Origin of the sequence: Flavobacterium gillisiae (assembly GCF_900107635.1) — a bacterium.
Taxonomy (GTDB): Bacteria; Bacteroidota; Bacteroidia; order Flavobacteriales; family Flavobacteriaceae; genus Flavobacterium; species Flavobacterium gillisiae.
This window is the reverse complement of the sequence record NZ_FNRD01000004.1, coordinates 115344-173014: the sequence shown is the minus strand read 5'-3', so window position 1 is coordinate 173014 and position 57671 is coordinate 115344. Positions and strand designations below refer to the sequence as shown.

Below are 57671 nucleotides of genomic sequence, written 5' to 3'. Positions count from 1 at the left end.
TAATTACAAGCGAGAGACTACTAAATGACGCTCAAAAGACTGCTAAAATAGGAAGTTGGGAATTCGATATAATCAATAAAAAAATGATTTGGTCGGAAGAATTATATTCTATCTACGAAATTAAAAAGAAGCCGAAGGAGGATTTGTTTCAATCCTATTTAAAGCGTTTCTCAAAAGAAGAGGTTATTCAATTTCAAAATAAAATACATCAATGCATACAGGATAAGAAGTCTTTTGAAATTGAAAAGGCGGGCCATTTTTCTGCTAATAGAATAAAATGGCTTCATGTAATTGTTATTCCTGTAACTGATGAAGATGGAAAAGTGATTGCTCTTAGAGGGAATACGCAAGATGTATCAGAAAAGAAAATACTTACCATAAAACTAAAAGAAAAGAAGCAAGCGGAGGTTAAAATCAAACTTGAGTTAATTGAAGAAGAGAGCAATGCTAAATTTAAAAATTATATTGAAAATGCTCCAGATGGAATTTTTATCGCTGATGAAACTGGTAGTTTTATTGAGGTAAATAAAGCGGTGTCTTCAATTTTTGGATATTCAGAAGAAGAGCTTTTAACATTGTCGATGATGGATATAATATTTCAGGAATCTATTGAAGATTTGGGAATGTGCTTTAATAAAGTAAAAAAAGTAGGAGAGTCAAAAGGAGAATTTAAAATAATTCATAAGTCAGGAGAAATTAGATGGTCTCGTATTGATTCAGTAAAACTTTCTGAAACTCGATTTATGGGTTTTGTTAAAGACATTACTGAGATTAAACGAGCAAATGAATTAATTACCAATACATTTGAGCGCATTACGGATGCTTTTGTGGCATTAGATAACAACTGGTGCTATACGTATATGAATAAAAAAGCGGGTGAGCTTTTGGGCTGTAACCCTGCCAAAATGATTGGGAAGAATATCTGGACAGAATTTCCAGAAGCGTTGAACTCAAGTTTAGGGGATGCATTTAATAAAGCTAAAGCGACTAATGAATATTGTTATTTTGAATATTTTTATAATAACAGCCAGTGGTTAGAAAATCATTTTTATCCATCGGCTGACGGTATCTCAAACTTTTTTAGGGATATTACCGAAAAGAAAAATTCTGATGCGATTATTGAAAAAAGCGAAAAGCGCTTCCGTTCTTTAGTTGAAAACAATGAAGGTATTATCACTGTTGTTGATGAAAACTTAGAAGTTTTATTCCGTAGTCCTTCTTCACAGCGAATAACGGGTTACAGTGATGAAGAATTTAATACCATAGCTCATGAAGAGTATTTTCATCCAGATTATTTAGAATATGTATATCAAAAAATACAAAATGCCATAGCAAGCCCAGGGGAAGTAATTTCTTTGACGTTTCAGGTAAAACATAAAAAAGGACATTATATCTGGCTTGAAGGTGTTGTGAACAATAGATTTCACGACAGCAGTGTAAAAGGGATAATTGCAAATTTCAGGGAGGTTACAACACAAAAAAACACTGAATTAAAATTAAAACAAAACGAAAAATACTTTCGTGCCTTGGTAGAAAACAACGACGGTATTATCACCGTACTTGATGAAAATTTAAAGACTATATTTCGTAGTTCTTCTTCCGCCCGGATTACAGGCTACACAGCTGATGAATTTACACGAATGGCTGATATAGAGTATTATCATCCCGATTATGTGAAATATATGCAGCAGGAAATCCAAAAAACATTAAGTAATCCAGATATTCCAAATCCAGTTTTGTTTAAAATTAAGCATAAAAATGGGAAGTATATATGGCTGGAAGGGGTGCTGACTAACTTGATTAATCACGATAGTGTGAAGGGAGTTATTGCTAACTTAAGGGATGTGACCGAAAGAAAAGAAGCAATCGAGTCATTGGAAAAAGAAAGGGATAAATTTGTTAAAATAGCTGCTACAGCGCCAGGGTTAATTTATTCGATGCGTCAAAATAAAGATGGTTCACTAACTTACCCTTATGCAAGCGATGCTATTATCGATATTTATGGGTTGAAATTTGAGGAGATCGAAAAAGATGCCAATAGCATTTTTAAACTGATCCATCCTGATGATTTAGCAGCTGTTATTGAAAAAATCACTAAAACAAAAACGGAACTAGTCCCACTAAAAGGGATCTATCGTTATCTTCATCCTACTAAAGGATTAGTTTGGCACGAAGTAAATTCGCTACCTGTTGTAGAGCCTTCTGGAACCGTAATTTGTCATGGTATCGTTACAGATATTACTGAAAGAATAGACGCAGAGCAAAAAATTATTAAGGCCAATAGACTCTACTTGTTTATTAGTGAGATTAACCAAATGATCGTTCGCACAACGGATGAAGAAACACTGTTTAAAGAGGCCTGTGCTATTGCTGTTGAAACGGGTAAGTTTAAAATGGCATGGATTGGCTTAGTTGACGAGGTTAATAATGAATTAGTAGCTGCAGCGGTTGCAGGAGAAGATATGGGGTATCTCTCCGTAATTGAAACAATTTCAACTAAAGATATACCGCAAGGAAGAGGTCCTACTGGAACAGCAATAAGAGAGGAGAAGTATATTGTTTGTAATGACATTGAAAACTGTGTTCTAATGACGCCATGGAAAGAAGAAGCGCTAAGCCGAGGATACAATTCTTCAATGTCATTACCTATTAAAAAAGGAGGTAAAGTAATAGGAGTTTTTAGTCTTTATTCTACTGAGAAGAACTTTTTTGATGCCGAAGAAATTGCATTATTAGATGAAGCGACTGATGATGTATCTTTTGCTTTGGAAGTGTTTGAAAAAGAAATTCAAAATAAAAAAGCGGAAGAAGCCGTTTTTCAAAGTGAGAAAAGATACCATACACTAACTGAAGTTTCGCCGGTTGGTATTTTTCGTACGGATGCCGCAGGGTATACTACTTATGTCAATCCGAGCTGGACTCAAATTTCGGGATTGTCCTATCAAAAGGCATTGGGTAATGGTTGGTTAGATGCCGTTCATGAAGAAGATAGAAAAGCCATTCTTTATCGTTGGGAAAATGCTACGGGAAAGAATGAAAAAACATTGTCTGAATATCGTTTTGTAAAGCCTGACGGCACTATTGCCTGGGTAATGGGTCAAGCCATCCCAGAAAAAAATAGTAATAATGAGATTATAGGCTACATTGGAACGGTTACCGATATTACAGAACGTAAGCAGGCAGAAGAAATAATTTTTAAAGAAAAACTACTTTCAGAAACGATAATAAATAATCTACCTGGAATATTTTATCTCTATGATGAATCTGGAAAATTTGTAAAATGGAATAGAAATTTCGAACTTGTTACAGGCTACAGTGGCCATGAAATTAGTCAGATGACTCCACTAGATCTTTTTGATGAAGACGAAAAGGAAAAGATCAGCACTAGAATTAGTACTGTTTTTGAAAAAAAATCTCCTGGGATTGAGGTTGAATTTTATACTAAAGCCCACAATAAAGTACACTATTATATCAATTCCTTGGCAATTGAATATGAAGGGAAAAAGTGCCTGCTAGGCATGGGATTAGACTTAACGGACCGTAAAAAGGCTGAAGAAGCAATTAGAAAAGCAAATGAACGATTCGAATTGATTTCATCGGCAACAAATGATGCTTTATTTGAATTGGATTTTATTAGCGGTGAAAACTGGCATAATAAAGTATCTTATGATAATTTAAATTCGTACGGTGATGATTTGTCAACTGAGGAAAATAAATCATTGTGGCGATCTAAGCTACATCCTGACGATAGAGATAGAGTAATTAAAAGCATTGAAGAATGTTATAATGGAACCGCAAATTCCTGGTCAGAGGAATTTCGTTTTTTAAGAGCAGATGGTACTTATGGTAGTTTTTACGAACGTGCTAAAATTATAAGAGATGATCAAGGAAAACCGACACGTTTTGTAGGGTCAATGTTAGATGTTACTGACCTTAAAAAGGCCGAAGAAGAATTCAAGAACGCCAATAAAAAGATGGAGGCGATTATTGATGCTATTCCAGATTTAATGCTTGAAGTAGGTTTAGACGGTACTATTTATAACTATCACTCGCATCGTAAAGATTCATTTATGGAATCAACAGATCGATTAGTTGGCAAGAAAATTTCAGAAGTGTTGCCTGCAGATGCTGCAAATTTAGCTTTCTCTGCAATACGTGAAGCTGCTGAAAAGGGTTTTTCAACTGGGCGTCAGTACACCTTAGAAAAGAAAGGTGAATTACGTTGGTATGAATTGTCAATAGCACCTATGAGGGAAACGGAGGAACATGATACCCATTTCATCTGTCTTTCACGTGATATTACTAAGGTCAAACTTGTGGATGCGTCACTGGCGAAAAGTGAAGAAAGATATCGAGGATTATTAGATAATCTAGATGCGGGAATTGTAGTGCATGCAGCAGATACTTCCGTAATTATGAGTAATAATAAAGCATCGGAATTATTGGGATTAAGTACCGAACAAATTTTAGGTAAGAAGGCCATAGATCCAATTTGGAAATATCTAAATGACGATAATTCGATTATTGATATTGAAAAACACCCGATAAGCCTTATTCTTAAAACAAAAGAAGCTGTTAAAAACTTTACTTTAGGAATTAATCATCCTAACAGTGATAAGATTGTTTGGGTTTTAGTAAATGGTTTTCCGGTTATAAATCAAAGTAATGAAATTACTGAAATTGTAATCAGTTTTATTGATATTACGGAGCGTAAATTGATGGAAAGAGAATTGTTGAAATCAAAAGAACAATCGGAGGCAGCGAATAAAGCCAAAACTGATTTTCTGGCTAATATGAGTCATGAAATTAGAACTCCATTGAATGGAATCATAGGATTTACCCATTTGTTGATGAAGTCAAAAATGGAAAAGAATCAGGCAGAGTATATGGCCACCATTAATGAGTCAGCAGCTTCTTTAATGCAGATTGTAAACGACGTTTTGGATTTTTCTAAAATTGAATCCGGAAAATTAGAATTGCATATGGAAGAAGTAAATCTGTATCAATTGACGCGTCAGGTTATTGATTTATTCAGCCATCAGGCAAACCAGAAAAATATTAATTTAGTATTAAATCTAAGTGCGAATGTTCCAAAATATGTACTAGGAGATTCTGTCAGATTAAAACAGGTTTTAGTAAATTTATTGAGTAATGCAATAAAATTCACCAGTTTTGGAGAAATATGTCTGGATATCGATGTGGTATCAGAATCAAAAAAGAAAGTCACAACTTTAATTTTTTCGGTAAAAGATACCGGTGTTGGAATTAAAGTAGCGAACAAGGATAAAATATTTAATTCATTTGTACAAGAGGATAATTCAACCAATAGAAAATTTGGAGGAACAGGATTAGGATTGGCTATTTCAAATCAATTGTTGGCGTTGATGGACAGTAAATTACAATTGATTAGTAAATATGGAGACGGAAGTGACTTTTTCTTTGAAATTAAGTTTCAAAAATTTAAAAGTAAGAAAGAGATAGCTGCTCAATACATTATTGAAAGTGAGCGTGTGGTAATGGAAAGTATTAGTAACAAAAAGGTTTTAATTGTAGAGGACAATAGAATCAACATGCTTTTAGTAAAAACACTTGTCAAAAAAATAATTTCTAATTGTACCATCTATGAAGCTAAGGACGGAAACGAAGCTGTAGCGCAATATGAAATAGAAAAGCCAGATATTATTCTGATGGATATTCAAATGCCTAATAAAAATGGTTACGAAGCTACGCACGAAATTAGGCAGTTGGTAGGAGGTTCAAACACTCCCATTATTGCGGTAACTGCAGGTATAATGAGTGGTGACAAAGAAAAGTGTTTGGAGGCCGGATTAGATGATTATTTATCAAAACCTATAATTGAAGTTGATTTAGAACAAATATTAATTAAATGGTTGAATAAGTAAAGAAGCTTTTTTGTAATTACTCCTTCTAAAAGTTAAAGCGTGTCATTTATCGTAGTTATTTAACAGGATTAAATCTGTTTTTATATATATAACGATAATTTTTGTTTAATTTGGTTCAAAATTACGTTTGTATTTATGGAAAACGACAAAGACAGGAGGCAGGAAGAAATAAATCTTAGTCAAAAGGTAGAGGCTAAACAAAGGAATGGAAAGTCAGCCGGTAGTTTATCTGACGACGAGGTAATTAGACTCATTCATGAATTAGAAGTGCATCAGATTGAATTAGAAATGCAGAATGAAGAACTTCTATTAGCAAAAAACCAAGCCGATATAGCCACTCAAAAATACACTGAATTATACGATTTTTTGCCTTCGGGATATTTTACCCTTAATACGGAAGGTGATATAACCCAACTAAATCTGGCAGGGGCCGAGTTGTTAGGAAAAAACCGATTTAAATTATTAAATAGTCGGTTTGGCTTTTTTGTTTCAGATGATACAAAACCAATTTTCAACTTTTTTTTAGAAAAAATATTCGAACACTCGAATAAACAATCTTGTGAAGTTGCCATTATAAATAATGAAGACAAAACTGTGTATGTTTATATGAAAGGTATCGTAGGCGATACTGGGGAGCAATGCCATGTATCAGTGATTAACATTACCGAGCGAAAGTTGATGGAGATTGAATTAATTAAAGCAAAGGAAGAGGCAGAAGCAGCTAGCATTGCTAAAACTGATTTCTTAGCTAATATGAGTCATGAAATTAGAACACCCTTAAATGGAATAATTGGTTTTACAGATTTGCTAATGAAATCAAATCTGGAAAAAAATCATCTGGAATATATGTCAACCATTAACGAATCAGCAACAATCTTAAAGCATATTGTAAATGATGTTTTAGACTTTTCTAAAATTGAAGCTGGGAAATTAGATCTAGAAATTGTAAAGACAGATATTTATGAATTGACTAATCAGGTTGTTGACTTGTTTAAATACCAAGCGACCATTAAGAAGATTGATTTAGTACTTAATATCGATGATAACGTTTGCCAATATGTTAAAGCGGATGCTCCCAGGCTAAAACAAATATTAGTAAATCTGTTAAGCAATGCTGTAAAGTTTACTGATACGGGAAAAATTAGTTTGAATATCTCTGAAACTCAATTAATGAGTAAAGATTCCTGTACGATCAATTTCTCTTTAAAAGATACTGGTATCGGTATAAAAGAGAGTAGTAATAAAAAAATATTTAAGGCTTTTATTCAAGAAGACAATTCTACAAGTCGTCTATATGGTGGTACTGGTTTAGGACTATCGATAGCAAATAAACTTTTAGCGTTAATGGATAGTAAATTGCGATTAAAGAGTAAAGTAGGCGAAGGAAGCGATTTCTTCTTTGCAATTAAATTTAAGAGGATAAATGAAAAGCAAAGCAGTGAATCTAAAGTTGATTCAACCATTATTGACCACAGTACATCCTTTGAAGTTCTTTCTAACAAGAAGGTTTTAATAGTTGAGGATAATAAAATTAATATGCTCTTAGTAAGGACATTGGTAAAAAAAATAATTACAAACGCCACTATTTTTGAAGCTAGTGATGGAAATGAAGCCGTACTGCATTTTAAAAAGGAAGAGCCAGATATTATATTAATGGATATTCAGATGCCTAATAAAAATGGGTATGAAGCAACCAAAGAGATTCGCTTATTGCCTAATGGAGAACAAATTGCAATTATTGCCATAACTGCCGGAACCATGAAAGAAGACAAAGAGAAATGTTTTGAATCGGGAATGAACGACTATCTACCAAAGCCCATTAACCTATCAGATTTGGAAATAGTATTACACAAATGGTTGACTAAATAGCCGCGGTCTTTAAACTGTTGGTTTTTAGATATTGTTGTTTCAGATCAGTTCTGGAAGGTTAATTTAAAAAAAAGTCAAGATTGTTATGTCATTTCTCCTTTGTCGAAATGACATAGTTGAAGAACATAAGTGAATTGTGATAATTATATTCCAGTGAATTCAAAAGTATTATGGTACAAAACATGCTGAAATTCTTGATTCCATACTGACTGCTATTTTTCAGTAGTATATCAGGCATGTAAACAGAGCAGAATTATTCGAGAATCATTTTAAAGCACCGTTTAGTGGTCTGGATTTTGCATTCTGTTATGAATTCATATTCATCATTGTTTTTTTTTCGAAGATAAATTAAATAATTCAACGCTACTTTGTATTTAATTTAGTTGTAAAAGCAACTGTTGTTAGAAATTAATATTCGACCTTTAAAAAATAATAAATTACATTCATGTTGACTAATCGTGAGGGTTGATGTATAATATTACAATATCATAATGAAAAAGATAGAGAATAAACAAAATGTACCGGAAGAAGATGCCGTTTCTACAACAGCCAAAGAGAATGTCGTTGCCAAAGATCCCAACAATGACTTCCCTATAGTGGGTATAGGAACTTCCGCAGGAGGACTGGAGGCGATGGAAGTTTTTTTTGAAAATATGCCCAAAAATGCTGGTATGGCATTTGTCGTTATTCAACATCTCGATCCTAATTATGTTGGAATGTTACCTGAGTTATTACAACGGGTTACTTCTATGAAAGTATTGCAGGCAACAGATCGGCTTGAGGTAAAACCCAATCATGTATATGTAATTCCTCCAAATAAAAGTTTGACAATAGTAAAAGGTTCATTACATCTATTAACCCTCACTGAAACCCAAGGGTTGCGCTTACCAATCGATATATTCTTTCGTTCCTTGGCACTTGATAAATTAAATAAAAGTGTTGCAATTATTCTTTCAGGAATGGGTTCTGATGGAAGTTTAGGAATTAAATCCATTAAAGAACAAGGTGGATTTGTTTTGGTTCAGGAACCTGCTACAGCAAAATTTGACTCGATGCCCATTCATGCTACTCAAGCAGCTGCAGTAGATGTTGTGGCACCGGTAGAAGAGCTGCCCGCTAGGCTGATTACGCTTCTCCATCACACACCGGTAATTGAAAATGATTCAGATATAGAGAGTGAGAACAGAAGTAGTCTCGAGAAAATTATCATTTTACTGCGAGAACAAACTGGTCATGATTTTTTATTGTATAAAAAAACGACTTTAATGCGCCGCATCGAAAGGCGTAGAGAAATTCATCGCATCGATAGCACGGAAGATTATGTTCATTATTTACAAGAGAACCCTAATGAAATTGAGTTGCTTTTCAAAGAGTTATTAATAGGGGTAACCAGTTTTTTTCGTGATGCCGCCGTTTGGGGCAAACTTAAAAGTACTATTCTGCCTGAACTTATTAAAGACTTACCGGATGGAACTGTACTACGGGCATGGATTACCGCCTGCTCCACAGGAGAAGAGGCTTATTCACTTGCTATAGTATTCAGGGAAGTGATAGAAAGTACTGGAAAACACAGAAATTTGAAGTTGCAAATTTTTGCCACGGATTTAGATGCGGATGCCATTGAAAAAGCACGGCGCGGTATTTTTACATCTAATATTAATGTAGATGTTTCACCAGAACGAATCAATAAGTTCTTCAATATCGAAGCAGATGGATATCGAGTGAATGCACTAATACGAGAAAAGGTTATTTTTGCACCGCATAACGTAATAAAAGATCCTCCTTTTACTAAGCTTAATATATTGATGTGTCGTAATATGTTGATATACATGGAGCCGCCTTTACAAAAGAAACTAATTGATTTATTTAACTATAGTCTTCTCCCGGGAGGCATTATGGTATTGGGCTCTGCTGAAACCATACCCCGTAATAATGAAGGGTTTGAGGTCGTCGATGCTAAATTAAAATTGTATAAACGTACAGATATCTCTACGTCATCAAAATTAACTGGTTTCCCAAGTTCTTTTTCAAAAAGTAAAACAGTAATCAAAGAAACAACTAATACTCCTAAAGTGGTCGAAAATATTCAAACCCTTGCTGATCAGATAGTACTTCAACAATTTGCGCCAGCGAGTGTACTGGTAAATGATAAAGGAGATATTTTATATATCACAGGTCGTACTGGTAAATATCTTGAACCCGTGGCTGGTAAAGCAAACTGGAACATCCATGCAATGGCACGAGAAGGTTTGAGAAATGAACTGTACAATGCGTTCCAAAAAGCACTGCAAAGCAGTGAGCCGGTTAACCTACAGAACATTAAAATTATAAATAATAATGGAGGTTTTAATTATGCCTCCATAACTATTCAGCAGATTGAAAGCCCGGATCAGTTAAAAGGAAAGGTAATGATAGTTTTTAAGGATGAGCTAGAGATAATAGAGTCACCTTTGTTGAAACAAAAAAAGGGTAAACTATCTCTACCAGGCAGACAGATAGAGCTTGAGGCTGAATTAAAACAATCAAATGAAGACTTGCGTAATTCGCGGGAACATATGCAAGCCTCTCAGGAAGAAATGAAATCAATCAATGAAGAATTGCAATCGACGAATGAAGAATTGCAATCAACAAATGAGGAATTGACGACTTCAAAAGAGGAGATGCAAAGTCTAAACGAAGAGTTACAGACAGTAAATACAGAACTTCAAAATAAATTACTTGACTTTGAACAGGCAAGTAATGACATGAAAAATTTACTTAACAGTACTGAAATCGCAACTCTATTTTTAGACAAAGGATTAAATATACGTAGGTTTACTGATGCTGTTACCAAAATATTTAAAATCAGATCTAGCGATTCCGGTAGGCCTTTTACGGATCTGGTTACTGATTTGAAATATCCTGATATAGGTAGCGATGCACGAAACGTAATTAAAAATTTGACCCCAATTCAAAATACAATTGGAACAAAGGACGGAAGATGGTATAATGTTCGAATTATGCCCTATCGAACGTTAGATGATCGCATTGACGGCATCGTAATTACATTTACTGATATCACTGTCTCAAAAATGGCAGAAGAGGCATTAATAATGGAAAATCGATACCTACACTTATTTGAATCTGCTAAAGACGGAATTCTTATCCTCAATGCAGAAACGGGTAATATTATAGATGTTAATCCATTTTTAATTGAAATGCTGGGCTACTCTTATGAGCAATTCGTTGAAAAGGCAATCTGGGAAATAGCCCCACTTCAGGATATAGTAGCTAATAAAGAAAAGTTTGCGGAGTTAAAGAAAATGGAATTTTTCCGTGATGAAAATTTATCGCTTCAATCCTCTGATGGAAAAGAGATTAAAGTGGAATTTGTCAGCACGATGAACTTGGTAAACAATAAAAAAGTAATTGAATGTATTATTCGTGATATTACGGAACGTAAACGAACCGAAGAAGCATTGACTTTTTCTGAGGCACGTTATCACCATCTTTTTGAATCAGCAAAAGAAGGAATATTTTTTATTGATGCTGTAACAGGGAAAATAACGGACGTAAATCCATTTTTAATCCAATTATTAGGGCATCCGAAAAAAGAGTTTGCTAAAAAACCAATTTGGGAAATCAATTTTTTTAAAAATATAATAGCAAGCAAAGATAAGTTTGATGAGTTAAAGCAGAAGAAGTCGGCTAATGACGAAAATGTCCAGGTTGAAACAGCCGATGGACAAAAAATCAATGTTGATTTCATAGCAAGTGTGTATATAGTTGATAATCATGTAGTAATACAATGTTTTATTCGTAACTTTACTAACTTACATTCGAAATAAACATTTTTAATGAATATTTAAATAGCATAAAAATATAAAACAAAGTTTTTTTTGGCGATAGTATTTAAAATAGTTAGTATCGATGGAAAATGGGGAAAACAAATCGAAAGTTACTGCCCTTCTTAGGCTAAAGGCCGAAGAATTGCGAAAAAACAATAGTCAATTTAAATTTGATGGGAAACTTTCTGAAGTGATGATTTTGAAACTCATTCACGAATTAGAAGTCCATCAGATTGAGCTTGAAATGCAAAATGAAGAATTGCTTATAGCAAAAGAGCAGGCAGAGCAGGCAATTGAAAAATATACTGAATTGTACGATTATGCACCTTCTGGATATTTTACGTTGTCTAGGGGTGGTAGAGTTATTGAAGCTAATCTCACTGGGGTCGATATGCTTGGCAAACTGCGTTCAAGTGTAATTAACAGTCAATTCGGTTTTTTTATTTCTGATGATTCAAAACAGATTTATAATTCTTTTTTAGATAAAATTTTTAAAAGTAAGCATAGAGAATCATGTGAAGTGAAGCTTGTAACCAAAGATGAAAAATCTTTTTTTGGTCACTTATCTGGTGTTATTACAAAAGATGAAGGGCAGTGTAATATTACATTAATTGATATTACTAAACGCAGAGAGTCAGAGTTAGCATTAGTGGAGAGTAAGAAAAGATATCAAGAAATTGTTAATAATCTGGATGAAGGTATTGTTATACATGCAGCAGACTCAAGTATAATAATGAGCAATCCTAAAGCCTCTGAATTGCTTGGTTTTAACCAAGACCAATTGAAAGGAAAAAAAGCAATGGATCTCGATTGGAAATGTTTGGATGAAAATTATTTACCTTTACCCTATGATAAATATCCAGTTAATCAAATTATAGCGAGTAGAAAACCACTTAAGAATTTTATCGTTGGATTCAGAATACCTAATTCTAAAGAGGTAGTGTTACTTTTAGTAAATGGGTTTCCCGTAATCGATACTAATGGAGAGCTAATAGAAATAGTCATTAGCTTTATCGATATCACAGAGATAAAACTCGTGCAAAAAGAATTAACAAAAGCAAAAAATCAAGCGGAAGAAGCAAACAAAGCTAAATCTAATTTTCTAACGAATATGAGTCATGAAATCCGTACTCCGCTGAACGGAATAATAGGTTTTACGGATTTGTTGACCAAAACAAATCTCGATATTGACCAAGCTGAATATATTAACATAGTAAATGAATCAGCTGTTTTATTATTAGATATTATCAATGATGTTTTGGACTTTTCTAAAATTGAATCTGGGAAATTAGAACTGAATATCGAAGAAGTCGATCTTTTTGGACTTACAAAGCAAGTGATTAATCTTTTTAAGCATCAGGCAAATTTAAAAAATATCGATTTAATATTAAATATTGATGATGCTGTACCTCAATTTATCTTTGCTGACTCAGTGAGGCTAAAACAAATTATAGTAAACTTAATAGGGAATGCTTTAAAATTCACAGAGGAAGGGTCTGTTCAGTTAAATGTTATTGAAATCGGTTCTGATGATGATGCTATTTCCACTATAAATTTTTCAGTTAAGGACACTGGCGTTGGGATAAAACAGCAAAATCAAGAAAAAATATTTCATTCTTTTGTACAAGAGGATATTTCCACAACAAGAAAATTTGGAGGAACAGGATTAGGTTTAGCGATCTCCAATCAGTTATTAGAGTTAATGAACAGTAAATTACTCCTTACTAGTAAATACAGGAAAGGAAGTGATTTTCATTTTTCAATTGATTTTAAGAAGTCAAACAAGAAAAAAAAGACCACAATTCCATTGTTAAATCAGATTGGTGATAACAAAGAGCCCATCAAAGAATATCTGGATAACACAAAAATACTCATTGTGGAGGACAACAGAATTAATATGCTTTTGGCAAAAAAACTGATAAAAAAAATAATACCAAATTCCATCATTTTTGAAGCGGTAGATGGAAAAGAAGCGATAAAACTGTATAAAAAAGAGAAGCTGGACATTATTTTTATGGATATCCAAATGCCTAAAAAAAATGGTTTTGAAACTACTATTGAACTTAGAAAATTGAGTCGTTTTCCATCTCCACCAATCATTGCTTTGACAGCTGGTATTTTTGTTGAAGAAAAAGAAAAGTGTTTAGAATGCGGTATGAATGATTATGTTTCTAAGCCGTTTAGTCTAAATGATTTAGAGACCGTGCTGTATAGATGGGTGAAGAATTGATTTTGTTTTAGGATTTTACCCATAAAACTAATTCGTTTTTTTATAACTCCAAACGGCAAACCCATTGATAACAAAAGCATATAATGCAATTATGCCAATTTTAGTTTTGATTTCATTAAAGTCTGCTCCTTTAAGCATAACCATTCTAATAACTTCAACAAAATAACGAATTGGGTTAAAGTAAGTAATGTTTTGAGCCCAAGTAGGCATACTTTCAATTGGTGTAAAAAGTCCACTCATTAAGATGAAAATAACCGTAAAAAACCAAGCAATAAACATAGCTTGTTGTTGGGTTTCGGTATGATTAGAAATGAACAATCCAATTCCTAAAATTAGTATTAAATAAATAGAAGTGAAACCATAAATCAAGAAGATATTACCTAGGATCGGCACGTTGAAAATTACTATCGCAATGACTAATCCAACCGTTAAGATCACCAGTCCTAAAACCCAAAACGGAAATAATTTACCAATGATAAATTGGTGTTTCTTAATAGGGGTTACATTAATTTGCTCTAATGTTCCCACCTCTTTTTCTCGAACAATATTCATAGAGGACAAAAACAAAGACAACATCGTTACTAATAAAACTAAAATACCTGGTACCATGAAGGTTTTGTAATTCAAAGTTTTGTTGTACCAAAAGGATGGAATGGTCATTATGTTTTCGGGTTGGGTTGCATTTCCATCATTATAAGTTTGTAGTTGTGTTTGTATGGATTGATTAAAGCTGGAAATAATTTGCGTAATATAAACATTAGAAACTCCTGCCGCAGCGCCATCTATAGCATTGATACTAACGGAAAGGTTAGTGTTTTTTTGTTTGATTAGATTGCGTTCAAAGTGAATAGGAATTTCTAGAATGACATCTGTATTTCCTTTTTGCATTTGTAAATTAGCTTCTTTTTTAGATTGAAATTCAGAACTAACATTGAAATAGCTTGACGCTTTAAATTTGCTAATCAACTCTCGTGAAGCTGCAGAACGGTCGTGATCTAAATAGGATAATCTAATATTTTTGACTTCAAAACTCGCAGCATTGGATAGAATAACCAATTGTATCAAAGGCAAAATAAAAATAATAGGCAGCATGCTTTTATTTCTAAAAATTTGCTTGAATTCCTTTTGTATGATGAATAAGATTGTTTTCATATTTTGGTTTGTTTTTGCCAGGAAGGCACAAAAGCAGCTGTTTTTTTAAATTGCGATTGCCATTGAAATTACCACTGTCATTACCATTGTCATTGCTATTGAAATTGCCATTGTCATTGAAATTACCACTGTCATTACCATTGTCATTGCTATTAAAATTACCATTGCCATTGAAATTCCTTACTCTAATCGTATTTTGTATTTTTTGATGCTTACTACAATAAAAAACAATGTCATTCCAACTAAAATTAAGGTTTCTTTCCAAATTACTGAAAAACTTGCTCCTTTTAGCATTATGGCTTTGATGATGATAATGAACCATTTAGCAGGAATAATATTGCTGATAACTTGCAAAGGCAAGGGCATGCTTGAAATAGGGAAAATAAATCCTGACAGCAATATCACAGGTAACATGAGTCCGAATAGCGAAATCATCATGGCTGTTTGCTGGGAATCTGATAGTGTGGAAATTAAAATTCCTAATGCCAAGGCACAAATAATAAATAAAACGCTTTCTATGGCTAATAAAAACAGGCTTCCTTCTATGGGCATTTCAAAAACAAAATAACCTAAAAGCAGAATAACTGCAGCGTTGATTACTGATAAAAAGATGTACGGAAAAACTTTTCCTATAATTACTTGGAACGGTTTTATGGGAGAAACTAAAAGCACTTCCATCGTGCCTAATTCTTTTTCACGAGTGATCGAAATAGAAGTCATCATCGCTGAAACCAACATTAAAATAACTGTCATTACGCCTGGGACAAAAGTAAAAACGCTTTTCATAGCTGGGTTATAAAACAGTTGCGTTTGCGTTTGAATTTGATAGGCTTGCTTGTTGTTTTTGTTTTTTTCTTGGATGAAATTTTGAAGGATTGAGGTAATGTAGTTAGAAATGGTGTTGGCCATATTAGGATCGGTTGCATCAGTGATCACTTGAACTTTTGCATTTTTTTGCGTTTGCAAATGTTTAATAAAATCTTTTTCGAAAACCAAAACAGCTTTAACTTCTCCTTTTTTGAATACGGATTCGATTTCGGATTCTGTTTTAATTTCTTGTGCTATTGTAAAATAAGAAGAATTGCTTATTTTTTGGATTATTTTTTGGGTTTCGGTATCTTTTGATTGATCTAAAACAGCAATTTTCACGTTGTTGATTTCGTTTGTAATAGCGAAGCCAAATAACATAATCTGTGCAATGGGCATCCCAAAAAGGATGAACATAGAACGTTTATCACGAAAAATGTGATAGAATTCTTTTTTTACAAAACCAATAAATCGTTTCATTATTATATTTTTTTGAACCATTAAGAGATTAAGAAAATTAAGCCATAGATACTTAATGAGTTTTAATCTTTAAATGGTTTTAATTGTTATTCAATATTAATAATGGCAAAGCCAAAAAGCATTATTTTTTAAACACAGATTTTATTCATCTGTTCTATCGCTCAAGTCAAAAATCCCCACAGATTCGTTATACTGTTTACTAAAAATGGTAATACTTTCTTCTACTCTATATTCCTCGCTAATTTTAAAAACACATCATTCATTGATTCTACATTAAATTGTTGTTTCAAATTTTTTGGAGTGTCTAATGCTTCAATAACGCCATCAACCATGATGGAAACACGGTCGCAATATTCGGCTTCGTCCATGTAATGTGTGGTTACAAATATGGTAGTGCCTTTGTGGGCTTGGGTGTAAATCATTTCCCAAAACTGTCTTCTAGTAATTGGGTCAACGCCGCCAGTGGGTTCGTCCAGAAATACTATTTTAGGTTCGTGTAACAATGCAACAGAAAAGGATAATTTTTGTTTCCATCCTAATGGCAAGGAACCAACTAGATTATCGGCTACGTTTTGCATTTCTAATTTGGTAATAAGTTGCTGTGTTTTTTCTTTGATTTGTTTGCGTGATAAACCATAAATCCCACCAAAAAAAGTAATATTTTCTTTGATCGTTAAATCATCATATAAGGAGAATTTCTGACTCATATAGCCAATGTTTTTTTTAACCAAATCCGCTTGAGTGGCTACATCTAAACCTGCTACAATGGCGCTGCCAGAAGTAGGGTTTGAAATTCCGATGAGCATTTTCATTGCGGTCGTTTTTCCTGCTCCATTGGCTCCTAAAAAACCAAAAATTTCTCCTTTAAAAACATCAAATGTGATGCCTTTAACTGCTGTGAAGTCGCCAAATGTTTTGGTTAGTTTTTCTACTTGTATGATTTTCTCTTTCTTCATTTTTTAAACACGAATTAACACGAATTTGGATTTTATTTTTTTGCTACGGATTCACAGATTATTTTTCGAAACGCTGAATTCATAATTTACAATTCATAATTGAATTAAAGGTCCATAAAAACGTCTTCGATGGTTGTTATTGCTTTTTTAATTATTATTTCAGAGTGGTTTTTATTTTCTAAATAAGCCTCTAAATCCTTTAGATTGAAATCTGCATTTTTATCGATGTAATGAATAAATTCGCCAAAAGCATACACACTATAATGACTTGGATAGTTTTTTAAATCGTGGATTAAACCGTGCGTGTTTTTAGATTGAATATCATAAATTACTTTTTCGTAATTGGCGGTAATTGCTTGTGGCGAATCAATTTTTAATACTTTTCCTTTTTGTATTAAAGCAATTCGATCACATAAGGAAGCTTCATCCATATAAGGTGTAGAGACTAAAATAGTGATTCCTTTTCGTTGCAAACGTTTTAGCATTTGCCAAAATTCCTTTCTAGAAACGGGATCAACTCCTGTTGTAGGTTCGTCTAAAAACAGGACTTTTGGTGCGTGAATTAATGCACAACACAAAGCTAACTTCTGTTTCATTCCACCTGATAATGCTCCAGCTCTACGTTTTTTGAAAGGTTCAATTTGAATGTAAATATCTTTAATTAGTTCGTAATTTTCTTCTATGGTTGTTCCGAAAATAGTAGCAAAAAACGAAAGATTTTCTTCGACAGTTAGATCTTGATACAACGAAAATTTTCCGGGCATATATCCTACGGAATTTCTTATGGCTTTATAATCTTTAACTACATCATAATCTACTACACTTGCTGTTCCTTCATCAGTGATTAAAAGTGTGGTTAGAATTCTGAATATGGTTGTTTTTCCCGCTCCATCTGGACCTATTAAACCAAATAGTTCTCCTGGATTTACTTCAAAAGAAACGGCATCAATAGCTTTGATGTTTTTGTATGATTTGGATATGTTTTGGACTGAAATACTCATATTTTAAATTAAAATGTCAATTGCATTATAAATTTCATAATTAGCGGATCACTTAATTAATAGAAAATTACTGTCTACGAAAGCATCGACCCAATGTTTGATATTTGATTCAATTTTGACATAATCCCCCGTCTTTAAGCTCATTTTTCGACCACTTTCATCGCCATAACTTCCTGTACCAGAAACACAAACTAATAATGCAGGTACTTTTGTAATATGTTCTGATAATTGTTTGCCTTTAGCGATTTGCAAAGACACTACTTTGTTATCTGAAGGCACAAATAAAAGAGCTGTTTGTACCTCTTTTTGTTCCGTGTGCAAGTCTTTTAAATTCATGGTTTTTAATGGTTCTACTGGAACCGATTTACAGCTGAATAAAGCGAAGAATACAAGTAATACGATTGATTTTTTCATGTTTTTAGTGTTAGAAGGTTTTGATTGTATATCGAAAAATTATTTAATTAATAGGAAGTTACTATCTTCAAAAGCGTCTATCCAATGCTTTACATTAGGTTCTATTTTTACAAAACCACCGGATTGTAAATTGATTTTTTGCTCGTTTTCGTCGTTAAAAGCTGCTTTACCTGAAACGCAAACTAATAAGGCTGGTATTTTTGTGAGGTGTTCTTTTAGCTGTTCGCCTTTTGCAATTTGCAAGGAAATCACTTTTTCAGTTGGTTCAAATAATATGCTTGTTTGAACGGCTTTGTTTTCGGTATGTAAGTCTTTTAAATTCATTTGAAATAAGTATTAAAGGGTGAATATTATTATTTCTATAGTTTTACTTCTGCTGGCATTCCAATTTTTAAACTACCATCGTTTTTAACGGTTACTTTTGCAGCGTAAACTAAATTGACTCTTTCTTCTTTGGTTTGGATGACTTTTGGAGTAAACTCTGCCGAAGAGGATATCCAAGAAATTGTTCCTTTATAAGGTTTTGTTCCTTCCTTGTCATCAATTGAAACCGTAACTTCTTGTCCGATTTTTATACTTGGTAATTGGGTTTCACTAAAATATACACGTAAAGTCATTTTAGATAAGTCGGCAATTTTATAAAGTGGTTTCCCGAAAGCCGTAATTTCATTTGGCTCTGCATATTTGGCCAATACTGTTCCTTTTATCGGGTTGGTGATTTTACTTTTCTCGATTTGATCGTTAATTTTTTCGATTTGAACATCAATCGATTTGGCTTCGTTTAGGATTGGCGCATCTTGTGTTCCTACGCTCTTGATTTGTTCTTTTAATACATTCACTTTGCCTTCCACTTCGTCAACTTGGCGTTTTGTGGCCGCATTTTCAGTATACATATTTTGAACTCGCTTTTGCTCTATCAACGTTGTTTTGAGTTGCTCTTGCAAAACATTAGTTTGGGACAGCACATTTTTTGATTTCGAAAATACGGTAGTTTTCGAAGCTAATAATTGTTGTTTATTCAAGTACAATTGTGTGGTGTCTATTAATCCTATTGTAGTATTAGGCTCAAGAATAGTTCCTTCTTCTAAATTTAAGAATTCAATTTTTCCATTGGCTTCCGCCGAAATAGTAACTTCAGTAGCTTCAAAGTTACCGTAACCATCTGCCTTGTCGTTATTTTTGTTGCAAGCCGCTAGACTTACTATAAGTAGAGCGATAATTATTTTTTTCATAATAGTTTATTTATTGTTCGCTTAAGAAGCTGAAATCTGTTTTTAATTTCCTTTTATAACTTGGTAATTGGCTTTCGCCAAAAGCAATTGAATTTCATGTAATTTATGATTCGTTTTGGCTTCATATAGATTGGTCAATTCAACCAAATAGTCAGAGGAAGTTATGACACCATTGCTTAGTTGTGCATCAGATGATTTCAAGACGTATTCTCTTAAGGCAATAATTTCTAAATCGGTGGTGGTGACCTCCTGTAATTTATTTACTTCATTTTCCATTTCTTGTAATTGAACATTGGTATTGAGTAAAAAAGTTTCTTTTTCGGTAGTCACGATTGCCTCAGAAATGACTAGAGCATCTTTTTCTTTTTTGGATTTATTCCAGTCAAACACATTCCAATTTGCTTTTACACCGAGCATGTAAAAAGTTTGAAACGAATTATCGAGCATATTTAGTCCTGGATTTCCGTAACCTGCCTGACCGAAAGCATTTACCTTGGGTAAATTATTTTTAGAAATCGTATTTTTAGAAATCTCGATTTGATCCTTTTGTAAATCAAACAAATGCAGTTCGGGACGGCTGTTTACAGTACTTATTTCCCAATCAATTATAGGTTTAACTAAAGTTACCTCGTCATTTATGGTCGAAGATGTCAATGACGAAAGACTTTCCAATGCTCTTTTCTTGTCAAACTTAATTTCTGTGAGTTGTTGTTTTATTTTTAGTTTTTCTGCCTCTAGCACTTTCTCTGATGCGGGAAGGATTGCGCCAAATTTTATTCCAGATTTCACTTCTTTAATCTTAGCATCTAATTGTTCTTGTTTTGATATCAAAATCGTACGACGCTCTTGTAAAAGAAAGGTGGAGAAATACAACTGATTAATTCTGGACTTCAGTTGGTACAAGTTGACTTCAGTTTGTTGCTGTAGTGTTTTGGTTTGTGCTTCTTTAATTTTAGCATTAGCATCAATCAGACCGCCGTTATAGATTAATTGGTTGACATCTAGGGTAGCACGGTATTGATCTTTGTTGGGCGGATTTACTGTGATATTTGGTAAACTGATTGGTAGCGCTGTTACATCTGACTGATAACTAGCTTGTGCATTTAAGTCAATTTTTGGTAGTTTCGCTTTATTAAGCGCTTCAATTTCCAATGTTGATTTTTGTTGCAGTAAATTAGCTTGCCTGGCAATAGGATAATTTTTATTGGATAAAGCATAGCACTCTTCCAGTGACAGTGTTTGCTGACCTATAGTTAATAGTGGCAGAAGCAGTAGAAATAGGATGTTTATTCGTCTCATTTTTTTATCGAATTTATAATTTGTGTTGCGATACTGGTTTTGCGTTCTTCCATCATTTCGTTAAATTCCGAATCAGAAATTTGTACTATTCCTTTGATCATCATGTGTGCGGCAAAAGGGAAGACGGTTAATGAAAAGATATCCATCAAAAGTTGTTTTGGATTCAATGGTTTTATTATCCCAGCTTCAATTTCCTTTTCAATTTGTGCGAGTAGTACACTTGGATTAGGCCTGTTTTCATGGTTTAGAAACTTCATGACAAATGCGGGATTGTTGTTCATTTCCTGAATCACAAAGGGCGGTAAATACGGATTGTCGATTACGAATGTGATGTAATCGTATGTGAACTTTGTTATTTTTTCAAAAACAGAGTCGTTAGAATTAAATATAAAATTGATTTGTGGAGCTAATTGGCTGAAGGCATTCATAAACACGGCCTCAAAAAGAAGTTGTTTGTTTTTAAAACAATAATGCAACATGGCTTTATTTATACCCGCTTCATCTGCAATTTCCTGCATACGTGCTCCCGCGAAGCCCTTTTTTTGGAATACCGTTCTTGCCGCATTAAATATTTTTTCTTCTGTAGTCATTTAGTGTTAACTTTATGGTTTAACCATTTGGTTAACGAAGATACAAAAAAAAGCAACCGGAGTTACTATTTTACTTTTTTTACAAACATATAAAATAGTAAACCACCCATTAGGCTTCCATATAAAGTGGAATTGAGTGGTTTAGATGTGATGGCACAGGTTCCTGAGGCACAGCCTACAAAATGGTAATATGCATATCCTGCAATGGCACCAATTAGTATACCTGTTCCGGTAAGAATTATGGCTTTTCTTGTCATTTATTACTTTTTTCCAATATGATTTTGATGATAGCATTTTTATCCAATACCCCCGATTCTCTCCACAATTGTTTCCCCTCTTGAAAAAGAATCATCGTGGGAACACCTCGCACCTGATATTGAGATGCTATTTGTTGGTTTTTATCCACATCAATTTTTATAATTGAAATTCGGTCTCCTAAATTATCTTTTACTTCTTTTAAAATGGGGCCAAGCACTTTGCAAGGTCCGCACCAAGTAGCGTGGAAATCGACTAGTACCGGTTTCTCTGATTTTATGAGATTATCAAAACTATTATTCATTTTTATTTTTCTTTAAAGGTGGTACTGAGCATCCATTAAGGCTGCATCCGGTATTAAAAACCGATTGGAATAGAAAAAATGCAGCCATGAAACCGAATAACAGCTGTTGATATTGTATCGCTTGCTGTATTAAAAACAGTCCAATTGCAAGCCGAATCCAGCGCATGCTATGCCAGTTTGTTAATAGTAATTGTTTCATTGTGTTATTTTTTTTATTTTATAATGATCATCATAAGAAACTATTTTTTGTAGTTCTTCTAATGGAATTTCTATAGTGCTAACAATTAGAACTTCCGTAAAATTGCCGTTCATGCTTACATTAAGTACGTCCTTAACTGCAGCAAATTTTTCAGTAACGGTATTCATGCAGCCACTACAAGTAATTCCTTCAAATTCATAAAGATTCACTTTAACAGCTCCGTTTTTTTTGAATTCGAAATACAATTCTGAATTACTTCTCGGCGCAATAGAATTATCACTTTTTTCTAATTTGATAAAGTCAAATGCATTTTTAAAGAGTAAGTCATATTCTTCTTGGCTTCCGCCAAAAGGAGGGCTTACCTCAAATTTTCGATTAAATAACAAACCAGCAAGTATTCCGTCTTTTGCTAAAAGCTCGTGCATTTTCCAAACATATTTTTGGCGCATAGTAGGAGGTAAAGCACAAAAAAATGTTTGTTCAATAATTAAATCATATTCACCTTTATGGTTGAAAAAATCACCCAAAAGGACTTGTATTCGGGTATTGGTGATAAATTTTTCTTCAATAATTTTTACTAATGTTGGAGCAATGTCTATTACTGTAATATTAGTAAACCCTTGTTCTAGAAGGTAGGCTGCTTCATAGGTATTCCCGCAACCTGGAATTAAAATAGCAATGTCTTTATCTTTTAAAGTATCGATATAGGCTTTAATTGGCGGAGACACCAAACCCAAATCCCAACCAGTAGTATTTGCTTTATACTGTGCATCCCAATAGTCTTGATCTAATGGTTTGTCACAGGATACGGTACAACAAGATATCTCATTCATAATAATCTAATTTATAATCTCCAATGTGTTTTCTATTTTCAGTAATCATCTTTCTGTGCTTAAAAAAATTCAGTAGGCCTAAGATTAAAATAACAAATGCAATCGCATAAAATGCAACTTCGATTATTAGACTGTTTTCAATCGCCAATAGATTTCTGGTACTTAAACCTGCAACAAAAAAATACATCGCAGTACGAATAAAGGCTAATACAGTGGTTTGATTTGCTAAAGTGGTTCGCTGTAATGCGAGACGTTCTCTTAAGATTAAGTCTTTATTGACCGTTTCCTTCATATGTTTAAATTAGGTTTTACTTTTATTGTCACGACTGCTACTATGACCAAATATAGAATACATTGGGCAAAAGCTGATGATACTTGTAAGGAATAAAATAGCGGCAATACTACCAAAAACAATGGCTACAGTACCACTTATAATATCGGCAAAATACATTACTACAATAATAGCTGCTATAGTTCCTCTAATAATTTTGTCCGTCATACCTAAATTCTTTTTCATAATATTTCTTTTAAAAAATTAAAACTCTTGAATTAAAATAGTTACTATGAATTTACGGTATAAATTACTGAAAAACAAGTACTTTAACAGGCAGTTGTGTCAAGTTTTTATTTCGATAAAATTTTACTTTGACATACAAAATCAGTTTTAGGCAATTCCGTTTTAGCAATAGCATTAAATCCGCCTTCAATTTCTTTGAAATTTCTGAAGCCACGAGCCTGCAATATCGAAGCGGCAATCATGCTACGGTATCCACCTGCACAATGCAAGAAAAACGGTTCTTTAGGATCGATATCTTTGATCCAATCGTTTATACTTGATAGTGGCTTGCTAAAAGCTTCTTCAACATGTTCTGCGCTATATTCACTGTCTTTACGAATGTCAATAACTTTGCTTTCGCCTACTTTAACTTCTTTGGCAAATTCTTCTGCGGTTATTCTGTTGACAGTATCGATTTCTTTTGCTGCTTTTTTCCAAGCTTCAAAACCACCGTTTAAATGACCTACTAAGTTGTCAAACCCCACACGACTTAAACGTGTTACCGATTCTTCTTCTTGACCTATTTCTGTAACTAGAATAATGGATTGTTTTACATCACCAATTAAAGCGCCTACCCATGGAGCAAAATCACCTTCAATTCCTATGTTTATTGATTGTGGAATAAATCCTTTGGCGAAAGCGCCATTTTTACGAGTGTCTAAGATTAGAGCTCCAGTTTCTTCGACTACAGCTTCAAAATCGTTTACGGCAATAGCTCTCATACCGTTGTTTAAAACAGACTCAAAGCTTTCGTATCCTTGCTTATTCATAGCTACATTCATTCCAAAATAAGCTGGAGGAGGCAATAAGCCATCCGTTACTTCTTTGATGAATTCGGCCTCAGTCATATCAGCTCTTAAAGCATAATTAGTTTCTTTTTGATTACCAATGGTTCCTACAGTTTCCTTGCTCATGTTTTTACCACATGCGCTACCGGCACCGTGAGCGGGATACACAATTACATCATCTGGCAAAGTCATGATTTTGTCTCTTAGCGAATGAAATAATATTCCAGCTAATTGTTCCTGTGTCATAGAAGCTGCTTTTTGTGCTAAATCAGGTCTTCCTACATCACCAATAAACAAAGTATCACCAGAGAAAATAGCATGCTCTTTACCATTTTCATCAATCAATAAATAAGTAGTACTTTCCATGGTATGTCCAGGAGTGTGCAGTGCTTTTATTTTGATGTCTCCAAGAAGAAATTCTTGACCGTCCGTGGCAATGATAGCTTCAAATGTTGGTTTAGCAGTTGTTCCATATACTATTGGTGCTGCAGTCGCTTTACTTAAATCCAGATGTCCCGAAACAAAATCAGCGTGAAAATGCGTTTCAAAAATATATTTAAGTTTTACATTATCGCGTTCTAATCTATCCAGATAAGGTTGTACTTCGCGAAGCGGATCAATAATTGCCGCTTCTCCATTTGAAGTTATATAGTAAGCACCTTGTGCTAAACATCCTGTATATATTTGTTCTATTTGCATGATAGTGTTTTTTAAGATTCTTATACAAAGGTAATTCTTGTATTTCTATTTTACAGTGACTAATGTTACATAATATACCTTTGTTACTATTAATTAGCTATATCAAAGTTATTACTTATAATTATCACAAACTATGATAAATATCAGTAGATAAAATGAGTGTTTAAATGATTCAGGTTATTTAAATAGGTTAAATTTGTGGGCATCTCTATAAAAAATACTTCAGTATGGAAGAAATGCTTTTTTACGATAGAATGCAGTTCGCATTCACGATTACTTTTCATTACCTTTTTCCGCAATTAACGATGGGCTTGTCCTTAATCATTGTTTATTTTAAGTGGAAATTTCTAAAAACAGACGATATACATTACAATAAAGCAACTCATTTTTGGATGAAAATTTTCGCTTTGAATTTTGCTATGGGTGTGGTGACGGGAATTCCGATGGAGTTTCAGTTTGGAACCAATTGGGCCAAGTTTTCGGAACTAACGGGAGGGATTATTGGACAAACTCTAGCGATGGAGGGTATGTTTTCCTTCTTTCTGGAATCTTCTTTTTTAGGAATGTTTCTCTTTGGTGAAAAAATTATTGGACATAAATGGCATTTTGTAACCGGGCTCCTCATTTTCGTAGGGTCGTGGGCGAGTGGTTTTCTGATCATAGCAACACATTCCTGGATGCAAAACCCTGTAGGTTATGAGATTCTCGCCAATGGAAAATTTGTCCTTACTAATTTTAGTGCTTTATTTACAAATCCATGGTTGTGGCCTTCTTATTTGCACAATCAAGCGGCTTCGTTAGTAACCAGTTCATTTGTAGTAGCGGGAATTGGAGCTCTGTATATTCTGAGTAAACGCAATGAGGAGTATGGTAAGTTATTTCTAAAAACGGGAGTAATTTTTGGATTATTATCCAGTCTAATAGTGGCAGTGCCTACAGGAGATTTGTTAGCGAAAAATGTGGTAAAATACCAACCCGTTACTTTTGCGGCTATGGAAGGAATTTTTCATACCGAAGAAAAAGGAGCCGAAATCGTTTTGATAGGGCAGCCTGACGTAAAAGATAAAAAATTAGATAATAAGATAGCTGTGCCCAATGTGTTGAGTTTTTTGACTTATGGGAATTGGGATACTGCCGTAAAAGGATTGGATCAATTTGATGAAAATACGCATCCTACCAATATTTCAGGACTCTATTATGCTTATCATATTATGGTAGGCTTAGGAACGGTTTTTATTGGTTTGATGTCTTTAGCAGCTTTACAATTATTTAGAAAAAAGCTATTTGGAACCAAATGGATTTTATGGGCTTTGTTCTTCATGATGCCATTTCCTTATATTGCTAATACCACAGGATGGTATACCTCAGAGCTAGGAAGACAACCTTGGTTAGTCTATAATTTATTACGAACATCAGAAGGAATATCACCCACAGTTTCTTCAGGGAATACCTTGTTTACCTTATTGGGGTTTGTAGGTTTGTATCTGCTGTTAGGTTTGTTGTTTCTACTTTTGGTTGGAAAAATAATTAAAAATGGTCCCGAAACTGTAAAAAAATAAATGATTATGGAATTCTTTTGGTATGTTGTTTTAATGGGAATTTTAGCGGTTTATGTCGTTTTGGATGGCTATGATTTTGGGGCAGGAATTATTCATTTATTTTTTGCCAAGACGGAAAAAGATAAAAAAGCGATAACTAATGCCATTGGTCCTTTTTGGGATGCTAATGAAGTTTGGTTAATAGCTGCAGGAGGAGTCTTGCTTTTTGCTTTTCCTACATTATATGCTTCGTCTTTTAGTGGTTTTTATTTGCCTTTGATGATGATTTTATGGTTGCTCATTTTCCGAGCCATTGGATTGGAATTGCGCGGACAAATACATCACCCAATGTGGGAGGTTGTTTGGGACAAAGCTTTTGGGATAGCGAGTTTATTATTGGCATTATTTTTTGGCGTTGCCTTAGGAAATGTGGTACGCGGTGTAAACCTTGGAATGGTAACCAACGGAGTTTCTACTCAGGAAGCACACTTTTTCTTTTTGCCTTTGTGGAATCCTACATTTAGTCCTAAAGCAGATCAGTTAGGGATTATCGACTGGTTTACCTTGTTTTTAGGCGTTGTAAGTGTGGTGGCTTTAATGATTCATGGAGCTAATTGGATCATCTATAAAACCAACTCAGATTTGAACCCCAAGTTAAAAGAAGTCGTTTTTAAACTCAATTTTGTCTTGCTGGCTTTAGTGATTTTTTCGTTGTTAATTTGGCATAATATTGAACCGCAGCCTTTTCATAATTATATAGATAATCCGCTACTTTGGCTTTTTCCCTTATTGTGCTTTATCGGTATTTTTGGATTGTTTAAAGTAAAATCATTTACCCACGATTGTGCAGGATTTTTATTTTCAAGTTTATTCTTAGTAGGAGGGTTTACATCAACTGCAGCTTCTATTTTTCCTAATGTTTTACCTTCTACAAATACGGTTAATCCTTCCTTGACTATTTATAATGTGGCTGCCGATGATTACGGATTATCAGTAGGCGTTTACTGGTTTGTAATCGCATTGATTTTGGTAATCACTTATTTTATTATCCAATATAAAGTCTTTAGCGGAAAAATGGATAACGTAGGTTACGGCGAACATTAATTTATTTTAAATTCTAAATAAGAAACTCCCTTGTCAATTGATTATGACAAGGGAGTTTTTATTAGATATCGATAGTATTACGCTGTTCCTTTTAATATTTTATTCCAATACAACCAAGGTAATATCTTGGTTTTTAGTATCCACATCGACCAACGCGGTTTTGCTTGGTCAAATGGAAAAGTCATTTTTGGTTTGTTATCATAATCAAACTCTGCCAGCATTAATTTTCCGTATTCGGTAGGAATAGGGCAAGCGCTATATCCATCATATTGTTCGGTAGGAGCTTTGCCTTCTAATACAGCTAGAAGATTAGCGACTACCACGGGAGCTTGTTTTCGTATTGCCGCTCCAGTTTTACTGGCAGGGGCATTAGTACAATCGCCTAAGGCAAACACATTAGGAAATCGAGAATGCTGCAAAGTAAATTTATCAACTTCTACAAATCCTAAAGGACTGTTGGGATCAGCAATTGGGCTTTTTTTAATAAAATCGGGTGCTGATTGTGGTGGAACTGTATGGCAAAGATCAAATTGCATTGAAACTTTCTTCGTTTCAACGTTATCATTAGTAGTAGCAATGGAATAACAAGCAGCGTCAATCGTAGATAAACTTTGTTTTATCGCTTCATCGGTGGCTTTAGTCTCGTATTCAACTGTTTTTGTTGGTCCATTGATTGCTGTTACGTTAGCGCCAAAATGAGTTTGTATTTTATATTTGTGTAATACTTTTTTAAGTGTTTCTGCATATTCGGGTACGCCAAAGATACCGGCTCCTCCAGATATATAGTGAACGTCACATTTGTCAAGGATGCCTTTTTTTCGCCAATAGTCGCAGGCTAAATACATTATTTTATGAGGAGCTCCACCACATTTTATGGGTGTTGAAGGATTTGTAAAGACAGCAGTTCCGCCCTTAAAGTTCTCGATAAACTCCCAAGTTTTTGGCGCAAATTCAAAGGAGTAATTACTACTCACTTTGTTTTTTCCTAAAGTTTCTTTAAGGCCTTTAATCTTGTCCCAGTCTAATTGGATACCTGGGCTTACAACTAGATATTGATAACTGATTTCTTTTCCGCTTTGGCAAATTACTTTGTTTTCAGAGGGAACAAACTCAGTAACTGCATCTATTATCCAAGTACTGTTTTTTGGGATATAATCCTTTTCTTTCCGTCTTGTTTTATTGATGTCATAGATACCGGCACCCACTAATGTCCAAGCGGGTTGGTAATAATGTTTTTCTGAGGGTTCTATGATTCCTATTTTCAGGTCGCTTTTTTTACGAAGTAGTTGGGAAGTAAAGGATAGTCCCGCATTACCGCCGCCAACAATTAGTATTTGAAAATGTTCTTGCATGGTTGATAAGTGTTAGAGTTACTACAATAGTACAATACTAGTTGCTGTAATTCAGTGACTTATGTTACATAACGTTTTATTTAAAGAAAAGCTCTTTAAAGATAATATAGATTCCCATTACCAATACAAACCATCCAAAAGCAGGTTTTAATTTTGCTCCATCTATTCTTTTCGACAATTGGGTTCCGATAAATAATCCAATGATAGCCATGGCCGAAATAATGAGCAACAACTTGTAGTTTAAATCAACGCCTCCTAGTAAGTCACCACCAAAACCAATTAAAGAGTTGATAAATATGATGAATAGTGAAGTTCCTACGGCTTGCTTCATGGGAAGATTAGCAAAAAACAATAAAGCTGGAATAATTAAAAATCCTCCGCCAGCACCTAAAAAACCTATTATTAACCCAACAAATAATCCAATTATTGAAAGTATCAGAAAATTAATTTCTTTTGCTTCTTTGACTTTTTTTGATTTTCGAATCATAGAAACCGAGGTTGCAATCATAAGAAAAGCAAACACAATCATGATTAATAAATTCTTAGTGATGTCAAAATCATCAATAGAAAAGAGAATATCAGGAAGTAGCGGGAGAATAATTTTTCGAACAAAAAGTAAAGATAAAATCGAAGGAACTGCAAAAACCAGTGCTGATTTAATTTTTAAGTTACCTAATTTGTAGTGACTAAAAGAACCTATCATTGAGGTGAACCCCACTATAAATAAAGAATAACTAGTTGCTTGTTCTGGATGTATTTTAAAAAGATACACTAAAATGGGCACAGCCAGTATTGATCCACCACCGCCTATTAAACCCAAGGAAAGACCGATAATAATTGAAGCTAAATAACCAATATATTCCATCTCTTAATTTTTCTTGCAAAGGTTGTTCCTATTTATTTCGCAAACAGTAACAATTGTCACATAGGTCGCTTTTTTTAGGTTAAAAGTTCAATGTGATTGCGATGTAATTTTACTAATTCGCGTTGTTCCATTTTTTTGAGTAGTCGCGAAATCACTTCTCTGGAAGTATTTAACTCTGTCGCAATTTCTTGGTGTGATAATTTTAAATCTTTGCTGCCACAGGCATCCGAGTGACGTTTCAAATAGAACTCTAGTCGCTCGTCCATTGCCCTAAATGCAATACTGTCTACTACTTCGAGTAATTCCTCAAATCGGATTCGGTAAGTAAAAATTACAAATTCATACCAAGTACGGTGTTCCATCATCCATTTTTCCATCAAAGAAAGCGGCACCATTATCAATTCTACATCATCAACTGCTTTAGCCATTATCTGACTGGTTTGGCTTTTAGAGGCACATATCATAGAAACAGCACATGCTTGTCCTGGTTGTAAATAATACATTAGAAACTCTCCACCATTTTCCCCTTCTCTAAAAACCTTAAGCTGACCTTTAGTAATTAACATCGTATTGTTGATGTACTGACCTGTTCGCATGATAACATCTCCGGCTTTAAAGGTTTGAATTGATGCATTGTTTTGAATATCCTGGATCAACTCATTGGAAAAAGTAGGGAACGTTTTTTTTAAAGAATCTTGCATTTTGAGTTTGAGTTTGAATTAGCTTTTGAGTGCAATAATGTAAAAGTACGTTAATTATTGAATAAGTTAAAGGAACGGATGTAGTTGTTGTTCATCTTATTTCTAACGGTATCGTCTCTGAAGAATTGACAATTTTCCTATCGATTTAGTGGACTATTTTTGATGATTAATAGTGAAATATATAATTGACTGATTATTAAATAGTAGCGAAAACGTTTTCACTGATTTATTATTTAATTCTAAAATCGTAGGTTTATTGTTATCAAAAAACATTGTAAATTTACAAAAAACCTTATTATGAATTTATCACAAGAAGATTGGGCTTCTCAACTTGAAGGAGATGTAAACGCGGTAATCCTAGATGTACGTACAGAGGATGAATACAATGACGGAATAATCTCCAATGCCATAAATATTGATATCCATCAGGGACCGGTTTTTGTTTCTGAAATTGATGCTTTAGACAAGAGTAAAAACTATTATGTTTATTGTCGTTCAGGAGCAAGAAGTGCGAAAGCCTGCGAAATAATGAATGAACTAGGAATTGAAAACGCTTTTAATTTATCGGGAGGAATCTTAGGCTGGGACGGAGAAATCGTATCGCCTTGATACTATAAAGAGATTGAAGTCTATTACTATACCTTATAAAATATAATATCAAAAAGAACCAAAAATGAACGCAATACCAGAAGAATTTCAGATAAAGACATTATTAAATCAAGATACCTATTTAGTAAATGGTGAGTTGAAAAAATGGGATGGTCAAACATCAGCAGTTTTTTCTACAATTTCATCTACCGAAAAGTATGAACCAACGATATTAGGTTCTATTCCATTTATGGGAGAAAAAGAAGGACTAGAGGCAGTACATGCGGCAGATGTAGCGTTTAATAACGGACAGGGATTATGGCCTACTATGAAAGTGGCAGATCGTATCAAATGTATGACTCGTTTCGTTAACCAAATGGAAACTACTCGTGACGTGGTGGTGAAGTACTTGATGTGGGAAATAGGGAAATCACTTCCTGATTCTCAAAAAGAATTTGATAGAACGGTAGAATACATCTACGATACAATTGAGGATTACAAACAATTAGACCGTAATAGTGCGCGTTTTACAAAAAGTCAAGGTGTAAATGCCATGGTACGTCGTGGACCACTTGGAGTTGTGTTGTGTCTTGGACCGTACAACTATCCTTTAAATGAAACTTTTTCGTTACTGATTCCCGCTTTAATTATGGGAAACACGGTAGTGTTCAAACCTGCAAAAAATGGAGTTTTATTAATTTCACCTTTATTAGAAGCTTTTAAAAATAGTTTTCCAGCAGGTGTAATCAATATTGTATATGGTCGCGGTCGTGAAGTAGCTGCTCCTATTATGAAATCAGGTAAAGTAACTGTTTTGGCTTTGATTGGAAACAGTACATCGGCTATTGCATTGCAAGACCAACATCCAAACAAAAATAGATTGCGTTTAATTTTAGGCTTAGAAGCTAAAAATCCTGCAATTGTTTTGGCGGATGCCGATTTAGATCTAGCCATTCAAGAATGTATTTCAGGAAGTTTATCCTTTAATGGACAACGTTGCACCGCTTTAAAAATTTTGTATGTACACGAAGACGTAGTGAAAGAGTTCAACAAACGATTTGCTGCGAAAGTGGACGCATTGGTTTTTGGAAACCCTTGGGACAAAGCTGTTTCTTTGACTCCATTACCGGAGAAAGAAAAACCGGCTTATATTCAAGAATTAATTGATGACGCGATCGACAAAGGAGCTAAAGTGATTAATGAAAAAGGAGGAGAGCATTCTCCTAATTTTATCTTCCCTGCGGTTTTATATCCTATTAACAAAGAGATGCGTGTGTATCATGAAGAGCAGTTTGGACCTGTAGTACCTATTATTAGTTTTAAGGACATACAAGAGCCTTTAAATGATATGGCAGAGTCTAATTACGGGCAACAAGTAAGTTTGTTTGGAAAAGACATTAAAACCATTGCACCACTTATCGATACTTTAGTGAATCTAGTATGTCGTGTAAATCTAAATAGTTCTTGCCAGAGAGGTCCGGATATTTATCCATTTACTGGACGTAAAGATTCGGCTGTAGGAACATTAAGTATCCACGATGCCTTACGTTCATTCTCGATTAGAACTTTTGTAGCTTCAAAAGACAATGACTATAACAATGAAATTTTACAAGCGTTATTGAATAGTGATCAGTCCAATTTTATTACGACCGATTATATTTTGTAATAAATAGTAGTACTAATAATAGTAACCGCCTAACTCTAAGATTAGGCGGTTTTTTTATGGATTTTTATGTTCTTTCCAATAGAGAAAGATACTAAGATATTTTTTCTTTTTTAATTATAAATAAATCTAAGTACCTGATAATCAGTATTTATTACTATATTTACTTAGTGTAATTAACTTTAAAAGTAATAGTATGAAAAATAGTAAACGATTGTGGATGTCAGTTTTAGTTATAGTTTTTACTGTTGTATTCTTTTCATGTAAAAACAACAAAGCTGAAAAAGTAGAGGAAGTAAGTACAATGGAAGAGGTTGATACCGCGAGTACTGCATTCATGCCTTTTAAGGTTATTGTAATCAAACACGATGTTGCTGGTTACAATAAATGGAGACTAGCATATGACGCTCATGATTCAGTCCGAATGACCTATGGAATTTCGCATTTTGTTATTGGTAGAGGGATGGATAATCCCAATACGATTATGGTAATTGATAAAATGGATGATGTCAATAAAGCCAAGGATTTTAGCATGCTCCCTAGCCTTAAGGACGCGATGAAGAAAGCTGGTGTGCTGAATACTCCTAAATTCGGCTTTTATGAAGTAATTCGAAATGATAATTCAAAAATAAATCTGAAAGACAGACTAATGGTAACCCACCGCGTAAAAGATTTTGATGCTTGGCTCAAAGTATATGACGAAGAAGGAATAATCAAAAGAATGGAGGGAGGCTTAATTGACCGAGGAATGGCAAGAAATATTGATGATCCTAATATAGTGACTATAGTATTTGCAATTTCAGATATTGATAAGGCAAAAGCATTGATCAAATCAGAAGAACAGAAAAAAGTGATGATGGATGCAGGAGTAGAAGGTGTTCCAGAAATGTTCTTTTATAAGTTAGTAGAGTAAGGTATATGATATCTATAGAACCGTAAAAGGGCACCCTTTTGCGGTTTTTTAATGTCTATTATTAAGTTTTTTTAAACAAAAGGATAATGAGGGTTTTATTTGCAAAAGGAATCTAGGATACTAGTGTATTTTTCGCGGTTAATAGGTTTGACTATATAATCAGTCACTTCATTTATGTTTTCTGCTTTAATAAAGTCATCCGGATTTTTTGAAGAGCTAACGATATAGATCGTTATTTCTTTCTCAATTTTCGATTTGATTTCAATGTATTTATTTAAGAATTGCCAACCATTCATAACTGGCATATTAATATCAAGAAATATAATATCGGGAAGAGTATCGATCTCATTACGGTTAGAATCGATAAAATCGATGGCTTCTTTTCCATCCGAGAATATAATTGTTTGGTGTTCAGAATTAATTGATTCGATCAATCTTTCCGCGATAAATTGGAAAATAAGATCATCATCTACAATTGCAATTAGTAATTTTTTGTCCATAATATTGTTTTAAAATATAATTTTAAATTTTGTTCCAGCATCAACTTTGCTCTCTACGCTTATTGTTCCTCCCATTCCTTCAACTTGTGCTTTTACTAGGAAAAGTCCAACTCCTTTTGCATCAGGATGCTTATGGAAAACTTTATTAAACCCAAAGATGTCCTTTCCATGTTCCTCTAAATCAATACCTAGCCCATTATCAGAAACCGTAAGTACAACTTCATCGTTGATAATATGGGATTCAAAATGAATTTTGGCAGTTCGTAGAGGTGAACTATATTTTAAGGCATTGCTCAGCAGGTTTTGAATTATACTTTCTAAATACAAGGCTGAATATTCTATACCTAGCGCCTTTGAAAAATCACTTGTGATTAGAGCCCCAGATTTAATAATATCTCCTTGAAAAGATTCGACTGCAGTTAAAAAACTGCTGTTGAATAATAAGTGCTGTTTTTCCTTTTTTGAATCATTTTTAACAGAAATACCGTTTAATAGATCATTTAGTGTCGTATCAAGATTATTGATTGTTATTTCAAATTTATCTAATAATAGATCTTTAATTTTGATGTCTTTTTCCTCTTTATAAATATCTATAAGAGATTGTAAATTACTAACGGGTGCTCTAAAATTATGAGAGACTACATATGCAAATTCCTCTAACTGCTTATTTTGTTGTGTTAGATGGTTTGTACGTTCCATAATCCTTTTTTCAAGACTGTTGTTTGCTAAGACAATTTTACTTTCAGCTTCTTTTCTTTTATCATCAATTTTATTTAAACTCTCTTTTGTAAAGTAGATTATAAATAAGGCGATTAAAATATATGAGGTTTGTAATAATGCATTTGCGGAAGCTTCATTTATTAAAGCTGATCTTGCGATTAAAATTTTTAAATATCCTACGATTAAAACCGAGAATAATATTTTGGGAAATAAAGAACGGCTAATTTCGTGTCCTATTTTAGAACCAATAAATGTTGCTGCAAAACCTAAATTGGGCTGAACAGCTGCGGCCATTATAGATAATAACATGAGCATAAAAGCACCATATATCGAAAAATTACTAAAGAAGTAGAGTTGATCTAAACTTGGGATGTGATCTGATAAGCCTAAGATTGTAAGAATTGAAATTAGTGTAACTAGATGCAAAGTAGCTTGTGCTATTTGATTAAAAATTTTATTTTTTGAACGTATCCCCAAAAACGAGAACCCCATTAATGTAAAGCTAAGGATGCTTGCTACGCAAGGTCGGCCATTAGTGTACCTGCCAATTAATACACCATCTAAAATAGGATTAGCAAATATTGAATTAAGAATGCCAGAGTTAAGGTGTATAATGTATAGTAAATTTAGAAGACCATTTACAATTATTAGTATTGAGCAATATTTAATAAAAAGATTATTTTTTTTGTTAACTATAAAATGTAACAAAATACAAAATAAGACTAAGTTTATTGAAGAATTTATTTGAATCGGTAGGGACCAAGGATAAGGTAAAATTGAATAAAAACTGAATTTGAATAGATAGCCTAGAAAACTAATTATGGAAATGAGCACAATTATGGCACTTAGAATTTCTAGTTTTTTTCTATTTTGTAGATTCATTAGTAAATGGAATTTCATTAAATTCATTTGTTCATCTATTTTACAAGAAAAGAAAACACTTGTTAATTGTTAAAGGTACTTTAAAATTATCCCTTAGAATGTTTTTAAATTTTATATTATCAAATTTTAAGACTTGTTTAATGTTTGTATACTCAGAACTTAGATTGTAGTCAGTAAAATAAATTGTGACCTCAAACAAAATCTAAAAATTTGTTTATTAAATATATAATCAATTATACAGTTGTAGGCTTGTAAAAATACGGAGAAATAATTGTACACTATCGTATTAAATTTTAGAATATAGGTTTTTAGTTGTCGAATTATTTTATTAGAATCTGAATGTAGATTGTAATTAATAAAATGAATTTATTACAGTTGTAATAGATTGATAACTAGATAACAGAGTCGTTATTAGGGAGAAGGTTTTGATCTAATTGCATAAAATGTGTGAGGATGGGAAGGAATATTAATAAGAGGATTCTATTAATGGTATTATAGGTAGAAATATTGATGATTCTAATATAATGACTATAGTATTTGTAATTTCAGATATTGATAAGGCAAAAGCATTGATCACATCAGAAGAACAGAAAAAATTGATGAAGGAAGCTGGAGTAGAAGGCGTTCCTGAAATGTTCTATTATAAGTTAGTGGAGTAAGAGTCGCGCTAAAAATAGCTATAAAGCCGTTTTGTATAAAGGAACAGGACGGCTTTTTTTAGTGAATAGAATATATGTAATGACAATTCTATTTCGAATAAATAGGGAACCGATAGATCGCTTCAACCTTTAGAAAAGAACTATAGGCTAATTCAGAATTTAATTTAGTTCTGTTGTTTCCAAACTTAAAAGGAGTAATTGATAGGTCGATTTTATCATTAACGTCGTAAACATCATAACTGTTTGTAGAATACCCAGTTTTTAAACGTAAAAGAAGGTTTTTGTCCAACGAATTATTTTGGAGGTAGCATGAAAACTCCAAGCAATTGTTTTCTAAATAAGTTGTTAGCGCTTTGTCGTTTTGAATTTTGAATGTTTCAGAGTTTCCTTTGTAGTCGATTCCCAGTCTCGTTTTACTGGAAATTCCAAAGTTCATATCAAAAAGCCCCGGCAGTAAAGCACTAATTTCAAAACCAGAATTAGGGCTGATGTAGTAAATACCAACTAAAGGAGTAATGTAAAAACCAAAGGCTTCATTACCAGTATATAGTCCGAATTTATAATTGAAGTTTTTACGCTTTTTATACGTCCATACCGCAATCCCACCCACATAGATATCATCGGAGCCTATGTTTTTATAATCAGAAGCTAGTATGGGAAGTAAGACATAAGTTCCGGTCCAGCGATCAGAATGCTGAGTAGAAAAACCTAGTTTAAGACGGGTATAGTATAATTCACTGAAATTGGAGTTAGGAAGTAATTGTAGTTTTTTAATGTTGAAATCAAATCCAGTGATAAGGGCTGTTTTTTCATTTAAAACAATTGGTAAAGTTACTTTAGAGTCAAAAATAGAAATAGTGGTGCCTTCTGAACTATTTTCGAAAGAGGTATCTCCTGTTTTAGAATAGCTTAGGTTTAAGAGATCCACATATTCTTGTGAATTACTTAGTAAGGGAGATATTAAAAACAGGAAAAGAAGTAATTTATTTACCATTTTATAAATGTACCTTTTTTTATTATACGAAAAGGCCTATTTTTATGGCCAGCTAGTATTTTTATTACGATTAGCAGCTTTTATATGAAGTAGTTATGAAAAATGAATTGATGTGAAAAAAGTCAGGGGTTTTAGCAGAAATCTGTTCCCAAATTTGCATCAAGACCGAGCCACAATGAAAATAAAGAAATCCGTTTAAAACACAGGCTAAAAATATGCAATACGATTTTGATTATATAATTATAGGAAGCGGGTTTGGCGGTTCAGTAAGTGCTTTACGTCTTTCAGAAAAAGGATATAAAGTACTTGTGATAGAAAAAGGGAAATGGTACAAAGCGAATGATTTTGCCAAGACCAATTGGAATCTAAGGAAATGGCTTTGGATGCCGTATTTGCGTTTCTTTGGTATCATGAAAATGAGTATTTTCAAGCATGTTGTAATTATATCAGGAACAGGAGTTGGCGGTGGTTCTTTAGTCTACGCCAATACGTTACCTATTCCCAAAACTAATTTTTATAAGTCAGGAAGTTGGAGTGAACTCGAAGATTGGGAAACAGAACTCAAGCCTTTCTATCAACAAGCACTTAAAATGTTGGGCGCTTCTAAAAACCCAAAATTGTTTGACGGTGATATTGCTTTAAAAGAATTAGCAAAAGAGTTGGGACGCGAAGATCAATTTGAGCATCCGGATGTGGCTGTTTATTTTGGGAAGGAAGGACAAAAAGTAAAAGATCCCTATTTCGATGGTAAAGGTCCAGATAGAGCAGGATGTACTTTTTGTGGTGGATGCATGACGGGTTGCAGGCATAATGCAAAAAACACTTTGGACAAAAATTATCTTTATTTAGCTCAAAATTTAGGTGCTACAATTCTAGCAGAAAATGAAGTTTATGATGTAAAACCTATAGACGGTAAGGAGGGAGCGACAGGATTTAAAATTTCTGTTAAGTCCAGCACTCAATTTTTCAAGAAGAAAAAGGAATTCACTTCAAAAGGAGTGATTTTTTCAGGCGGGGTACTGGGAACCGTAAAACTCTTGCTTAAACTTAAAATGAAATCACTTCCGTTATTGTCAGATAAATTAGGAGACGACATCAGGACGAACAATGAAACCCTGATTAGCGTTTCTACTTTGGATAAAAATAAAAATTTGTCAAAAGGGGTGGCGATAGGAAGTTTATTGCATACAGATGATAACAGCCATTTAGAAATTGTACGCTACGCTGAGGGATCCGGTTTCTGGAAATTACTTCATGTGCCTATATCCCATGGGAAAAATGGAGGAGTGCGTTTTATAAATATGATACAGCAACTGCTAAGATATCCTTTGAGTTACTTCAAAATTTATTTCAGGAACAGTTGGTCAAAAAGTACTACCGTTTTGTTATTCATGCAATCAATAGATAGCACGTTGAAATTCAAGAACAACTTTTTGGGAGGAATGTCTTCCAATATGAGCTCAGGACTAAAACCGAGTGCTGATATTCCGGAGTCGAGAGACTTGACAGATAGATACAGTAAGATAGTTAACGGAAAAGCAACTTCTTTTGTTTTAGAAGCCGTTGCCGGTATACCATCGACAGCTCATGTATTAGGTGGGGCAGTTATGGGGAAAGACAGCTCAAAAGGAGTGATAGACAAAAACAACAAAGTTTTTGGGTATGAAAATATGTTTGTTATTGACGGGGCAATGATATCAGCAAATCCAGGGGTTAATCCTTCGCTGTCGATCACAGCAATTGCCGAACGAGCGATGGCTCAAGTTCCATTTTCGAATGAAACAACAGTCTGAAACAACGGATAATTCGATTAAAAGATAAAATGAAGATGTAAACGCCATGTTCTTTCCGTTGTCTAATTACTTTATATTGAATTAATTGTTTAATTTAGTAGGGTCAAAAAGAGATCTTAAAATAGTAATCTAGCTGTAACGATATAATTTTTATTTCAATTAATAGCGGAGATTGCAGCTCGCAAAAAACAGGGAGTTATCAAGAAAAAAGTCAAAATAGTAAAAGAAAATTTCCACGAAAGACTTCATCGTGAGCCTTACCTTTCGCATCCCAGATTGAAGTTTATTCCTAATATTGTGGTAAACCTGATTAGCTTCCTAATTTCTTTTGTGGTGGTTGTAAGTGTGCTTTATTTTGTTTTGAAATTTTTGATTTCAAAGTTTTATCATTTAGACTAAGTACAAGTTCCATTATAATGAAGTCTGGGACATCTAATGCCTTGGCAGATTGACTTCCTGTGCGATAGTGGTTCGATGAGTCGTGCTCACACCTTATTCAATTTACTGATGCGCTTCGCATTAGCTGTATTTGGCGTTGGAACAAGAAGGGTAGTGGATAACATAATTAGCATAACACCGCCAAAAAATCCAAAATAAGGAGCTTTAATTTACTATTTAATACTAATTTCGGGGGAAATTATTTTTATATGTTGCGTCCCCCGATTTATATTTTATTGCTTTTGTTTTCGATTGTATCTTGCCAAAAAGACACTAAGACAGTTTCTACTAGTGCTAAAAACAATAAAAGTAAACGTATCGTCCAAGCCCAAAAATACTCAGAACTAGGGGATTCCTTTAATATGGGTAATAAATTTGATAGTGCTTTCTATTATTATAACAAGTCCAAAGAATTATTTGAAATTGAGGGAAACAGTCCTTACATTGCCTATAATCTACTTGGAATGGCAAATATCCAGCAGACCTATGGCGATTATTATAGCAGTGAAGAAACCTTGACGGAGGCCTTGCCTTATATAAATAATGATTTGCAATATCAAATGGCCGCAAATAATTTATTCGGAATTGCAGCAAAAGAACTGATGAATTACGATGACGCTATTGTCTACTTTACCACAATTTTAAATACAGCAAACGATTCCGTTTCTAAATTGACAGCGTACAATAACATCGCTACTGTTTATACGGAACAAAAAAAGTATGGAAAGGCTATTGCTCTTTTGAAGCCAATTTTAAAATCTGATATTTTAGATACATTACCGAATAAAAAAGCTAGAATTATTGACAATCTGGGATTTGCTTATTATAAAAACAATAATATTCCAGAGGGGGTAGCTCTGATGAATCAGGCTTTAACGATCAGAACTAAAATTAATGATTCCTATGGGAGTATTATGAGCTATTTGCATTTGGCCGATTTTTATAAAAATAGAGATTATCAAAAATCGAAGGAGAATGCATTACAGGCTTATAAAGCAGCCACAAAACATCAAAGTATTGATGAACGACTAGAGGCATTAGAATTCTTAATGTCTTACAATCCGGAAAAAGGAGTAAATGATTATGCTACTATGTTCATCAATCTTAACGATAGTATTAAAACAGTACGCAACAATGCCAAAAATCAGTTTGCTAAAATTAAATATGATTCGAGAAAAACGGTTTTAGAAAATATCAAATACAAAGGACAAAGAGCTGAGACCCTTCTCCAACTAGAAACACAAAAAAGCCAAAAGTATCTCTTAGTATTTGGATCTCTTCTTTTACTGGCAACTATAGGCTATTTGATTAATTATTATAAAAATAAAAACCGACAAGAACGCCTAGAAGCGAGTTACAATACTGAAACCCGAATTTCTAAAGAACTCCATGATGAACTTGCCAATGATGTTTTTTATGCGATGACTTTTGCGGAAAGTCAAGATTTGCAAAATCCGATAAAGAAGGAAACGCTTATAGATAATCTTGACAAAATATATGTTAGAACACGGAATTTCTCTAGGGAGAATAGTACGATAGAAACAGGAGAAAGTTTTGAACAGAATTTAAAGCAAATGCTAAGTAGTTATAAAAGCGACAGTGTTGAAGTCATTATTAAAAACGGAAATCCCATAGATTGGTCAAAAATCCAAACGGAAAAAAAGATTGCCTTGCAAAGAGTATTACAAGAACTCATGGTCAATATGAAGAAATACAGCCAGGCCAGTTTTGTAGTAATTGGATTTGATAGCGATCAGAACAATCTGAAAATTGACTATTCAGATAACGGAATAGGATTCTCGGAAAAACTAGTGTTGAAAAATGGACTCCAAAATGCAGAAAACCGTATTCAGGCAGTCAACGGAATACTTACTTTTGACTCTCAAATTAATAAAGGTTTTAAAGCTAAAATTGTAGTTCCAAAATAACAGAAAGTAGTTTTTTTACTCGAAAAAAAATCAATTGGAATTCATCTTATACCGTGGCAGATTGACTTCCTGTGGATAAGGTGCTCGATGGGTCATACTCACATCTTCTTTAATTTGCTGATGCGCTTTGTACTGTCGGTCTTTGGAATTAGAATAACGTGGGTCGGGGATGAACGGCATTTTGGCCATTTTGCTTATGGTAATAGTAGGGAAGTGGTAATCGACTTCCACAGTTCCCAGTAACAAATAACAACCTCCGCCCTGAAAAGGATATTTCTGTAGGCTATCAGCAAAATGAGCAGTGTCAAAGAATTCTCCTTCGGCATCAATCCAAGTTCCAAAATACATTGTCCCTCTTTTTGTAGGCACGTGTTTCCTCGAAATAAGATACGCCAGCATTTTTACCGTTCTTTTATGATACTGCAATAAATCTTTGGCCAATACATCACCGCGGTATTTTGTCTGTAATAAATCGAATGGGGAACAGGAAACCGGAAAACTGAGTAATTCTATTTCGTCGAAGGCATCTTCAAAAGGAGAACGTTCTAATACCGGAAGCCTGTATTCCTTAACCGGTTCTTGAAGCAACATTAAATTCCGATTTTCCGGTTTGAAATTCACCAGAATCAATCTGGCGATGACAAGCAATTGATTTTTTGTTTTGGATGTAAAACGGAAAGCACCAATAAAAATCAAGATCTGGATTCCCTCTATACCTATCGGAATGCGATTGATAAAATCTTCGAGTGATTGGTATTCGCCGTTCGTGTTGCGCTCTGCAATGATGCGATGCGCTGTTTTAGATTCGAGTCCTTCGAGTTGCATCAAACCGAGATAAACGTCAACTCCATAAACGGTAGCTTCATACTCGCTTTTATTTACACAAGGAGTATTAATGATGCCGCCAGACATTTTTGCCTCATGCACATACACTTCTGTTCTGTAAAAACCGCCTTGGTTGTTGATGACAGCCACCATAAATTCTACGGGGTAATAGACTTTCAAGTACAAACTTTGATAGCTTTCGACCGCATAAGAAGCCGAGTGTGCCTTGCAAAAAGAGTAACCCGCAAAAGACTCTATCTGTCGGTATATTTCCTGACTGAGCGCTAAAGGATGTCCTTTTAGGGCACAGCACGCAAAGAAATTGTCCTTTACTTTTTGCAATGCTGCCGTGGAACGTCCTTTGCCACTCATCGCCCGACGCAGAATATCTCCATCTGAGGCAGGAACTCCCGCAAAGTGTAGCGCAATTTTTATCACGTCTTCCTGATACACCATAACACCATAGGTTTCTCCTAGATGTTCTTTGAATGTTTCATGAAAATATTCAAATTGATCGGGGTGGTTGTGTCTAAAGATGTACTCCTTCATCATACCACTTTGAGCCACACCCGGACGAATGATGGAGGAAGCAGCGACCAATATTTTATAATCTTCACATTTAAGCCTTCGCAGTAAGCCACGCATGGCGGGACTTTCGATATAAAAACAGCCAATGGTTTTTCCAGTACTTAAAAACTCATTGCACTTTGCTTCATTTTTTGATAATGTCGTATCTCGGATATTGACTTCGATACCACGGTTTTTTTTTACCAATTTTACCGTGTCATCAATATGACCAATACCACGCTGACTTAGAATATCAAATTTTTCAAAACCAATATCTTCGGCCACGTGCATGTCAAACAAAACAATGGGAAAGCCTTTTGGAGGCATTTCTAAAACCGTGTAATTTGTAATCGGCTCTTCTGAAATTAATATTCCACAGGAATGCATGCTCCGTTGATTGGGGTATTTTTCGAGTAGCATGCCGTATTTCTGCACCAAGGCAACTACCGAATTGTTATCGTGCAGCTGCATTGGGTTTTTAGCCAGTGCGTCCAACTCTTCTTTGGGTAAACCAAAAACTTTACCCACTTCGCGGAATATCGAGCGGTATTTGAATTCTACATTCGTACCACAAAAAGCCACATGATCGCGACCATACCGATTGAAAATGTATTCGAGGATACTATCGCGCTCTTTCCAGCTCCAGTCAATATCAAAATCGGGCGGACTTTTGCGATTCAGGTTTAAAAAACGTTCAAAGTACAAGTCCAGTTCGAGCGGGCAAATATCCGTAATACCCAGACAATAACTTACGATGCTATTGGCACCGCTCCCTCGGCCAATATGCATGAATCCCATGCTGTTGCTGTACCGAATAATATCCCAAGTAATTAAAAAATAACCACTGAATTTTAACTCATGGATGACTTTCAGCTCTTTCTCTACTCTGGCGCGTGCCGGAAGATTATTGCTGCCGTATTTCTTTATTAATCCTTGATTGGCAAGACTTGTCAGCAGCTGAATATCATTTTCTCCGCTTTCTGTATAATTGGTTTTGTTTTTAGGTGTTTTAAATTCGAATTCAAAATTACATTCGGCAATGATGCTTTCGGTGTTTTCAATAATTTGGGGGTAATCACTAAATTTTTCCAATAGGTTTTCCAAGGGAATCATCGTTTCTGATGTCCTACAATAATCGGCTTCGGTAAGTTTTGATAAAATGACATTGGTATCAATTGCCCGAAGTATTTTATGCAGATTAAACTCTCTCTTTATCCTGAAAGTTACGGGTTGCAAAACCACCATTTTATCCAGTTTGCTTTTCCATTGAGTATGAAATAACATTGGAAGCTGCTCTGGACGCATGCCCAAAAATTCAAAATTTCTAAAAACATCAGGAGCATTTTCGATCGGATAGATAATACTTACATTATGAAATTCCGGTGCTTGAGCGGGTAGGGGCGTTTTATCAAAATTATGCTTAGTTAGAAAACGGTTCATCTCGGCGAGGCCTGAAGCATTTTTGGCTAAGCCAATGTAAAGCAGTTTGTTATTGTATCTAAATTCAATTCCAACGATGGGTTTTATATTTACCGCTTTGCATTCTTTGATAAAATCATAGATACCAGTAACCGTATTTACGTCAGTTAATGCCATGGCTTTTACACCGCATGCGGCGGCCAGTTGCACTAATTCGGTTAAGGGAATTGTGCCATAACGTAGGCTGTGATAAGAGTGACAGTTGAGGTACATTATTTGTTTTTTACTTTGAGAGTGGCGCCGGCACAACGGGCTACAGCATCAAAACCGTAGCGTTTTTTCATTCGATCCATCGCCTGATACAGCGACAGCATTTCCTCAGTATCTTCAAACATATTGATTTGGTAGGTTCCGCGAACCAATCCGCTAAAGCGAATACCAATTAGCCGCAACCGCATCCGACGCTGGTACAACTTGTCGAACAATTCGGTGACGCTTCTTGTCAACGTATGATCAGCCGAAGTGTATGGGATTCGGCATTGCTTTGTTTCGGTATCAAAATTAGAATAACGTATTTTTATCACGACCGTTGAGGTGAGCCATTCCTCAGAACGCAACTGAAAAGCCAGTTTTTCGACCATACCAACCAATATTGATTTTAATTTTTGAATGTCGATAGTGTCTTGTCCAAAAGTGTGTTCCGTCGAAATTGATTTTCTCTCTGTATAAGGCTCCACCGGATTGTTGTCAATACCGTTTGCTTTTTTCCAGATATCAATGCCGTTTTTACCAATCATTTGCTGCAGCACTTCTGCAGGCATTTCTGATAGTGTTTGTATGGTTCGAATGCCAATGCGCGACAGTAATTGAAAAGTAACGTCACCAACCATGGGGATTTTTTGGATAGACAACGGATTCAAAAAAGATTTCACCATAGTTTCTGGAATTTCTAATTTCCCTGTTGGTTTTGATTCACCAGTTCCAATTTTAGAAACCGTCTTGTTAACCGATAAGGCAAAACTTAGAGGCAATCCTGTTTCTTTTGTAATGGATTGTGAGAGTTCGTTTGTCCATTGATAACAACCATGAAACCGATCCATTCCCGTGATGTCCAAGTAAAATTCATCGATGCTTGCTTTTTCTACAATAGGCGCTTTCTCTTCAATAACTTGGGTAATATCATGGGATAATTTAGAGTATAATTCCATATCGCCTTTCATTACTTTTGCTTGCGGACAAAGGCGCAGCGCCATTTTGATGGGCATTGCAGAGCGAACACCAAACGTTCTGGCTTCATAGGAACAAGAAGCGACCACACCTCTGTCTCCACCTCCAATAATTAGCGGTAAACCATTTAGTTTTGAGTTGGTTAACCTTTCGCAGGACACAAAAAAAGTGTCCATATCCATGTGTACTATTGACCTTGCCATATTGATTTTGTTTTTCAAATTGTACCTCTATCCATTTCATTCTAAAATTTATCCGGCAAATTTGAACTACAAAATTAGTACAGATTATAACAAAATAAAGTATATTTGCTGTTACAAATTATAACAAAATAACTATGTCTTTATTTTCCGACAACATCAGACAGCTAAGAATTAAAAAGGGTATTTCTCAGGAAAAACTGGCTCAAAATCTTTTGATAACAAGAGGAAGATATGTCAAATATGAAGACGGCAGCTCTGAACCTCCGTATGATATTTTGAAGAGAATATCGTATTATTTTCATGTTAGTATTGATATTTTACTCTCGGTTGACGTACAGAAAATACCCATTGAAGATTTGTTAAAACTGGGAGACAACAGGATATTATTACCAATAACCGTTGACCAGCAAGGGGAAAATATTATAGAAATTGTTCCTCATAAAGCGCAGGCAGGATATCTTAGCGGTTATGCCGATCCGGAATTTATAGAAAGTCTGCAGCATATTTCGCTTCCTTTTTTACGAAACGGAAAATTCCGAGCCTTTCCTGTAGATGGAGATTCGATGCCGCCACATAAGCAAGGTTCCTTTATCGTAGGGCAATATGTAGAACGATTGGGTGATGTAATGGACGGAAAAACCTATATCGTAATCACCAAAAGTCAGGGAATAGTGTACAAACGACTCAATAAAAACGGGAAAAACGCATTGATGCTGCATTCTGACAATACGATTTATTTGCCTTATGAAATTAAAGCTTCAGAGATTCTGGAAATTTGGCAGTACGCCTGCAGTATCGCTACTAATGAATTTACACCAGATGATTTGAGTGCAGAGAGTTTAAAGGATATGTTTAGGGAATTGCGAAGAGAAATTCGGGAAGTAGGGAATAAGATTAATTAAAGAACAGAATCGCCGGAATAGTGCTTTGTCTTATACCAATTTTAAAATTAACATTAGGCTTCTTTTTTGGTCGTAAGTGTTGATCCAATGGAAGCGACTACTACGAAAACAACGGCTACCACCTCGTTAAGAGCAAGATATTCTTGCAAGAAAATCAGCGCACAAATAGAAGCTGCTGCGGGTTCTAAACTCATTAAAATACTAAATGTACGAGCTGGAAGTTGACCAAGCGCTTTCATTTCTAATGTAAAAGGAATGGCACTGGATAACAAAGCAAGCGCTACTCCTAAAGAAAGAAATGTAGGGGTGATATTACTGAGGCCGTTTCCCATTAGTCCAAAAGGCACAATCAATAGCGAAGCAAAGAGCATTCCAGTTGCAACAGCGTCTCCGTCTTTCATTATTTTCGAAACTTTACCTCCCAAAACAATATAAAAAGCCCAAAAGGCTCCTGCTAATAAAGCAAATAAAACGCCTAAAACGTTTATTCCGTTATTTGTCCACGGAGCAATCAAAACAATTCCTGCTGCTGCCAGAAGTACCCACAAATAATCAATGAAACGTTTTGAGCCAAAAACAGCAACTAGTAACGGACCAATAAATTCCAGTGTTACCGCTAGTCCAATGGGAATTCGCTCTATTGACATGTAAAAAATTAAATTCATAGCTCCCAGGCATAAACCATAGGGAATTACAACTTTCCATTGCTTAGGGGTAATCTTGAAAAGGTTTGTTCTATAAACTGCGAAGAGTATGATAGCCGAAATACCTATTCTCAGGGAGGCAGTTCCAGCTGCGCCAATAGCAGGAAAAAGACTTTTTGCAATTGCAGCACCAGACTGAACACTTATTATCGCGAAAAGTACGGCTGGTATTGGAGGTATGTTGAGTAGTTTGTTTTTCACTTTATTATTGAGATATAGAAAGACAAAACTACAAATTTATAATTTGAAAAGGGTTTGTAAATCAGCGCAGATTAGAAAAGGAAAAAGAATTCTGAATAGCGTATTATATTCACAATAAGTGGTTTATATTTTTAAACACGAATTACACGAATTCGCACAAATTTATTTAAAAAAATTAGTGAAATTATATTTTAACTTTTACTGGATTAGTGAAAATTTGTGTCTGGCAAAAAAATTAGTGGAACAAGCAACCGATAGTGAAATAGTATTAGCTGGTCGGGTGTAATTATCAAAAAACAAACAAACAAACAAACAAACAAACAAACTATTTTTTTAAATATATAATTAATTTAAGAACATGTAAGAAGTTAAGATTCATTTCCCGACTTGTTTGTTAATAGGGAACAAGCTTATTTGCGTCTGCTCTTTTTCCTGCAATGTCTTTCTTGTAACTTGATTTATAATTATAAAAAAACCGCTGATTTCTCAACGGTAATTTCTAATGTTTTGGTGTTTGTTTAGTCCCTCTAAAATTGATTATTTCGATGGTACTTATTTTCTTGTTTACTCTATAAACCAAATAGTTGTTTTTATCTACGACTGCTTTGTGCAGTTCTTTAGAGGTTTCTGATTTTGCATATAAATTTGGATTCAGACTTATTTGACCGGTCACTTGATTGATCTTCTTTTCTAATTGCAAAATTTCTTTTACTGTCCATTCTCTTTCTAAATATTCTAAAACGCTATCTAATCCTTTTTCGGCTCTTGGGGTCCAATGAATTTTTAATGCCATTTTGCAAACTTCCCCATTATTGATTCATGGCTAACAAACTCGCTATTATCGGCTTCTTTTAAACCTATTTCAATTTCTGATTGTTCTTCAGTAGATAATTCTAAAAACCAATCTTGATTTTCATCGTTTATGTTTATAATGTTTTCAAGCTTTTCCAAAAGACTTTCATCTACTTTCAATAATTTTTGTATAAAATTATATTTCCTAGCTGCTAAATCCATAATACTACTCTTTTTAAGTCTGTTACAAATATACAAATTCTGTCTTATACTTTAGGTTTTTCATTAGGCTTTGTCTTTTTAACTAATTCTGGCTCTCAATGCAAACGGGCTTGTTAGTTACTAACTTATAGGAGCTTAAAATTCTAGATAATTTTTCGCTTTTTTCATTCGAAAGAAGTGAAAAAAGCGCCCAGCAATTATTATTTAAAATATGGGTTTATGCATAGTCTTAAAAATATTAAAATCGACCAACTAATCCAATTCCTGTTTGCTTTCCATTATAAAAAGGAGCAATCATAACCGCTGCTTTTGTTTCCTTTTTGAAAAGTAGTTTTTGCATTTTTGGATACAACCAATAGGCTGTTTTGGTACATAAAATACCAATTCCTGCACCAGCTGCTACATCAGTTAACCAATGTCGGTCATTATACATCCTAAAGAAACCGGTACCTGTGGCTACGATATAGCCTGAAATCCCATACCAAATAGAAACATCTTTATATTCTTGCCAAAGAAATTCGGCGCCCGCAAACGCCGTTGCTGTATGACCAGACGGAAAGGAATTAAATGAGGAACCATCTGGGCGTTGTACGTGTGTAATGTTTTTTAATGGTAGCGTTGTGGCTGCAACTAATAGATAGGATGTAGACAAAATTAGAGTTCTGTCTTTAAAATTATTTTTCCCTTCTATCCCCATTGCGTTTAAACCATAAACTGCAGCTGCCGGTAGGTATTGGGTAAAATCATCGATTGTTATTTTGTGGTCAATATTTTCAGTAACTTCTTCTTTAATTTCTGCATTTAAATTTTTAATGGCATCGCTCTCAATGCCAATTATCCCATAACCAATAAGCACTGAAGGGATAATTAATTCCTTATAAGTAATTTTTTTAGTGGTAATAGAATCATTTTTTGCTTCTTGAGAGAAGATTGATTGACAGCATATTAATGCTAATAAAAGGAATTTGGGATTCATTTTTTTGAATTAAGGCGATTACATTTTTTATTGTTTACAATAAGAAGTTTATCATTGTAAATAATTAATGCTCAAATATCAATTTCAAATCTGTAGTAAATCTGTATTTTTGAAAGGCGATAGATTTAGAATAGATTTACGTGCTACTTTTACTTTCGAATTATTTACCTAAACTTAATTTATGAAAATCTTAGTTGTTGAAGATGAAATAGAAATGCAAAAAAGTATCACTCAATACTTAGAGCTTGAAAAGAATATAGTTGAGGTAGCGAATGATTTTAATAGTGCGTATGAAAAAATACAAGTATATGAATACGACTGTGTTTTACTAGATATTACTTTGCCTAATGGCAGTGGTTTAGATTTAATAAAAACCATTAAAAAAAGCAGACCGAAAACTGGAATTATTATTATTTCTGCCAAAAATTCATTCGACGATAAAATAGATGGATTGAATTTAGGAGCGGATGATTACTTGCCCAAACCCTTCCATTTGCCCGAACTAAATGCTCGGATAAAAGCTTTGATTAGACGCAATAATTTTGATGGAGTTGATGTAATTGTTATCAACGAAATCACTTTATATCCAGATGAAAGAAAAGTCTTGATTAATAACAATCCGATTAATTTAACTTCAAAAGAGTTTGATTTATTAGTGTATTTTATTGCTAATAAAAATAGAGTTATTCAAAAAAACGCCTTGGTGGAACACCTATGGGGAGATAGTGCCGATCAATTTGATAATTTTGATTTCATCTACAATCACGTAAAAAACCTTAGGAAGAAACTGCTCGCGGCCCATTGTAATGACTATATTCAGTCCATATATGGTATTGGTTACACTTTTAAAACAGAACTATGAAGCTACTAACAAAAACGAGCCGATATTATATCCTTTTTACCATTCCGGTAATTTTATTTTCGGCCATTTTTATCTATTTTTTTCTTCTAAATGAAATTGGAGAAAGCAATGAATCTATTTTGTTAACGAGAGTTAAAGTAATTGAAAATTACATCGCAAAAGGAAATACAACTGTTTTAAATGTATTTGAAGTTAATAATGAAGTTTACATAAAAGAAATTGAAAAGGATCGCATTATTCCACAAACGATAAAGGATACTTTGATGTATTCTGAGATTGAAAAAGAATACATTTCTAGTAAAATGATAGCCTTAAACTCTATCGTAAATGGGAAAAATTATCAGATTAAAGTTTGGAAGAGTACCATAGAATATGATGAATTAATGGAAGTAGTCTCTGTCGTATTTATTATTTTGTTGCTTTTACTTTTCTTAGTTACAGCGTATATAAATAGTAGAATTTCCAAGCTCATTTGGACACCATTTAAGAACACCTTAGATTATATTAAGGATTTTAGTGTGAATACAACGGACTATAAAAAATTAGAATCAAATGAAATTACGGAGTTTAGCGAACTAAATTCTTCTATAAATCACATGACTTCAAAAATGATTAGTGATTATAAAAATCAGAAAAAATTTGCAGAAAATGCTTCGCACGAATTTCAAACACCGTTAGCCATAATTACGGGTAAAATAGATTTACTACTTCAAGAAAACACGTTGAATGAAAACACGATGAAGTTGTTAGTTTCTATTGAAGAGGCAACAAGCCGTTTGAGTAGAATAAATAAATCATTATTATTGCTTTCTAAAATAGAAAACCAACAATACGAAAAAACAGATACGGTTGCATTACTTCCTTTAATTGAAAAAGTAGTAGCCCTAAATGAAGATTTTATTTTCGATAAAAAGATTCAGTTTGTTTATAAAACGAATGAGGAATTAGATTTTAGAATTAATTCAGAATTGTGTTTTGTTTTAATTAATAATTTAATTCAAAATGCTGTAAGACATAATGTTAATAACGGAAAAATTACTATTTCGATAAAAGACGAAACGCTACTTATAAGCAATACAGGTGTATTAGAACCTTTAAATGAAGTTAGTATTTTTGAACGTTTTGAAAAAAAATCTTCTAGTACAAACTCTATTGGTTTAGGATTAGCGATAGTGAAAGAAATCGCAGAAGCAAATTCGATTACAGTTTTATATAAATATGAAAACAATGAACATGTTTTTTCTTTAAGTCAGTTTAAAAGATAGATTTGAAATAGATTCATTGTAGTTGTTTGTTTACTAATTTAAAAACACCCAATCAAAGTGATGAAAAGCAAAATAATTTTTTTACTCTTAGGAATAATTATGTTAGCGATTTCATCTTGCGATGTTTATAACACCATGCGATTTGGGGCATTACCAGGTCAGAATGACTTTTCGCATTTTCCTCAAAGAAAGATTGACAATCAATCGCCAGTTTTTAATTTCATAAAACCGGATAAAGACTATAAATTAGGGCAATTGATTGGTTTAACAAATAAGTCATTAAATCCAACTAATGTTGCTCTCGATACCTTTGTAGAACTCCACAATACAATTTCGTTTATGATCATCCGGAACGATACTATATTGTATGAAAAGTACAATGGTAAATACCGGGACACTTCCTTAGTATCTTCGTTTTCTATGGTCAAGCCAATGGTGTCCACATTAATAGGAATAGCTGTAGAAGAAGGGAAAATTAAAAGTATAAATGACTCTATTACTGATTATTTACCTGAATTTAAAAGTAAACCAGGATTTGATAAGATTACGGTCAAAAATCTACTTGAACATACGTCTGGAATAAAATTTTCAGATCAGGAATTTAATATTGTTTCAGATAATGCAGAGTTTTATTGGGGGCATGATTTAAGAAAAGAAATAACAGCATTAACTATTAAAACTGCACCTAATAAAGAATTTCATTATAGCAGCGCAAACACACAGTTATTAGCCTTAATTATTGAAAGAGTAACAAATAAGCCCGTTTCAAATTACTTAGAAACTAAAATCTGGAAACCTTTAGGCATGGAAGCACCCGCCTATTGGAGCTTGGACAAGGAGGGCGATGATAGTATGGAAAAAGCTTTTTGTTGCCTACAAGCAAGGACAGTTGATTTTGCTAAATTTGGTAGATTGTACCTCAATAAAGGAAATTGGGAAGGCAATCAGATTGTTTCAAAAGAGTGGGTAGAGCAGTCAACACATTCAGATCCGTCTAATAATAACAGACATTATTACAACAACAACTGGGGAATAGGGCCTCTAAAATACGATAGTTTCTATGCCGTTGGACTATATGGTCAATACTTGTACCTCTATCCAGAAAAGAATATTCAGATTATTCGATTTGGAGATTCCTCACTTTCTTATAACCCAAATTATTGGCAAGATATTTTTATTCAAATCATTGATCAGTTAGGCGTGTTGAAATAAAACGAATCACAACTATATAATCTCGTCTTTCGATTGTATTAGAAAGATTAAATTCGAATCAACAAACATTTATTTTCTTTAAGCCAGTTTAAAAATAGATTTGAAATAGATTCATGATAGATATTTGTTTAATAATTTAAAAACAGCAATCATGAAAAATGTAATTTTATTTGCCGCTATAGCAATAACTTCTATAGGTTGTGCACAGTCTAAAGAGAATAAAGAAGTACCTAAAGCGGTTAAAGAAGCTTTCCAGAAAGGGTATCCAAATACAAAAGTAGATTGGGATATTGAAAAGGACGGTTTTGAAGCAGAGTTTAAAATGAATGGGAAGGACGCTTCTGCAAACTATAATAAAGCAGGACATAAGTTAGCTACAGAAATCGAAATCAAAGAAACGGAAATGCCTGCCAAAGCCTTAACGTATGTTTCAACTACTTATCCTAATAAAAAAATCAAAGAAACTGCTAAAATCACAGATGATAAAAATGTAGTTACCTATGAAGCTGAGGTTAAAATTGATGGAAAAATATGTGATTTGATTTTTGATGCTTCAGGAAAATTCTTAAAACTGCATAAAGACTAATAATCATAAATAATTAACGGTGTTTATTATTAGAACATCTTTTAAATAAGATGTTCTAATTTTTTATCTTTAGCCTATGCGAATTCTTTTACTCTTTATTACGACACTTGTTTCATTTGCTTCTTTTTCACAAAAAAGAGAGGTGAGTTTTTTTATCGAAAAAGCACTTTTGAACACGGCTTTGTTAGACGATTTAAACAATCAATCTAGTTCGTTGTCTATAGATAGCTTATTGTATAAAGCCAATTTAAAGCCACAATTAAATGCAAACCTATTTGCTAATTATGCGCCAGTGATAAATAATTATGGGTATGATACTGCGATTAGTAACGGACAAAATGTTAGTGGTTTAGTGAGCTTTTCGCAAAAGATATTTGGCAAAAGCCAAAAAAACAATCAACTTGGCGCTATCACTTTATTAAAAGATAAAATTGACATTAATAAGAAAATCACAAAAAATGATATTGCTAAAGCGATTCGTTTGCAATATATCGTTGCCTTTTCTGATAATAATCAATTTTTAAACCTTCAAAAGCAGTTTGGTTTATTGAATTCTGAATTGGAAATTCTTAAAAAGTTTACTCAGAAATCCATCTATAAACAAACCGATTATCTGCTGTTTTTATCCACAGTAAAACAGCAAGAATTAATCCTGCTTCAGATGAAATACCAATTTGAAAATGATTTAGGAATACTGAATTATTTATCTGGAACCAATGAAAAATCGACCATTGTATTAATCCAACCAGAAATTGAATTGAAGCAAATCATCAATTCACAGCATTCTATTTATAATCAGCAATTTGAAATTGATAGTTTGAGTATAGAGAATCAAAAACATAATATTGCTAATAATTACAAACCATCATTACTACTACTAGCGGATGCCGGTTATAATTCTACTTTAACAGGGCAATATTATAAGAATATTGGAAATAGTGTTGGTTTTAATCTTTCGATTCCTATTTATGATGGAAATCAAAGAAAACTACAAATCACTAAAAACAAATTAGCCTTAGAAACCAATTCTGCCTATAAAAAGCAATTTGAAAGACAGTTTAAACAACAGCAAGAACAGTTAGTGTTGAAATTAAGTCAGAACGAAATGATTAATGAACAACTGCAAACTCAGTTAAAGATTAACAAAACACTACTCGACGCTTTTAATAAATTATTGGTCACTGGAAATGCAATTATCCCAGATTTTGTTATTGCATTGGGGAATTCACTGTCAATTACAAATGCGATTGCTCAAAACAATACAGAACGCTTACTGTTAATTAATGAACTTAATTATTGGAATACAAATGAAAAATAAGATAACGATACCCTTTATAATTGTATTATTTTTAATGCTTTTACAGTCTTGTAAAAAAGAAGAAGTGGCTATTACAGAAACCGAAACTATTATTCCAGTAACGGTAACAACTATTGACACGACTGGAATTGATGATTATGAGGAAGTTTCTGGAACGGTTTCTTATATAGTTAAAACACCTATAAAATCAATCATTACGGGTTATATAACAGCGGTTAATGCAAAAACGAATGACAAAGTTGTAAAAGGAAAGCGATTGTTTTCGATAAAAACAAAAGAAGCAATTGCCCTGGGAAATGATGTAAATAAATTAGATCCTAAATTAAATTTTGGAAGTGCAGTTTCAATTCCATCAAGTTCCACTGGGTTTATTACTTCGGTTAATGTAGAAAACGGCAACTATGTTCAAGAAGGAGATGTATTGGCTATTATCAATGATTCTAATAATTATGGAGTTGTAATAAATGTTCCTTTCGAATTAAAAAAACACATTGCTATCAATCAACAGTTATCGATTTACTTACCCGATGGAACCTCTATTTTAGCGACAGTAAAGCAATTTATTCCTGCTGTAGATGCCAGTTCGCAAATGCAAAGTGTATTTTTAAAAATGAATTCAAATGACGTTTTACCTGAAAATTTGATCGTTTCGGTAAGCATTCCAAAATCGAATAAATCGAATATTATTACACTGCCAAAGACCGCTATTTTAAGCAATGAAATAGAAACGGACTATTGGGTTATGTTGCTTAAAAATGATTCTACAGCTATTAAAGTTCCTGTACAAATTGGGTTAAAAAATCAAGAAAGAACAGAAATAATTTCCCCGAAATTTAAAGCAACAGATAAAATAGTCACTTCTGGAAACTATGGAGTAGGAGATACCATCAAAGTGAAAATTATAAAAAGTGCCAAATAATGAATAATTTTTTTGTAAAACATAAAAGCGGTTTAAGCACTTTAATTTTCTTGGCATTATTGGGAGGTATTTTTGCGTACTCTAAAATGCAAACCAGTTTATTTCCAGAAATTACTTTTCCAAAAATAAAAGTCATTGCCGATGCAGGGCAGCAACCGGTAGATAAAATGATGGTTACCGTGACTAAACCATTAGAAAATGCGATAAAGAAAATTCCAAATCTAAAAACGGTTCGTAGCACAACTAGTAGAGGAAGTTGCGAAATTTCTGCGTTCGTAGATTGGAAAGCTGATTTAGATGTTAGTAAACAACAAATCGAATCTAGAATTAATCAGATTAGAACTGATTTGCCGGCAGGTATTCAAATAACAGTAGAAAAGATGAATCCGTCTATTCTTCCTGTTATCGGTTACGCACTAGAAAGCACGAATAGATCGCCTATTGAATTAAAAAAAATAGCCAACTTTACGATAAAACCTTTTCTTTCGCAAGTAGATGGAGTTAGCGAAGTTAGAGTAATAGGTGGAAAAGAAAAAGAATATTGGATTGAGCTTAATCAGAGTAAAATGGTTGCTTATGGCATCACTCCAGAGGAAGTTTCTCAGGTTTTAAGCCAAACCAATTTTATTACTTCTAATGGGTATTTGTCAGACAATCGCTTTTTATATTTAACCTTAACGGATGCTCAAATTACAACCAAATCAGATTTAGAGAATCTAGTAGTTATAAACAACGGGAAAGGAATAATAACCCTAAAAGATATTGCTACGGTAGCCATTGAAGAAGCTAAAGAATATATTAAGGTAAATGCTAACGGAAAAGAAAGTGTCTTAATTGCAATCATAAAACAACCCAGTGCCAATTTAATTACCATGTCAACGGACATGGATGCAAAGCTGAAAGAACTGGAAAAAATAATTCCAAAAGATATAAAAATCAAACCCTATTATGAGCAATCCAGTTTTGTGGGCGATGCCGTAAAAAGCGTTACAGATAGTTTATTAATTGGATTATTTTTAGCAATCATTGTGGCTATTTTATTTTTAAAATCGGTTAAAGCAAGTGCTACTATTTTAATTGTAATTCCGGTAACACTTTGTGCTACTTTGCTAGTTTTATATTTTACAGGACAAACCTTTAACATCATGACGTTGGGTGCAATCGCTGCCGCTTTAGGTCTTATTATTGATGATGCGATCGTGGTTGTAGAGCAAATTCACAGAACGCATGAGGAACATCCTGATGAGCCCACGACAGCGTTATTACAAAAAGCAATTCACTATCTTTTTCCTGCCATGGTAGGTTCGTCTTTGTGTACCATTGTTATTTTTCTTCCATTTGCATTAATGAGCGGAGTTGCTGGTGCTTATTTTAAAGTGCTAACGGATACAATGATTATCACATTAATCTGTTCGTTTTTTGTGACGTGGATTCTATTA

Annotated in this window: 48 protein-coding genes (2 of these 48 cut by a window edge); 20 read left to right on the top strand and 28 right to left on the bottom strand. The window is 33.8% G+C overall.

Going from position 1 to position 57671, the window contains the following annotated elements; translation table 11 throughout:
- From BLV35_RS07385 to BLV35_RS07370, 4 genes are all read left to right on the top strand, one after another.
- Window positions 1-5903: the 3' portion of a PAS domain S-box protein gene (locus BLV35_RS07385; RefSeq protein ID WP_091087214.1), read on the top strand. It extends 454 nt beyond the left edge of the window; only the last 5903 of its 6357 coding nucleotides appear in the window; the start codon falls outside the window, past its left edge; it ends in the stop codon at window positions 5901-5903.
- Window positions 5904-6038: 135 nt separating this feature from the next.
- A complete protein-coding gene (locus BLV35_RS07380; protein WP_091087211.1) occupies window positions 6039-7772 on the top strand; it encodes a response regulator in 1734 nt (577 codons plus the stop codon).
- Window positions 7773-8263: 491 nt separating this feature from the next.
- The gene (locus tag BLV35_RS07375) at window positions 8264-11599 is read left to right on the top strand and encodes a chemotaxis protein CheB (RefSeq protein WP_091087208.1); all 3336 of its coding nucleotides are present in this window, start codon (window positions 8264-8266) and stop codon (window positions 11597-11599) included.
- 82 nt (window positions 11600-11681) lie between these two features.
- Window positions 11682-13829, top strand: a complete 2148-nt coding sequence (locus BLV35_RS07370) for a PAS domain-containing hybrid sensor histidine kinase/response regulator (RefSeq protein WP_091087205.1) — start codon at window positions 11682-11684, stop codon at window positions 13827-13829.
- Between the two features lie 27 nt (window positions 13830-13856).
- Here the strand turns inward: BLV35_RS07370 and BLV35_RS07365 are convergent, their stop codons facing one another.
- From BLV35_RS07365 to BLV35_RS07285, 16 genes are all read right to left on the bottom strand, one after another.
- The gene (locus BLV35_RS07365) at window positions 13857-14981 is read right to left on the bottom strand and encodes an ABC transporter permease (protein WP_091087202.1); all 1125 of its coding nucleotides are present in this window, start codon (window positions 14979-14981) and stop codon (window positions 13857-13859) included.
- 180 nt (window positions 14982-15161) lie between these two features.
- Window positions 15162-16268: an ABC transporter permease gene (locus BLV35_RS07355; protein WP_091087678.1), complete on the bottom strand. Its 1107-nt coding sequence runs from the start codon at window positions 16266-16268 to the stop codon at window positions 15162-15164.
- Between the two features lie 221 nt (window positions 16269-16489).
- Window positions 16490-17224, bottom strand: a complete 735-nt coding sequence (locus BLV35_RS07350) for an ABC transporter ATP-binding protein (RefSeq protein ID WP_091087193.1) — start codon at window positions 17222-17224, stop codon at window positions 16490-16492.
- Window positions 17225-17328: 104 nt separating this feature from the next.
- Window positions 17329-18225 carry an ABC transporter ATP-binding protein gene (locus BLV35_RS07345; RefSeq protein WP_091087190.1) on the bottom strand — a complete coding sequence of 299 codons (897 nt, stop codon included), beginning with the start codon at window positions 18223-18225 and terminating at the stop codon, window positions 17329-17331.
- Window positions 18226-18273: 48 nt separating this feature from the next.
- Window positions 18274-18639 carry a cupin domain-containing protein gene (locus BLV35_RS07340; RefSeq protein WP_245712028.1) on the bottom strand — a complete coding sequence of 122 codons (366 nt, stop codon included), beginning with the start codon at window positions 18637-18639 and terminating at the stop codon, window positions 18274-18276.
- 39 nt (window positions 18640-18678) lie between these two features.
- Window positions 18679-18963, bottom strand: coding sequence for a cupin domain-containing protein (locus tag BLV35_RS07335; RefSeq protein ID WP_091087187.1), 285 nt, complete (start codon window positions 18961-18963; stop codon window positions 18679-18681).
- A gap of 35 nt (window positions 18964-18998) precedes the next feature.
- Window positions 18999-19871, bottom strand: a complete 873-nt coding sequence (locus BLV35_RS07330; protein WP_091087182.1) for an HlyD family secretion protein — start codon at window positions 19869-19871, stop codon at window positions 18999-19001.
- 42 nt (window positions 19872-19913) lie between these two features.
- Window positions 19914-21170 carry a TolC family protein gene (locus tag BLV35_RS07325; protein ID WP_091087180.1) on the bottom strand — a complete coding sequence of 419 codons (1257 nt, stop codon included), beginning with the start codon at window positions 21168-21170 and terminating at the stop codon, window positions 19914-19916.
- A complete protein-coding gene (locus tag BLV35_RS07320) occupies window positions 21167-21760 on the bottom strand; it encodes a TetR/AcrR family transcriptional regulator (protein ID WP_091087177.1) in 594 nt (197 codons plus the stop codon). The genes BLV35_RS07325 and BLV35_RS07320 overlap by 4 nt, the downstream gene beginning before the upstream one ends.
- A 65-nt stretch (window positions 21761-21825) precedes the next feature.
- Window positions 21826-22017: a DUF6132 family protein gene (locus tag BLV35_RS07315; RefSeq protein ID WP_091087175.1), complete on the bottom strand. Its 192-nt coding sequence runs from the start codon at window positions 22015-22017 to the stop codon at window positions 21826-21828.
- The gene (trxA, locus tag BLV35_RS07310) at window positions 22014-22319 is read right to left on the bottom strand and encodes a thioredoxin (protein ID WP_091087172.1); all 306 of its coding nucleotides are present in this window, start codon (window positions 22317-22319) and stop codon (window positions 22014-22016) included. Before trxA ends, BLV35_RS07315 begins: the two co-directional genes overlap by 4 nt.
- Window positions 22312-22518, bottom strand: a complete 207-nt coding sequence (locus tag BLV35_RS07305) for a hypothetical protein (protein WP_091087169.1) — start codon at window positions 22516-22518, stop codon at window positions 22312-22314. The genes trxA and BLV35_RS07305 overlap by 8 nt, the downstream gene beginning before the upstream one ends.
- Complete coding sequence (locus BLV35_RS07300) at window positions 22515-23351, bottom strand: methyltransferase domain-containing protein (RefSeq protein ID WP_091087166.1); 837 nt, start codon at window positions 23349-23351, stop codon at window positions 22515-22517. The genes BLV35_RS07305 and BLV35_RS07300 overlap by 4 nt, the downstream gene beginning before the upstream one ends.
- A complete protein-coding gene (locus BLV35_RS07295) occupies window positions 23344-23643 on the bottom strand; it encodes a DUF202 domain-containing protein (protein WP_091087164.1) in 300 nt (99 codons plus the stop codon). Before BLV35_RS07295 ends, BLV35_RS07300 begins: the two co-directional genes overlap by 8 nt.
- 9 nt (window positions 23644-23652) lie before the next feature.
- Complete coding sequence (locus BLV35_RS07290; RefSeq protein ID WP_091087160.1) at window positions 23653-23868, bottom strand: YgaP family membrane protein; 216 nt, start codon at window positions 23866-23868, stop codon at window positions 23653-23655.
- A gap of 107 nt (window positions 23869-23975) precedes the next feature.
- A complete protein-coding gene (locus tag BLV35_RS07285) occupies window positions 23976-25394 on the bottom strand; it encodes an MBL fold metallo-hydrolase (protein ID WP_091087157.1) in 1419 nt (472 codons plus the stop codon).
- Window positions 25395-25621: 227 nt separating this feature from the next.
- On the opposite strand from BLV35_RS07285, the gene BLV35_RS07280 reads away from it, so the two are divergent.
- Window positions 25622-26953, top strand: coding sequence for a cytochrome ubiquinol oxidase subunit I (locus BLV35_RS07280; RefSeq protein ID WP_091087154.1), 1332 nt, complete (start codon window positions 25622-25624; stop codon window positions 26951-26953).
- 6 nt (window positions 26954-26959) lie between these two features.
- Window positions 26960-28036, top strand: coding sequence for a cytochrome d ubiquinol oxidase subunit II (cydB, locus tag BLV35_RS07275; RefSeq protein WP_091087671.1), 1077 nt, complete (start codon window positions 26960-26962; stop codon window positions 28034-28036).
- 77 nt (window positions 28037-28113) lie between these two features.
- Here the strand turns inward: cydB and BLV35_RS07270 are convergent, their stop codons facing one another.
- From BLV35_RS07270 to BLV35_RS07260, 3 genes are all read right to left on the bottom strand, one after another.
- Entirely contained in the window at window positions 28114-29388 is a 1275-nt protein-coding gene (locus BLV35_RS07270; RefSeq protein ID WP_091087150.1) for an NAD(P)/FAD-dependent oxidoreductase, read from the bottom strand.
- 76 nt (window positions 29389-29464) lie between these two features.
- Window positions 29465-30253 carry a sulfite exporter TauE/SafE family protein gene (locus BLV35_RS07265; protein WP_091087146.1) on the bottom strand — a complete coding sequence of 263 codons (789 nt, stop codon included), beginning with the start codon at window positions 30251-30253 and terminating at the stop codon, window positions 29465-29467.
- Between the two features lie 74 nt (window positions 30254-30327).
- A complete protein-coding gene (locus BLV35_RS07260) occupies window positions 30328-30954 on the bottom strand; it encodes a Crp/Fnr family transcriptional regulator (protein WP_091087142.1) in 627 nt (208 codons plus the stop codon).
- Between the two features lie 297 nt (window positions 30955-31251).
- Here BLV35_RS07260 and BLV35_RS07255 point away from each other — a divergent pair, with 297 nt between their 5' ends.
- The 3 genes from BLV35_RS07255 to BLV35_RS07245 all read left to right on the top strand — a co-directional run bounded on the left by BLV35_RS07255 (window position 31252) and on the right by BLV35_RS07245 (window position 34118).
- Entirely contained in the window at window positions 31252-31563 is a 312-nt protein-coding gene (locus BLV35_RS07255) for a rhodanese-like domain-containing protein (protein ID WP_091087139.1), read from the top strand.
- Window positions 31564-31627: 64 nt separating this feature from the next.
- On the top strand, window positions 31628-33208 hold the full coding sequence (locus BLV35_RS07250) for an NADP-dependent glyceraldehyde-3-phosphate dehydrogenase (RefSeq protein WP_091087135.1): 1581 nt from the start codon (window positions 31628-31630) through the stop codon (window positions 33206-33208).
- 193 nt (window positions 33209-33401) lie between these two features.
- Window positions 33402-34118 carry a hypothetical protein gene (locus BLV35_RS07245; protein WP_091087130.1) on the top strand — a complete coding sequence of 239 codons (717 nt, stop codon included), beginning with the start codon at window positions 33402-33404 and terminating at the stop codon, window positions 34116-34118.
- A gap of 95 nt (window positions 34119-34213) precedes the next feature.
- On the opposite strand, the gene BLV35_RS07240 is transcribed toward BLV35_RS07245, so the two are convergent.
- Window positions 34214-34618 carry a response regulator gene (locus BLV35_RS07240; protein WP_091087127.1) on the bottom strand — a complete coding sequence of 135 codons (405 nt, stop codon included), beginning with the start codon at window positions 34616-34618 and terminating at the stop codon, window positions 34214-34216.
- A gap of 9 nt (window positions 34619-34627) precedes the next feature.
- Window positions 34628-36247, bottom strand: a complete 1620-nt coding sequence (locus BLV35_RS07235; RefSeq protein ID WP_091087123.1) for a sensor histidine kinase — start codon at window positions 36245-36247, stop codon at window positions 34628-34630.
- 497 nt (window positions 36248-36744) lie between these two features.
- Between BLV35_RS07235 and BLV35_RS19635 the strand changes: the two genes are divergently transcribed.
- Entirely contained in the window at window positions 36745-36879 is a 135-nt protein-coding gene (locus tag BLV35_RS19635; RefSeq protein ID WP_262488517.1) for a hypothetical protein, read from the top strand.
- A gap of 88 nt (window positions 36880-36967) precedes the next feature.
- On the opposite strand, the gene BLV35_RS07230 is transcribed toward BLV35_RS19635, so the two are convergent.
- Complete coding sequence (locus BLV35_RS07230; RefSeq protein WP_091087120.1) at window positions 36968-37873, bottom strand: DUF6268 family outer membrane beta-barrel protein; 906 nt, start codon at window positions 37871-37873, stop codon at window positions 36968-36970.
- Between the two features lie 215 nt (window positions 37874-38088).
- Between BLV35_RS07230 and BLV35_RS07225 the strand changes: the two genes are divergently transcribed.
- The gene (locus tag BLV35_RS07225; protein WP_091087116.1) at window positions 38089-39666 is read left to right on the top strand and encodes a GMC oxidoreductase; all 1578 of its coding nucleotides are present in this window, start codon (window positions 38089-38091) and stop codon (window positions 39664-39666) included.
- A 680-nt stretch (window positions 39667-40346) separates the two neighbouring features.
- Window positions 40347-42032, top strand: a complete 1686-nt coding sequence (locus BLV35_RS07220; RefSeq protein ID WP_245712027.1) for a tetratricopeptide repeat-containing sensor histidine kinase — start codon at window positions 40347-40349, stop codon at window positions 42030-42032.
- A gap of 30 nt (window positions 42033-42062) precedes the next feature.
- Here the strand turns inward: BLV35_RS07220 and BLV35_RS07215 are convergent, their stop codons facing one another.
- Window positions 42063-45116, bottom strand: a complete 3054-nt coding sequence (locus BLV35_RS07215; protein WP_091087108.1) for a DNA polymerase III subunit alpha — start codon at window positions 45114-45116, stop codon at window positions 42063-42065.
- Window positions 45116-46273 (bottom strand): DNA polymerase IV, encoded by a 1158-nt coding sequence (gene dinB, locus BLV35_RS07210; RefSeq protein ID WP_091087106.1) that lies wholly within the window; start codon window positions 46271-46273, stop codon window positions 45116-45118. The genes BLV35_RS07215 and dinB overlap by 1 nt, the downstream gene beginning before the upstream one ends.
- Before the next feature lie 134 nt (window positions 46274-46407).
- Between dinB and BLV35_RS07205 the strand changes: the two genes are divergently transcribed.
- Window positions 46408-47175 carry an XRE family transcriptional regulator gene (locus BLV35_RS07205; protein ID WP_091087102.1) on the top strand — a complete coding sequence of 256 codons (768 nt, stop codon included), beginning with the start codon at window positions 46408-46410 and terminating at the stop codon, window positions 47173-47175.
- 53 nt (window positions 47176-47228) lie between these two features.
- Here the strand turns inward: BLV35_RS07205 and BLV35_RS07200 are convergent, their stop codons facing one another.
- From BLV35_RS07200 to BLV35_RS07185, 4 genes are all read right to left on the bottom strand, one after another.
- Window positions 47229-48080: an EamA family transporter gene (locus tag BLV35_RS07200; protein WP_091087098.1), complete on the bottom strand. Its 852-nt coding sequence runs from the start codon at window positions 48078-48080 to the stop codon at window positions 47229-47231.
- Between the two features lie 499 nt (window positions 48081-48579).
- Window positions 48580-48873: a type II toxin-antitoxin system RelE/ParE family toxin gene (locus tag BLV35_RS07195; RefSeq protein WP_091087094.1), complete on the bottom strand. Its 294-nt coding sequence runs from the start codon at window positions 48871-48873 to the stop codon at window positions 48580-48582.
- Window positions 48864-49094: a hypothetical protein gene (locus tag BLV35_RS07190; protein ID WP_091087091.1), complete on the bottom strand. Its 231-nt coding sequence runs from the start codon at window positions 49092-49094 to the stop codon at window positions 48864-48866. Before BLV35_RS07190 ends, BLV35_RS07195 begins: the two co-directional genes overlap by 10 nt.
- Window positions 49095-49332: 238 nt before the next feature.
- A complete protein-coding gene (locus tag BLV35_RS07185; RefSeq protein WP_091087089.1) occupies window positions 49333-50070 on the bottom strand; it encodes a phosphatase PAP2 family protein in 738 nt (245 codons plus the stop codon).
- Between the two features lie 181 nt (window positions 50071-50251).
- Here BLV35_RS07185 and BLV35_RS07180 point away from each other — a divergent pair, with 181 nt between their 5' ends.
- The 7 genes from BLV35_RS07180 to BLV35_RS07150 all read left to right on the top strand — a co-directional run.
- Entirely contained in the window at window positions 50252-50932 is a 681-nt protein-coding gene (locus BLV35_RS07180; RefSeq protein ID WP_091087086.1) for a response regulator transcription factor, read from the top strand.
- Window positions 50929-52197 carry a sensor histidine kinase gene (locus tag BLV35_RS07175; protein ID WP_091087083.1) on the top strand — a complete coding sequence of 423 codons (1269 nt, stop codon included), beginning with the start codon at window positions 50929-50931 and terminating at the stop codon, window positions 52195-52197. Before BLV35_RS07180 ends, BLV35_RS07175 begins: the two co-directional genes overlap by 4 nt.
- A gap of 60 nt (window positions 52198-52257) precedes the next feature.
- A complete protein-coding gene (locus BLV35_RS07170; RefSeq protein WP_091087080.1) occupies window positions 52258-53409 on the top strand; it encodes a serine hydrolase domain-containing protein in 1152 nt (383 codons plus the stop codon).
- Window positions 53410-53560: 151 nt separating this feature from the next.
- Entirely contained in the window at window positions 53561-53995 is a 435-nt protein-coding gene (locus tag BLV35_RS07165) for a PepSY-like domain-containing protein (RefSeq protein ID WP_091087076.1), read from the top strand.
- 76 nt (window positions 53996-54071) lie between these two features.
- The gene (locus BLV35_RS07160) at window positions 54072-55313 is read left to right on the top strand and encodes a TolC family protein (protein WP_091087073.1); all 1242 of its coding nucleotides are present in this window, start codon (window positions 54072-54074) and stop codon (window positions 55311-55313) included.
- Window positions 55303-56232 (top strand): efflux RND transporter periplasmic adaptor subunit, encoded by a 930-nt coding sequence (locus BLV35_RS07155; RefSeq protein ID WP_176980589.1) that lies wholly within the window; start codon window positions 55303-55305, stop codon window positions 56230-56232. The genes BLV35_RS07160 and BLV35_RS07155 overlap by 11 nt, the downstream gene beginning before the upstream one ends.
- Window positions 56232-57671 carry the 5' portion of an efflux RND transporter permease subunit gene (locus BLV35_RS07150; RefSeq protein ID WP_091087067.1) on the top strand. The gene runs 1599 nt beyond the window's last position, so the window shows 1440 of its 3039 coding nt (coding positions 1-1440); its start codon is at window positions 56232-56234; its stop codon lies off the right edge, out of view. Before BLV35_RS07155 ends, BLV35_RS07150 begins: the two co-directional genes overlap by 1 nt.

Coding starts and splice junctions, on each gene's coding strand:
- BLV35_RS07380 (WP_091087211.1), top strand. CDS start 6,039: ATGGAAAACGACAAAGACAGGAGGCAGGAAGAAATAAATCTTAGTCAA.
- BLV35_RS07375 (WP_091087208.1), top strand. CDS start 8,264: ATGAAAAAGATAGAGAATAAACAAAATGTACCGGAAGAAGATGCCGTT.
- BLV35_RS07370 (WP_091087205.1), top strand. CDS start 11,682: ATGGAAAATGGGGAAAACAAATCGAAAGTTACTGCCCTTCTTAGGCTA.
- BLV35_RS07365 (WP_091087202.1), bottom strand. CDS start 14,981: ATGAAAACAATCTTATTCATCATACAAAAGGAATTCAAGCAAATTTTT.
- BLV35_RS07355 (WP_091087678.1), bottom strand. CDS start 16,268: ATGAAACGATTTATTGGTTTTGTAAAAAAAGAATTCTATCACATTTTT.
- BLV35_RS07350 (WP_091087193.1), bottom strand. CDS start 17,224: ATGAAGAAAGAGAAAATCATACAAGTAGAAAAACTAACCAAAACATTT.
- BLV35_RS07345 (WP_091087190.1), bottom strand. CDS start 18,225: ATGAGTATTTCAGTCCAAAACATATCCAAATCATACAAAAACATCAAA.
- BLV35_RS07340 (WP_245712028.1), bottom strand. CDS start 18,639: ATGAAAAAATCAATCGTATTACTTGTATTCTTCGCTTTATTCAGCTGT.
- BLV35_RS07335 (WP_091087187.1), bottom strand. CDS start 18,963: ATGAATTTAAAAGACTTACATACCGAAAACAAAGCCGTTCAAACAAGC.
- BLV35_RS07330 (WP_091087182.1), bottom strand. CDS start 19,871: ATGAAAAAAATAATTATCGCTCTACTTATAGTAAGTCTAGCGGCTTGC.
- BLV35_RS07325 (WP_091087180.1), bottom strand. CDS start 21,170: ATGAGACGAATAAACATCCTATTTCTACTGCTTCTGCCACTATTAACT.
- BLV35_RS07320 (WP_091087177.1), bottom strand. CDS start 21,760: ATGACTACAGAAGAAAAAATATTTAATGCGGCAAGAACGGTATTCCAA.
- BLV35_RS07315 (WP_091087175.1), bottom strand. CDS start 22,017: ATGACAAGAAAAGCCATAATTCTTACCGGAACAGGTATACTAATTGGT.
- trxA (WP_091087172.1), bottom strand. CDS start 22,319: ATGAATAATAGTTTTGATAATCTCATAAAATCAGAGAAACCGGTACTA.
- BLV35_RS07305 (WP_091087169.1), bottom strand. CDS start 22,518: ATGAAACAATTACTATTAACAAACTGGCATAGCATGCGCTGGATTCGG.
- BLV35_RS07300 (WP_091087166.1), bottom strand. CDS start 23,351: ATGAATGAGATATCTTGTTGTACCGTATCCTGTGACAAACCATTAGAT.
- BLV35_RS07295 (WP_091087164.1), bottom strand. CDS start 23,643: ATGAAGGAAACGGTCAATAAAGACTTAATCTTAAGAGAACGTCTCGCA.
- BLV35_RS07290 (WP_091087160.1), bottom strand. CDS start 23,868: ATGAAAAAGAATTTAGGTATGACGGACAAAATTATTAGAGGAACTATA.
- BLV35_RS07285 (WP_091087157.1), bottom strand. CDS start 25,394: ATGCAAATAGAACAAATATATACAGGATGTTTAGCACAAGGTGCTTAC.
- BLV35_RS07280 (WP_091087154.1), top strand. CDS start 25,622: ATGGAAGAAATGCTTTTTTACGATAGAATGCAGTTCGCATTCACGATT.
- cydB (WP_091087671.1), top strand. CDS start 26,960: ATGGAATTCTTTTGGTATGTTGTTTTAATGGGAATTTTAGCGGTTTAT.
- BLV35_RS07270 (WP_091087150.1), bottom strand. CDS start 29,388: ATGCAAGAACATTTTCAAATACTAATTGTTGGCGGCGGTAATGCGGGA.
- BLV35_RS07265 (WP_091087146.1), bottom strand. CDS start 30,253: ATGGAATATATTGGTTATTTAGCTTCAATTATTATCGGTCTTTCCTTG.
- BLV35_RS07260 (WP_091087142.1), bottom strand. CDS start 30,954: ATGCAAGATTCTTTAAAAAAAACGTTCCCTACTTTTTCCAATGAGTTG.
- BLV35_RS07255 (WP_091087139.1), top strand. CDS start 31,252: ATGAATTTATCACAAGAAGATTGGGCTTCTCAACTTGAAGGAGATGTA.
- BLV35_RS07250 (WP_091087135.1), top strand. CDS start 31,628: ATGAACGCAATACCAGAAGAATTTCAGATAAAGACATTATTAAATCAA.
- BLV35_RS07245 (WP_091087130.1), top strand. CDS start 33,402: ATGAAAAATAGTAAACGATTGTGGATGTCAGTTTTAGTTATAGTTTTT.
- BLV35_RS07240 (WP_091087127.1), bottom strand. CDS start 34,618: ATGGACAAAAAATTACTAATTGCAATTGTAGATGATGATCTTATTTTC.
- BLV35_RS07235 (WP_091087123.1), bottom strand. CDS start 36,247: ATGAATTTAATGAAATTCCATTTACTAATGAATCTACAAAATAGAAAA.
- BLV35_RS19635 (WP_262488517.1), top strand. CDS start 36,745: ATGACTATAGTATTTGTAATTTCAGATATTGATAAGGCAAAAGCATTG.
- BLV35_RS07230 (WP_091087120.1), bottom strand. CDS start 37,873: ATGGTAAATAAATTACTTCTTTTCCTGTTTTTAATATCTCCCTTACTA.
- BLV35_RS07225 (WP_091087116.1), top strand. CDS start 38,089: ATGCAATACGATTTTGATTATATAATTATAGGAAGCGGGTTTGGCGGT.
- BLV35_RS07215 (WP_091087108.1), bottom strand. CDS start 45,116: ATGTACCTCAACTGTCACTCTTATCACAGCCTACGTTATGGCACAATT.
- dinB (WP_091087106.1), bottom strand. CDS start 46,273: ATGGCAAGGTCAATAGTACACATGGATATGGACACTTTTTTTGTGTCC.
- BLV35_RS07205 (WP_091087102.1), top strand. CDS start 46,408: ATGTCTTTATTTTCCGACAACATCAGACAGCTAAGAATTAAAAAGGGT.
- BLV35_RS07195 (WP_091087094.1), bottom strand. CDS start 48,873: ATGGCATTAAAAATTCATTGGACCCCAAGAGCCGAAAAAGGATTAGAT.
- BLV35_RS07190 (WP_091087091.1), bottom strand. CDS start 49,094: ATGGATTTAGCAGCTAGGAAATATAATTTTATACAAAAATTATTGAAA.
- BLV35_RS07185 (WP_091087089.1), bottom strand. CDS start 50,070: ATGAATCCCAAATTCCTTTTATTAGCATTAATATGCTGTCAATCAATC.
- BLV35_RS07180 (WP_091087086.1), top strand. CDS start 50,252: ATGAAAATCTTAGTTGTTGAAGATGAAATAGAAATGCAAAAAAGTATC.
- BLV35_RS07175 (WP_091087083.1), top strand. CDS start 50,929: ATGAAGCTACTAACAAAAACGAGCCGATATTATATCCTTTTTACCATT.
- BLV35_RS07170 (WP_091087080.1), top strand. CDS start 52,258: ATGAAAAGCAAAATAATTTTTTTACTCTTAGGAATAATTATGTTAGCG.
- BLV35_RS07165 (WP_091087076.1), top strand. CDS start 53,561: ATGAAAAATGTAATTTTATTTGCCGCTATAGCAATAACTTCTATAGGT.
- BLV35_RS07160 (WP_091087073.1), top strand. CDS start 54,072: ATGCGAATTCTTTTACTCTTTATTACGACACTTGTTTCATTTGCTTCT.
- BLV35_RS07155 (WP_176980589.1), top strand. CDS start 55,303: ATGAAAAATAAGATAACGATACCCTTTATAATTGTATTATTTTTAATG.